Source organism: Salinivibrio sp. PR5 (genome assembly GCF_001996085.1).
GTDB classification, from domain to species: Bacteria; Pseudomonadota; Gammaproteobacteria; order Enterobacterales; family Vibrionaceae; genus Salinivibrio; species Salinivibrio proteolyticus.
Genome location: NZ_MUFK01000006.1, coordinates 1 through 57,671, shown reverse-complemented (window position 1 = coordinate 57,671; position 57,671 = coordinate 1). Strand labels below are relative to the sequence as shown.

Sequence of the window (57,671 nt, the reverse complement as noted above, 5' to 3'; positions counted from 1 at the left end):
GAGAAAATTACCTGGCTGCGAAAACTCTTGGCGTGGCAAGAAGAGATGTCAGACTCAGGCGAAATGCTGGATGAGTTGCGTAGCCAAGTCTTTGATGATCGCGTGTATGCCTTTACACCGCGTGGTGATGTGGTCGACTTGCCAAGCGGTGCGACGCCGCTCGACTTTGCCTACCACATTCACTCCGAAGTTGGCCATCGTTGCATTGGTGCCAAGGTAGAAGGACGCATTGTGCCTTTCACCTATCACTTACAGATGGGGGATCAGGTTGAAATTATCACCCAAAAAGAGCCCAACCCCTCACGTGACTGGCTGAACCCAAGCTTAGGCTTTGTGAATTCGAGCCGAGCGCGGGCAAAAATCAACGCTTGGTTCCGCAAACAAGACAGAGATAAAAACATTGCCGCGGGTAAAGAAATTCTCGATACCGAACTACAAAAAATTGGCGGTGCCAGTAAAGATGCGAGTTTGGCGCTCAAGCGCTTCAATGTGAATTCACTGGAAGAGCTGTATGCGGGGGTCGGAAGTGGCGATCTGCGCATCAATCAGGTGGTTAATCACATTAACAGCCTGATCAACAAGCCAAGCTTGGAAGAAGAAGAGCAACAGTTGCTGGAAAAACTTCAGCAAAGTGAACAAAAAACCGTAGGTGGAAAAACCCATCGTGATGCGGTGGTGGTTGAAGGGGTTGATAACCTGATGACCCACCTCGCGCGTTGCTGTCAGCCGCTACCGGGTGATGACATTATGGGCTTTGTGACCCAAGGACGTGGTATTTCAGTGCACCGTGCGGATTGTGAGCAGCTCAACGAACTTCGTCACCATGCGCCGGAGCGAATCATCGCCACCGTTTGGGGAAAAGGGCATGTCGGGCAATACCATGTGCGCATTCGTTTATCCGCCAATGAACGGACCGGATTAGTCAAAGACATTAATACCGTGCTCAGCAATGAAAAAGTCCGCGTTGCGGGCATGCAAAGCCGCGTCGATTACAAAAAGCAGATGTCTATCATGGACTTTGATTTAGAGATTTCCGATCTCGACACGCTTAGCCGAATTGTGAATCGGTTGGAGCAAGTCAAGGATGTGGTAGAGGCCAAACGACTCAGATAAACATCACGCCCTGTTATCGACAGGGCGTTTTTTTAAGGATAACGAAGTATGGCGTCGATTGACGATTTACTGACTATCATGGCGACCTTGCGCGACCCTCAAAAAGGGTGCGATTGGGACAAAGCCCAAACCTTTGCCTCTATCGTGCCTCACACGCTCGAAGAAGCCTACGAAGTGGCCGATGCCATTGAGCGTGAACACTGGTCGGACCTAAAAGATGAATTAGGCGATTTACTCTTTCAAATAGTGTTCTACAGTCAATTGGGACGCGAGCAAAATCGCTTTGATTTTGATGCCGTCGTGGGGGCGATTTGTGACAAGCTCACCCGTCGTCACCCGCATGTCTTTGGGCCTAAAGACAGCCAAGGTGAACCGCTGCACGGCCCTGACTGGGAAGGGATTAAAGCTCAGGAGCGTGCCGACAAAGCGGCGTCAGAACAACCCACTAGCGTGTTAGACGGCGTTACGTTAGGTCTTCCCGCACTGGTGCGTGCGCACAAACTGCAAAAGCGTTGTGCGCGAGTGGGGTTTGATTGGGATGCGGTAGCGCCGGTGCTCGATAAAGTGCGCGAAGAAATTGCCGAGGTTGAGCAAGAGCTGGCAATCACGCCGGTAGACCCCGCGCGGGTGGAAGAAGAAATCGGCGATTTATTGTTTTCGGTGGTGAATCTGGCACGCCATGTAGGCACGGATGCGGAATCCGCGTTGCGTAACGCGAATCAAAAATTCGAACGACGTTTCCGTCAAGTTGAAACTAAATTACGCAATGATGAAAAAAATATTCAAGAATGTCAGTTAGATGAACTGGAATCAGCGTGGCAACAGGTCAAAAAGCAGGAAAAAAGCAACACGCTGTAAGTTTCATCATTGATTTGCGACAAATAAAAACAGTATGGTGTGTGATAGTTTTCACGTTGTGGGAGTGAGTGGGGTCTGGTATCATGACTTCCCGTCCAGATTTCCATTAATTTCCTCTAAATCCAACTCTCAGGTTTAGCATGACGACGAATTACATTTTTGTTACGGGCGGTGTTGTATCCTCCCTCGGTAAGGGTATTGCTGCAGCCTCATTGGCAGCCATTCTTGAAGCGCGTGGCCTCAACGTCACCATCATGAAACTCGACCCTTATATCAACGTGGATCCAGGGACAATGAGCCCTACCCAGCACGGGGAAGTATTCGTCACGGAAGACGGCGCCGAGACCGACCTTGACCTCGGTCACTATGAGCGCTTTATCCGCACCAAAATGACCAAGCGTAATAACTTTACCTCTGGTCGCGTATACGCGGATGTTCTGCGCAAAGAGCGCCGCGGAGATTACCTGGGAGCCACCATTCAGGTGATTCCACACATCACTAACTCGATCAAAGACCGTATCATCGCCGGTGGTGAAGGTCACGACGTGGTGATCGTGGAAATTGGCGGCACTGTCGGTGATATTGAATCACTGCCATTCCTTGAAGCGATTCGCCAACTGACAGTGGAAGTCGGTCGTGAGCGTGCGATGTTTATGCATCTTACCTTGGTGCCATACTTGGCAGCGGCGGGTGAAGTGAAAACCAAGCCTACCCAGCACTCGGTAAAAGAGCTTCTATCGATTGGTATCCAGCCGGATGTCCTTGTTTGCCGTAGTGAGCGTCCAATTCCAGCCAATGAGCGTGCAAAAATTGCACTGTTCTGTAACGTACCAGAGAAAGCGGTTATCACCATGAAGGATGTGGATTCAATCTACAAAATTCCTTCATTGATTCGCTCTCAAGGGCTGGACGACTTGGTTTGTCAGCGCTTTGGTATCCAAGCGCCAGAAGCCGACCTGTCTGAATGGGAACAAGTTATTTACGAAGAAGCCAATCCAATGGGCGAAGTCACCATTGGTATGGTGGGTAAGTACATCGAACTGCCTGACGCGTATAAATCTGTCAACGAAGCGCTGAAGCATGGCGGATTGAAAAATCGTCTGACTGTCAACATCAAGTATGTTGACTCACAAGATCTCGAAACCCGCGGCACTGAGCTGCTCGATGGTTTAGATGCGATTTTGGTTCCGGGTGGTTTTGGCGATCGCGGCGTCGAAGGCAAAATCCTTGCCGCACAATATGCGCGTGAAAACAAAGTGCCTTATCTTGGCATTTGTTTAGGCATGCAAGTGGCGTTAATTGAGTACGCCCGTAATGTTGCTGGGATGGAAGGAGCTAACTCCACCGAATTCAGCAAAGACAGCAAATACCCAGTGGTGGGACTGATCACCGAGTGGGTCGATGAAGAAGGTAACGTGGAAGAGCGTAGCGAATCCTCTGATTTGGGCGGCACCATGCGTCTAGGCGCACAGCTTTGCCACCTGTCTGAAGGGTCTAAAGCGCATCAGCTATATGGCAACACTCAAATCCACGAGCGCCATCGTCATCGCTACGAAGTGAATAACTTGCTGCGTCCACAATTGGAAAAAACCGGTCTACTTGTATCGGGCTTGTCGGCAGACAAGAAGCTGGTAGAAATCATCGAAAACCCAGCACATCCATGGTTTGTGGCCTGTCAGTTCCACCCAGAGTTCACCTCGACTCCTCGCGACGGCCACCCGCTATTCGCTGGGTTCGTTGCGGCTGCAGGTAAAAAGCAGCGCGGTGAGCTATAACACAAATGTGAAGCGGTAGTCCTTACGGGCGGCCGCTTTTTATTTTTTGAATACAATGACAGACGAGAGGAATCACAATGTCTAAGATCGTTAAAGTTCTAGGTCGTGAAATTATCGATTCACGCGGTAACCCAACTGTAGAAGCAGAAGTACACTTGGAAGGTGGCTTTGTTGGTATGGCGGCAGCGCCATCAGGTGCGTCTACCGGTTCTCGCGAAGCACTAGAGCTGCGTGACGGTGACAAGTCACGTTTCATGGGTAAAGGCGTACTGAAAGCGATTGAAGCGGTTAACGGCCCAATCGCAGAAGCACTGCTAGGTAAAGACGCGAAAGCCCAAGCTGACATCGATCAGGTGATGATCGACCTTGACGGCACTGAGAACAAATCTAAGTTCGGTGCTAACGCGATCCTAGCGGTTTCTCTGGCTAACGCAAAAGCAGCTGCGGCAGCGAAAGGCATGCCTTTGTTTGAGCACATCGCTGAACTAAACGGCACTGCGGGTCAGTTCTCAATGCCTCTACCAATGATGAACATCCTCAACGGTGGTGAGCACGCGGACAACAACGTTGATATCCAAGAGTTCATGATCCAACCTGTGGGTGCGAAAACCCTGAAAGAAGCACTGCGCATTGGTGCGGAAGTATTCCACAACCTAGCCAAAGTGCTGAAAGCCAAAGGCCTAAGCACTGCTGTTGGTGACGAAGGTGGTTTCGCGCCTAACCTAGAGTCAAACGCTGCTGCGCTTGCTGCGATCAAAGAAGCGGTTGAGAAAGCAGGCTACGAGCTAGGTAAAGACATCACCCTAGCGATGGACTGTGCCGCGTCTGAGTTCTATGACAAAGAGCAAGGCATCTACAACATGAAGGGTGAAGGTAAAACCTTTACTTCAGAAGAGTTTAACCACTACCTGGCGAAACTGGCTGAAGAGTACCCAATCGTGTCTATCGAAGACGGTCTAGACGAGTCAGATTGGGATGGCTTTAAGCACCAAACTGAACTGCTGGGTGACAAACTTCAGCTAGTCGGTGATGACCTGTTCGTAACCAACACCAAGATCCTGAAAGAAGGCATCGAGAAAGGTGTGGCGAACTCTATCCTGATCAAATTCAACCAAATCGGTTCTCTGACCGAAACCTTGGCTGCGATCAAGATGGCGAAAGACGCGGGCTACACTGCCGTAATCTCTCACCGTTCAGGTGAAACTGAAGACGCAACCATCGCTGACTTGGCGGTTGGTACTGCAGCAGGCCAAATCAAAACTGGTTCTATGAGCCGTTCTGACCGTGTTGCCAAGTACAACCAGCTGATCCGTATCGAAGAAGCGCTGGGTGAAAAAGCACCGTTTAACGGTCTGAAAGAAGTTAAAGGTCAATAATAAAAGTCGCAGTCGATTGGCTGTGATGGAAAGGCACCTTGCCTTTCACTGTTGACCCCAAAAGCCGCCTTTATGGCGGCTTTTTTGTATTCAAGGGCGTGTAAATCGATAAGAGATGCGTTTGAGCGCATCTTCATGCGCCAGATAAACAGAAAACCATGACACCGGCGGCCTGATCCGCTAGCCTATGCGGTTAGCATAATTGGCGTTGCTGATCCACTGAACACCTAAGGAGTGAAACCATGAGACTGCTATCTGTTGCGCTATTTATCACTCTGGCGTGGCTGCAATATGAATTGTGGCTGGGCAAGAATGGCGTTATGGATTATTGGCACACTCAGGCAAACGTCGTGGTGCAACAACAAGCGAACCAAAAGCTGGTGAAGCGTAACCAACAAATGTATGCCGAAATCGCGGATCTCAAACGTGGACAAGAAGCGATTGAAGAGCGCGCCCGTAATGAGTTGGGCATGATTAAACCTGACGAAACCTTTTTTCGTTTAGTCGACGCAACGCGATAACCCATCATCCGCACGCTCGCGGACTAATCAAAGAGAAAACGCGTGGTAGAAAAAGCCTCTTTGCAACTAGGAATTACAGCGGTGGTGCCCGCCGCTGGGGTAGGCAGTCGCATGCAGGCTGACTGTCCAAAGCAGTATATACACCTTGCAGGTAAGCCTTTAATCACCCACACCGTTGAACGCTTGCTAAGCCATGCTGCAATTGACCGCGTGATTATCGCGATCGGTGAGAACGATGGCTATTTCGCTGAGACCGGACTGGGCGACCATCCGGATATTACCGTCGTCACAGGCGGAGCGACGCGCGCGCAATCGGTACAAGCAGGGCTTGAGGCGGTACAGACCCGTTGGGTGATGGTGCATGATGCAGCACGCCCCTGCGTCACTCACAATGATATCGATGCGTTGATTCACGCTGCCCAAAGCCATTCTGACGGCGCAATCTTAGCTGCTCCGGTTCGCGATACCATGAAGCGGGCACAGCCGGATGGCTGTATTGCACAGACTGTCGACAGACAGGCACTGTGGCATGCCTTGACGCCTCAAATGTTTCCCACCCTGCACTTAAAAGCGGCATTGGCAAGCGCAGGTGATCAGGTAACCGATGACGCGTCGGCGATTGAGGCGGCGGGCGGCCATCCGCTATTAGTTCCTGCCAGTGCCAGCAATATTAAAGTGACGCATCCTGAAGATAGGGTGCTGGCGGAGTTTTACTTATCGCAACAAGAAGGCAAATCATGATGCGAATTGGACATGGGTTTGATGTACACAAATTTGGTGGTGATGGCCCGGTGATCATTGGTGGTGTCGCTGTGCCTTATGAGCAAGGGTTGCTTGCGCACTCGGACGGTGATGTGGCACTGCACGCCCTGTGTGATGCATTGTTGGGCGCGATTGCGGCCGGTGACATTGGCCAGCACTTCCCAGATACCAGTGATGAGTGGAAAGGCGCGGACAGCCGTATGTTGCTGCGCGACGTTTACCGCAAAGTACAAGACAAAGGCTATCGGTTGGGCAATGCAGATATCACTATCATCGCCCAAGCGCCTAAGATGGGCCCGCATATTCCCGCCATGTGTGCGACGATTGCTGATGATCTAAAAGCCCCCATCGATGCCATTAATGTAAAAGCAACCACCTCAGAGCGACTCGGTTTTACCGGTCGTAAAGAGGGCATTGCTTGTGAAGCCGTTGTGCTATTAACAAAAGAGACGCTATGACAGACGTACTTGCTCCCTTGGCTTATATGCATGGCCAGCCGACTCAATCCGGCCAAATCAAACACTCGCCAGACGACTTTTACGTCTCGGAAACCCTCGGTTTTACCCCGTCGGGAGCCGGTGAACATTTCCTAGTGCGAATCAAAAAGCGTGGCGAGAATACGCGCTATGTGGCCAATGAGCTGGCTAAAGCATGCGGTGTGCCATCACGACAAGTAAGTTGGGCGGGCCTGAAAGATAGGCATGCGGTGACCGAGCAGTGGTTCAGCGTACAATTACCGGGCAAAGCCGATCCTGATTTGAACGAGTTTGTCGCTACGCATCCTGGCGTACTGAGCATTGAAGCGACCGCTCGCCACCATCAAAAACTGCGGCCCGGCGATCTTATCGGGAATGATTTTGTGCTGCAGATCCGCGCCCTAGCCAATCCGAGTACGTTGGTACCGCGCTTAGAGGCGATTGCAACCCAAGGCGTCCCTAATTACTTTGGTGAGCAGCGTTTCGGCCGTGAAGGGAACAACCTTGACGCAGCGCGAGCATGGGGGCGGGGTGAGCGCAAGGTAAAAGATAAAAGTAAGCGCAGTTTTTACCTCTCTGCGGCGCGTTCATTGCTGTTTAATCACGTGGTTTCAGCACGTCTCGAGGCAGGCTGTTTTAGCCAAACACTGGCGGGTGATCTGTGCGTTGACGATGCCGACCAACTGGTAGCCTGCAACCAAGCCGGCGTTGAAGGGATGCGTATTACCGCCCCTCTGACCGGTGACAACGCACTGCCTACCACAGACAGTGCGCAGCAGTTTGAGCAGGCGATTCTCGATAAGGAGCCGGACCTGCTGGCCGTGATCCGCAATAACCGCATGCGCCATGACCGTCGAGAGATCTGCTTGCTACCGCAAAACATGACGTGGGAGCTAGATACAGACAGCGTGTGTGTGCGTTTTTCTCTGCCTGCCGGTGCTTTCGCCACCACAGTGATGCGTGAGCTGATTAGCCAACAAGAACAAGGAGAGCAGGATGCGCATACTGATCAGTAATGATGATGGCTACCACGCGCAAGGGATCCAAACGCTCACTCATGCTCTGAGTGAGATAGCCGAGGTGGTGGTCGCTGCACCGGATCGAAATTGTTCGGGCGCGTCGAATTCATTAACGCTTGAAAATCCGCTGCGGGTTCGTGAACTAGGTCCCGGGCGTTTTGCGGTGCAAGGTACGCCCACTGACTCGGTACATTTAGCTCTGAATCAATTGGTTCCGTGGCAACCTGACTTCGTGATCACCGGAATTAACCACGGTGCAAACTTGGGCGATGATGTGCTTTACTCTGGCACCGTTGCCGCGGCCACGGAAGGGTTCTTTCTCGGCGCCCCTGCGATCGCGGTTTCATTATGTGGTCATCAGCATTTTGATACCGCCGCCCATGTGATTAAGCAGTTTTTGGCTAAAAACCAACGCCATGCCGCTCCTAGTCACCGTCTGATTAATATCAATGTGCCGGATGTAGCGATTGATGCGTTAAAAGGATGGAAAGTGACTCGTCTTGGTGCCCGTCATCATGCCGAAGATGTGATAAAACAAGGCGATCCGCGTGGGAAACCCATATACTGGATCGGTGCGCCCGGAAAAACGCAAGATGCTGGGCCGGGCACGGATTTTCACGCCATAGCGGAGCAATACGTTTCTATTACGCCGCTTCAAGTGGATCTTACCGCTCACGACACGCTCGGAGCGTTTTCTCAGTGGTTAGCGGAATAACTGCTGAAAACAGGCTGGCGAACTTAACGCGCCAGCCTATTTCGTTCGATTAATACTCAGTGATAAAGGAAGCAGACGTTGAGTCAAGCGCAATCACTTATTCAATTTTTGCAGCAACAAGGTATTGATAACCAAAGCGTTCTAGATGCAATGCAAGCAGTGCCTCGGCACCTGTTTGTTTCTGAAGCCATGACTCACCAAGCATACGGAAACAATGCGTTACCGATTGGGTGGGGACAAACTATTTCACAACCTTATATTGTGGCTAAGATGACAACATTGCTCAATTTGCGACGCGACAGTCGCATTTTGGAAATAGGAACCGGCTCTGGCTATCAAACGGCGATTCTTGCTCAGCTGGTGGATCAGGTTTATTCCGTTGAACGGATTAAGCAGCTGCAAATGCTCGCCAAGCGACGCCTCAAGCAGCTCGATATTTATAATGTGGCCACCAAGCACGGCGATGGTTGGCAAGGCTGGCCGGCGAAAGGCCCTTATGATGGGATTATTGTCACCGCGGCGGCAGAGCGTATTCCAGATGCATTATGCCAACAGCTGACAGAAGGCGGCGTGATGTTAATCCCCGTTGGAGAGCACCAGCAAACGCTTATCAAGGTGACAAGGCAGGGCGAAGAGTTTCTGACCGAAACGATTGAATCGGTGCGTTTTGTGCCTCTCGTTGCCGGTGAACTGGCCTAACTACGCTATCTATGGAGTAGAAACTAAAAACAGATGAAAATCGCGTTTTTTCTTTTATCAGTAGTCATACTTTCTGGGTGTGCTTGGCATGGCCCGGCGCCCGTATCTAGTGTGACGCCTGACTACTCCAGTGTCGATAGAGGAAGCTACCGCGGTAGCTACTACGAAGTGAAGAAAGGCGATACGCTCTACTATATCGCCTACATCACCGATCGTGATATTGACGACATCATCAAGCATAACAACCTCCAACCGCCATACACTATTTATCCGGGTCAAACCTTAGCGTTGTGGAAGCCTGCTTATCAGCGCCCGGACGTGGCAAAGTCCACCTCCGGGGCAACGAATGTGGCCTCTGCCACAAGTTCAGCTGCAAAAGCTGCGGCGGTAGCAGTATCTTCTAGTAAAAACACCGAAAATGGTAAATTCGGTCAAGAAAAGAAGGCAAAAACGGCGGTTTCGCAACAAAAAGCAGTTGAAGCCCAATCAGCCACAGGGTACAGTCAAACTAAACAAAAAAGTAAACAAGCTGTTAACAACACGCGGGCGGCGAGCGTATCCAACCAACAGATAAGCTGGCAGTGGCCAACCAACGGCCGAATGGTATCGCGATTTTCTAGCACTGAGCGAGGCAATAAAGGCATAGATATTGCTGGACAACGAGGACAAAGCATTCAGGCAGCGGCAGATGGAAAGGTCGTGTACGCCGGAAGCGCGCTTCGAGGTTACGGCAAATTAATAATAGTGAAACACAATGATGATTACCTGAGTGCGTATGCACATAATGACAGGTTTTTGGTTTCAGAAGGCCAGTCTGTCAAAAAGGGGCAGAAAATAGCTTCAATGGGCAGTACAGGTACAAACAGTGTTCGGTTGCATTTTGAGATTCGCTACAAAGGAAAATCGGTCAATCCGTTGCATTATTTGCCTAAGCGATAGCGCTACAAAGGCGTGATATCGTCAAGCCACCAGTGTGACGGGGCCGGTGAAAGCAGAGATGCGCTCTGCTTAGCTGCTACGCCATAAGGGAGGCGCTATGAGCCAAACTAACACCGCGAAAAAACTGGACGGCTTGGATCAAGACGTGGATTTCGAGACCTTGGATGCGCAAGTTGAAGAGGTTGCCGAAGAGGTTGAAGAGGCTGTACAACAGCACGCTGCGACATCCAAAGCCCTAGATGCCACACAACTCTACTTGAGTGAAATTGGTTTTTCACCCCTGCTGACCGCCGAGGAAGAAGTGTTGTATGCGCGTCGTGCCCTACGTGGTGACGAAGTGGCGCGTAAACGCATGATCGAGAGTAACCTCCGCTTGGTGGTGAAAATTTCTCGACGCTACTCTAACCGAGGTCTCGCGCTATTGGATCTGGTCGAAGAAGGCAATTTAGGCCTGATTCGCGCCGTTGAAAAGTTCGATCCAGAACGAGGCTTCCGATTCTCTACCTACGCCACATGGTGGATTCGCCAGACCATTGAGCGTGCCATCATGAACCAAACGCGCACTATTCGCTTGCCGATTCATGTGGTGAAAGAGCTGAATGTCTATCTGCGTACGGCGCGTGAACTGGCACAAAAACTGGACCATKAACCGACTGCCGAAGACATTGCCGCCCAACTCGATAAACCGGTTGAAGACGTCAATCGCATGCTGCGTTTGAACGAACGCATTGGCTCGGTGGATAACCCAATTGGTGGGGATTCAGAAAAAGCGCTTCTGGATATCATCGCCGATGAAAAACAAGATGGTCCAGAGCACACCACCCAAGACGACGATATGAAAAAGTCGATCGTGCAATGGTTACAAGAGCTAAATCCCAAACAACGTGAAGTGTTGGCGCGTCGCTTTGGCCTTCTTGGTCATGAAGCCTCCACGCTTGAAGATGTGGGGCGTGAAATCGGTCTAACCCGCGAGCGCGTGCGTCAAATTCAAGTAGAAGGATTGCGTCGCCTGCGCGATATGCTGACCCAGCAAGGACTGAGTATTGAGTCTTTGTTTAATGTCGAGCAATAACAGCTCTAATCGCGATAAGCAAAAAAGGACGGCCAAGGTGCCGTCCTTTTTAATGCGTTATTGGATGATTAGCGAGACTGTTGGAGGGCTTTGAGTGCATAGAGTGCATCAAGCGCTTGACGAGGCGTCATCTCATCGGGATTGAGCGCGTCAACAGCCTGATCGAGCTCACTGGGCTCAGGGAGCAAAGGAAGCTGCGTCGGCATGACCTGATTATTAGGTGCGTCGCCAGTAACTTTTTGTTGACCACTTTGTTCTAACTGAGCCAACTTATGCTTGGCTCGGCGTATCACCGGTTTAGGGACGCCAGCTAATCCTGCCACCGCTAGCCCGTAAGATTTACTCGCCGCGCCTTCTTGTACGGCGTGCATAAAGGCAATCTCATCACCATGCTCTACCGCGTCCAGGTGGACATTCACCAAGCCGTCCATTTGCCCCGGTAGTTCGGTGAGCTCAAAATAATGAGTGGCAAACAGCGTCATAGCTTGAATCTTCTCGGCCAGCCATTCAGCACTGGCCCATGCCAGTGATAAGCCATCATAGGTACTGGTGCCACGGCCAATTTCATCCATCAAGACTAAACTGTGTGCGGTTGCATTGTGCAAAATATTGGCCGTTTCTGTCATTTCTACCATAAAGGTGGAGCGTCCTGAGGCAAGATCGTCAGACGCACCAATACGGGTGAAAATGCGATCGACCGGTCCAATGACGGCACTGTCGGCAGGCACATACGCACCAATATGGGCCAACAAAGCAATCAACGCGGTTTGGCGCATGTAGGTCGACTTACCCCCCATGTTAGGGCCGGTAATGATCAGCATACGCCGTTCAGGGCTCAGTGAGATCGGGTTAGGAATGAAGGGGTCTGTCATCACTTGCTCGACGACCGGATGGCGACCTGCTTCAATCTCCACACCAGCTTGGTCACTGAGTTGAGGGCGGTGGTAATTAAGCGTGTCAGCGCGCTCGGCGAGATTACACAGCACATCGAGGGCGGATAACGCTTCAGCCGCACCCTGCAATTGAGCAAGGTGAGGAAGCAATAAATCAAACAGCTCTTCCCACAACCGTTTTTCCAGCGCCAAAGCCGTAGACTTGGAGCTTAGCACCTTGTCTTCATGCTCTTTGAGCTCAGCAATGATATAGCGCTCCGCGTTTTTAAGCGTCTGACGGCGAATGTAATGCGCAGGGACGCGATCGCTTTGTGCGCGGCTAATCTGGATATAAAAGCCATGCACTTGGTTGTAGCCGACCTTTAAAGTATCAATGCCGTACTTTTCACGCTCGCGCTGTTCTAGCTCTTCAAGGTAGCGCGATGCGCCGTCAGATAGCTCACGCCATTCATCGAGTTCAGCGTGATAGCCGGGGGCGATGACCCCACCATCACGAATTACCACCGGCGGGTTATCGACAATGGCACGCGTCAGTAAATCTGTAAGCTCAGGCATAGGCTGAGTTGCTTTGGCATAGTGTGCAAACGCAGGGTGATTCAATTCACTGAGCTGCGACTGAATCGCCGGCAGTTGTGCAAGCGCAGTGCGTAGACGGGCCATATCGCGCGGACGAGCAGAGCGCATCGCCAAGCGTGCCAATACGCGTTCGATATCGCCAACGGGTTTGAGCTCGGCGGCGAGGTCGCCATAAAGCCCAGTATCAAGCAATGTCTCTATCGCATCCAATCGTTGATTAAGTACCCTTCGGTCGCGGAGCGGTTGGTGTAGCCAACGCTTAAGCAAGCGGCTTCCCATCGGGGTGGTGGTACGATCCAGCACGTCGGCCAAGGTATTATCATGGCCGCCAGCAAGGTTTTGGGTGATCTCAAGGTTGCGGCGTGTCGCAGCATCTAGCACCACCGCACTGTCTTGTTGTTCTTTGATAATCGCCCGAATATGAGGCAGGGCAGTGCGCTGGGTATCTTTGGCGTATTGCAACAAACAGCCTGCGGCACTGAGCCCGCGCGCACAGTCTTCCACCCCAAAACCAATCAGGTCTCGGGTGCCAAATTGGGCGGTCAACTGACTACGTGCCGTATCGAGGTCAAACTCCCAAATCGGGCGACGGCGGGCGCCTTTGCTTACCGAAAGCAGGTCGGAGTGGGCAAAATCCTCAGGATAGAGCAGTTCGGCCGGTTGGGTACGCTGCAACTCTGCCTGCATTTGTTCTAGCGTTTGTGGTTCACTCAACACAAAACGGCCAGACGTAATATCTAAGGTGGCAAAGCCAAAGCCAGTATCATCGCCGATGATGGCGGCCACCAAATTATCCACTCGCTCGCTCAGTAATGCCTCATCAGAGACGGTGCCGGGTGTGACAATACGCACAACTTGGCGCTCGACAGGGCCTTTGCTGGTTGCCGGATCGCCAATTTGCTCGCAAATGGCAACGGGCTCACCCAATTGGACAAGCTTGGCAAGGTATCCTTCTACCGCATGGTAAGGCACGCCTGCCATTGGGATGGGCTCGCCATTTGAGCTACCGCGCTTGGTCAGTGAGATATCAAGCAGTTGTGAGGCGCGTTTAGCGTCGTCGTAAAAGAGTTCGTAAAAATCTCCCATACGGTAAAAGAGCAGCTCCTCAGGGTGCTGAGCTTTTAACTTGAGATACTGTTGCATCATGGGCGTGTGTTTTTCGAGCGCTTGTACTGTCACGACTAGACCTGCAAAATGGAACGTTAAGGCCGCTTAGAATACGTGATGTCGGGGCACAGGGTAAAGCCACGTCATGTGGATTTCGGTGCCATGAAAAAGGAGAAACGCGTGGACCACTTATATTCACTGGCAAAGCAGCTAGGTGATGTACTGGCTGATGCACAATTGACCATCACCACCGCTGAGTCATGCACGGGTGGGGGAATCGCCTATTGCCTGACGGATGTTGCGGGTAGTTCACAATGGTTCCATCAAGCCTTCGTGACTTACAGCAATGACGCGAAGCAGCGTTTGGTGAAGGTACCTGATATGGCGCTCGAGCAGTATGGCGCAGTGAGTGAACCTGTGGTGATGGCAATGGCTGAGGGCGCGCGTGAGCGTGCAAACGCAGATGTTTCGATTGCCGTCAGTGGCGTGGCCGGGCCATCAGGAGGCAGTGAAGAAAAGCCAGTAGGTACCGTCTGGTTTGCGTGGGCATGGCGAGAGGATGAAACCGAGACCGAAGTCTGTCACTTTGATGGCCACCGCCGTCAAGTGCGCGAGCAAACCATTGCGCACGCACTTGGTCATGTTTTAAATCGGCTACAGTGACGCGTTTGGGTTGTGGGACACATCAGATTTTTTCTGATCAGCTCTAGACACTGTATAAATGGACAGTATACTTGACCGCATTAACGACAGCTTTCTCGTCGCATAGATTGAGTTTTATTTCTTGGAGACTGAAATGGACGATAACAAAGAAAAGGCGCTTGCCGCTGCGCTTGGACAAATCGAAAAGCAATTTGGTAAAGGCTCTATTATGCGCCTTGGCGATGACCGTACCATGGACATCGAAACCGTATCGACCGGCTCATTGTCTCTGGATATTGCGCTAGGGGCGGGGGGATTGCCATTTGGCCGTATTGTTGAAATTTATGGTCCGGAATCATCGGGTAAAACAACCCTGACCCTACAAGCGATTGCCGAAGCCCAAAAAATGGGCAAAACCTGTGCGTTTATCGATGCCGAGCACGCACTAGACCCTGTTTACGCCCGTAAGTTAGGTGTCGATATTGATAACCTTTTGGTGTCACAGCCAGACACAGGTGAGCAAGCGCTAGAAATTGCTGATGCACTGACCCGCTCCGGTGCTGTCGATATGATCGTGATTGACTCGGTAGCGGCGTTGACACCAAAAGCGGAAATTGAAGGTGAGATGGGTGATTCTCACATGGGCCTTCAGGCACGCATGCTGTCACAAGCGATGCGTAAGTTGACCGCTAACATCAAAAACAGCAACACCTTGATGGTATTCATCAACCAAATCCGGATGAAGATTGGTGTGATGTTCGGTAACCCCGAAACCACCACTGGTGGTAACGCACTGAAATTCTATGCATCGGTGCGCCTAGACATTCGCCGTATTGGTGCGATCAAAGAAGGCGACGAAGTGGTCGGTAACGACACCCGTGTGAAAGTGGTGAAAAACAAAGTCGCGGCGCCCTTTAAGCAAGCTGAATTCCAAATTCTTTATGGCCAAGGCATTAACCTGCATGGCGAACTGATTGATCTTGGGGTCAAGCACAAGCTGGTCGAGAAAGCGGGTGCGTGGTACAGCTACAAAGGCGATAAAATTGGCCAAGGTAAAGCTAACGCCTGTAAGTACCTCAAAGAAAATCCACATATTGCGAAAGAGCTCGATACCACATTGCGTGAAATGCTATTGCAAACCGCATTGAATAACGAAGTGGTAGAGGCTGACGCGCAGGCAGAAACAGAAGACGATTTGTAATGTCGTCATCGTGCCAAGAGATTGCGGTGGGCTTATTAGCCCGCCGCGATCATTCTGTACAAGAGTTGCGTCAAAAGCTTGAGCAGCGTGACTTTGATAGCGAAACGATTGAAAGCACCCTGGCAACCTGCTTAGAGCGTGGTTGGTTAGATGATGCCCGTTTTGCGGCGAGCCTATTACGCCAAGGGGTCAGCAAACAACATGGCTGGTTGCGCATCTGCCAAGATGCCAAGCGTAAAGGGGTCGATAGCGAGTTACTTTCTCAAGCAGAACAAGCGGCTGAAATTGATTGGTTTGCCTTGGCGAAAGAAACTGCACAGCGCAAATATGCCGATATTGATGGTGTGATCCCACCGGCGGATCAAAAACTCAAAGCCAAGCGGATGCGCTTTTTGCAATCACGGGGCTTTAACTTCGATCAAATCCAATACGCGCTCTCCAACGACTAAATTCCTCATCAATTATCGCTGAATCCTGCACTGTCTCTTTTCCGTACGCGATCGGTTGTTTACAATGGCGCAAATAAAATTATGTTACCATCGCGTCATTACCACGACCGGTTGCTAACGCAACACTCGATTATCAGGATTAGCCAATGTATATGAGCACTGATGAGATCCGCACCGCGTTTCTCAAGTTCTTTGAAAGCAAAGGGCATCAGATTGTGCCCAGCTCATCGCTCGTGCCTGCCAATGATCCAACGCTTTTGTTCACCAACGCAGGTATGAACCAGTTTAAAGATACCTTTTTAGGGATCGAAAAACGTGACTACTCACGCGCCACCTCTGCGCAGCGTTGTGTACGAGCGGGCGGTAAGCACAACGACTTAGAAAATGTCGGCTTTACAGCACGTCATCACACCTTCTTTGAAATGCTAGGTAATTTCAGCTTCGGCGATTATTTCAAACAAGACGCGATTCAGTACGCGTGGGAATTTCTGACCGAAACGATTGGCCTGCCGACTGAAAAGCTACTAGTCACCGTTTATAAAACCGACGATGAAGCTTTCGATATCTGGCACAACACTATCGGTGTACCGGCTGATCGTATCGTGCGCATTGGTGATAAAGAGGGCGGTAAGCCTTACGAGTCAGACAACTTCTGGCAAATGGGTGACACTGGGCCTTGCGGCCCATGCTCTGAAATTTTCTACGATCATGGTGACCATATTTGGGGTGGACCTCCAGGCTCTCCAGAAGAAGACGGTGACCGTTTTATCGAGATCTGGAATATCGTTTTCATGCAGTTTAACCGTCAAGCTGACGGCACCATGGAAAACTTGCCGAAGCCATCGGTTGATACTGGTATGGGTATCGAGCGTATTGCGGCCATCAAGCAAAACGTTCATTCCAACTACGAAATTGATGTGTTCCAGCAACTGATCAAACAAGTGGCTGACAACATTGGTGTCGACGATTTGGGTAACCAATCGCTGCGAGTGGTGGCAGACCACATCCGTTCGTGCGCGTATCTGATTGTTGATGGCGTGATGCCATCCAATGAAGGCCGCGGTTACGTGTTGCGTCGCATCATTCGTCGTGCGGTGCGCCACGGTAACAAACTGGGCGCAAAAGGTGCCTTCTTCTACAAGCTCGTTGGCCCCTTGGCGGCGATTATGGGCACGGCTGGTGAAGCGCTGCGTGAGCAGCAAACCATGGTCGAAAAAGTACTTAAAATCGAAGAAGAAAACTTCGGTCGCACCCTTGAGCGTGGCATGGTCATGCTGGAAGAAGCCTTGGATAAAGTGCAAGGGGATGTGCTAGACGGCGAAACCGTCTTTAAGCTTTACGATACCTATGGCTTCCCGGCTGATTTAACCAACGATGTTGCCCGTGAGCGTGGCTATCGCATCGATGAAGACGGGTTTGAAGCGGCGATGGAAGCACAGCGCCAGCGTGCGCGCGAGGCGGGTCAGTTCGGTACTGATTACAACCAAGCCATCAAAGTGGAGCATGGTTCAGACTTCTGCGGTTACACTGGCACAGAGGGCGAAGGAAGCATTACCGAGATTTTTGTCGATGGTGCCTCTGTTGAGACGCTCGCATCGGGTGATCATGCGGTTGTGATTCTCGACCATACCCCTTTCTATGCCGAAGCGGGTGGTCAATGTGGTGACGCGGGTGTGCTGATTACCGAGCAAGGCCGCTTTGCAGTGACAGATACGCAAAAAGTTGGTCAGGCCATTGCGCACTACGGCAGTTTAGTAGAAGGGCAACTGCTTGTCGGTAGCACAGCGAAGGCGCAGGTTGATGCCGCGCGTCGTCAAGCTATTGCACTTAACCACTCTGCCACTCACTTACTTCACGCAGCCCTGCGTCAAGTCTTAGGTGAGCATGTGGCACAGAAAGGCTCGTTGGTTCGCCCAGACGGATTGCGTTTTGACTTCTCGCACCTAGAAGCGGTCAGTCACGACGAATTAAAAGCGGTTGAGCGAATCGTCAATGAGCAAATCCGCGCCAACCACAGCGTGCAAACTGATGTGATGAATATCGATGCGGCCAAACAAAAAGGGGCGATGGCTCTGTTTGGCGAAAAGTACGATGACAAAGTACGCGTGCTGACCATGGGTGACTTCTCCATCGAGCTATGTGGCGGTACGCACGCAAACCGTACCGGTGATATTGGCCTGTTTAAGATCACCTCTGAGGGTGGCATTGCTGCGGGTATACGCCGCATTGAAGCGATCACCGGACAAGATGCGATTGAGCATGTGTATCAGCAACAAGCTGACTATGAAGCCAAGCTTGACGATGCACACGGCAAAGCCAAGGCGCTTGAGAAGCAAATTCAGCAGCTTAAGCAAAAACTGGCGGCGCAAGAGAGTGCCGGGCTTATCAATCAAGTCCGAGAACTTAACGGTGTTAAAGTGCTTGTGAGCCAGCTCGATGGCGCAGATAACAAAGCGCTGCGTAGCATGGTTGACGACTTGAAAAACCAGATGGGTAGCGGGATTGTTCTGCTCGGTAACGTTGCCGATGGTAAAGTCGGTCTGATTGCCGGTGTGACCAAAGATCTGACTGGCAAAGTTAAAGCCGGTGAGTTAGTCAACCTTGTCGCGCAACAAGTCGGCGGCAAAGGTGGTGGTCGCCCAGATATGGCGCAAGCGGGCGGCAGTGATGTGGCTGCATTACCGCAAGCGATTCAATCTGTCGATGCATGGCTGGCAGAGCGCCTCTAATCGAGATCACAGCTAAGTGTTAAAGTCAAGAGGGTCGCCATAGGCGGCCCTTTTTTGTGATCTAGATTAATAATTGCACTTTTTTTTTGATTCTGTATAGTGCAACGCCTTAGGCAATGCGCTGGCGAGAAGACGTGATATGGCTTAGGTTTTACGTCCTTGCCAACCAGTGCAACACAGATTTCTCTTACACTGTTATCTCAGGTCAAGCGCTAACATCGCTAACGGCATGATGATAAAACAGTAAATTTCTCTGCCCTTTTCTGGATATGGCCTGATAATTCAGCCATAGTGTGTGTTGCGGCGTTTATTTAACCGTCGCATTAGCATCACGAGCAGGGAAATGGTCATACGATCACAGATACCGGGCCGGTACGCAGGCGGGTTATCTGGCTCAGACACTGATTGAATAAGTAAAAGATTGATACTCAAGGAGTAGAAGAATGCTGATTTTGACTCGCCGTGTTGGCGAAACTTTGATGATTGGTGATGAAGTCACCGTCACCGTCTTGGGTGTGAAAGGGAACCAAGTTCGCATCGGTGTGAACGCACCAAAAGAAGTCTCTGTACACCGTGAAGAAATTTACATGCGTATACAAGCAGAGAAAGGCACCCCAGCCGGTGGTCAGAACGACTACTAATTGAGTGCAGAAAAGGTCGACCTAGGTCGGCCTTTTTTATGCCAGAAAGTTGCAGCATAACTACGTCTAAACGACCAATAAACCAACAAAAAAGCCGACCTTTGGGTGATAATTGTCCATTTGTTTGGGGCTAAGCGATTTTTGCCCGAAAAGTGTTTGACATATTTGTGGCTCAAAGTAATATGTGCCCCCGCAGCGACGGTGAGGTGGCCGAGTGGCTGAAGGCGCTCCCCTGCTAAGGGAGTATACGGTTTGTAGCCGTATCGAGGGTTCGAATCCCTCCCTCACCGCCATGTTGCTGCAAGCAAGATAGATGTGCGTCCGTAGCTCAGCTGGATAGAGTACCTGGCTACGAACCAGGCGGTCGGAGGTTCGAATCCTCCCGGACGCGCCATTTACTTGTGGTGAGGTGGCCGAGTGGCTGAAGGCGCTCCCCTGCTAAGGGAGTATACGGTTTGTAGCCGTATCGAGGGTTCGAATCCCTCCCTCACCGCCATGACTTACAAGCCTGCCTTGTAAAACTGATGTGCGTCCGTAGCTCAGCTGGATAGAGTACCTGGCTACGAACCAGGCGGTCGGAGGTTCGAATCCTCCCGGACGCGCCATCACCCTTCACGGAAGACTTGCAAACGATGTTCAGGATGAACCGATTGTAGACACGCGCTCGTAGCTCAGCTGGATAGAGTACCTGGCTACGAACCAGGCGGTCGGAGGTTCGAATCCTCCCGAGCGCGCCATCTTCAATAATGCAAATCCGTCAGCGCGTCCGTAGCTCAGCTGGATAGAGTACCTGGCTACGAACCAGGCGGTCGGAGGTTCGAATCCTCCCGGACGCGCCATTTCTTTGCTTTAGTCCCAAATCCATCTCTCCTTATTGCTTGTCACCACTGCGGCAGTTCGCGTTATTCTCTCATCGATCGTTGTTGTAAATACCGACCGTTCAGTCTGTTTTTCTCGCTCATGTGACCTTCCTACTGGTCAATCCTTGTGATGCGTTCATTAACGCTTTCTCCTTTTATCAGACGCTAAACGCGATTGGCTGTGGAGAAGAAAAAGGTTTTTTCCAAAATTAGCACAATCATTTTGATTCCCGCATCGAAGCCCTTGCATAGACAAGCTCGCAATTCTGATAGACCCTCAGTACTCACCGTAAAATGTGCAATATATGCATTTACCTTTACGTAAACGTCATATGAAGCTTATCGCGTCTAGCGCGGTGATGACGTGCGTTGTCAGGTAACAAAAACGCAACACATCGATTGTCATTTATGCAAATAGTTAGTATTTTGACCGCAAACGATTAAATACCCCTTTAAACTCTGTGAGGAATCAAATCATTGTTAAAGGGGAATAGGTGACAAGGACGATAACCATGGAACTGGGCCCGCTTTTAGAACAGGCACTGATGCTCATGCTCACCGGCATGTCAGTGGTGTTCGTATTTCTTTCAATTCTGATTTTTCTGGTACGTCAGCTAGCTCGCTTTGGCGATCCTACCCCGCCTACGCCAGTATCGTCTGTCACGTCTACCCCCGTTAAAGCTAAGCCGGGAACATCCCCGGATGTGATTGCTGCGATTACTGTCGCTGTTCAGCAATATCGCCAACGCCAGCGTTGAGTGGTAAGGCACATATAAAAAAGGAGTTTGTTATGTCTACGCCGTTAGCTATTACCGATGTGGTGCTTCGTGATGCCCATCAGTCGTTGTTTGCCACGCGCCTGCGTTTGGACGATATGTTGCCGATTGCCGCCGAGCTTGATCAAATTGGGTTTTGGTCACTCGAAACATGGGGTGGAGCGACCTTTGACGCGTGTATTCGCTACTTGGGGGAAGATCCTTGGGTGCGCTTGCGCGAATTGAAAAAGGCGATGCCGAACACGCCAATGCAGATGTTGTTACGTGGGCAAAATTTGCTGGGATATCGCCACTATGCCGATGACGTGGTGCATAAATTTGTCGAACGTGCGCACGCCAACGGGATGGATGTATTCCGTATTTTTGATGCCATGAATGATGTGCGCAATTTCAAAGCGGCGGTCGGTGCCGCGGTAGAAGTCGGGGCACATGCACAAGGAACGATCTCGTATACCACAAGCCCTGTTCATACCTTGGATACATGGACAGATCTTGCCAAGCAATTGGAAGATTTAGGGTGTCATTCACTGTGTATTAAAGACATGTCTGGCTTGCTCAAACCCTATGAAGCCTATGAGCTGGTGAGTCGCATCAAATCGGCGTGTGATATCCCTTTATCGCTGCACTGTCACGCCACGACTGGCTTATCAACTGCAACGGCCATAAAAGCCGTTGAAGCAGGACTCGATGTGTTAGATACCGCGATTTCGTCGATGAGCCAGACCTATGGCCATACGCCAACGGAAACCGTGGTGGCTATGCTGGAGAACACAGAGCGCGATACGCAGCTCGACCTCAATAAGCTGGAATCTGTGGCTGCCTATTTTAGAACGGTACGGAAAAAGTATGCGCAGTTTGAAGGGCAGCTCAAGGGCGTCGACTCACGTATTCTGATCGCGCAAGTGCCGGGCGGCATGCTCACCAATATGGAAGGCCAGCTTAAAGAGCAAGGAGCGGCCGACCGCTTGGATGAGGTACTCGATGAGATCCCGCGTGTACGTGAAGATCTCGGTTATATTCCATTGGTCACACCTACCTCCCAAATTGTCGGCTCGCAAGCAGTGATTAATGTTCTGACTGGCGAGCGTTATAAGAGCATTACCAAAGAAACGGCGGCGCTACTTAAAGGCGAATATGGAAAAGCGCCCGCACCAGTCAATGCGAAGCTGCAAGCCCAAGTGCTGGATGGTGAAGCGCCGATTACTTGCCGCCCTGCAGATAAATTAGCGCCTGAGCTGGATGCGCTCACGCAGGCTCTGATTGAAAAAGCCGACGCCGAAAACGTATCTTTGGCAGACGACAAAATCGATGATGTCTTAACCTACGCGTTATTTCCGCAAGTGGGATGGAAGTTCTTACAAAATCGCGGTAACCCCGATGCCTTTGAACCTGCACCAACCGGTGAAGCAGAGCCTGCCTCTGTGGCCACCAAGCCGACGTCAGGCGGCGAGATTGAAACCTATAGCGTGCGTGTGAATGGGCAAGTCTTTAACGTAGATGTAGGTCCAGATGGCGCGTTAGGGGACATTCAGCCCAGCGCGTCGCCAGTGGTATCAGCTTCTCAACCTAGCGCCGTTCAACCACAAGGCGAACCCGTCACTGCTCCTTTAGCGGGTAACATCTTCAAAGTGATGGTATCGCCGGGTGAGCACGTGCAAGAAGGGGATGTATTGATTGTGCTCGAAGCGATGAAAATGGAGACCGAGGTCCGAGCGGCGCAAGCAGGCACAGTTCAGGATGTCCAAGTAAAAGAAGGCGATGCGGTGACCGTGGGTATGCCGCTATTGCACTTAGGGTAAGAGGGCAACATGGAAGGATTAATGATCTTGTGGTCAGAAACGGGCTTGGCAAACTTCCAATGGCCTCAGCTTGTGATGATCGCCGTCGGTTGCTTGTTGCTCTTTTTAGCCATTCGCCGTGGGTTTGAACCTTTGTTACTTTTGCCCATCGGGTTCGGGGCGATACTGGCGAACATTCCTAATGCCGGATTTAACGAGCCGGGCGGCTTGCTCTATTACGTCTATCATGTCGGCATCGATACGGGCGTCTTCCCGCTATTGATTTTTATGGGCGTTGGCGCGATGACCGATTTTGGCGCGCTGATTGCCAATCCGCGCACGCTGCTATTGGGCGCGGCGGCACAGTTCGGCATTTTTGCTACCTTGTTTGGTGCCATTTTGCTCAACTTGGTTCCCGGGATGGCATTTACGCTCAAGGATGCCGCCTCGATTGCCATTATTGGTGGTGCGGATGGGCCGACAGCAATCTTCCTCGCCAGCAAACTGTCGCCGGATTTGCTCGGTGCCATTGCAGTCGCCGCCTACAGTTACATGGCGCTTGTGCCGATTATTCAGCCTCCGATCATGAAGCTGTTTACCTCGGAAAAAGAGCGTCAAATCGAGATGAAGCAGCTACGCCATGTGTCGAAAACTGAGAAAGTGCTGTTTCCGCTGGCGGTATTAATGATGACCATCTTGTTCTTGCCGTCGGCAACACCGCTGGTCGGCATGTTCTGCCTCGGTAACTTGATGCGAGAATGTGGGGTTGTCGACCGTTTATCCGGCACCGCGCAAAATGAGCTGATTAACATTGTCACCATTTTCCTTGGCTTGGCGGTGGGCTCTAAATTAGAAGCGGATAAGTTTCTTCAGTTTGAGACGTTAGGCATTTTGGTACTCGGTGCTGTGGCATTCAGTATTGGGACTGGCGCCGGCGTGCTGATGGCAAAGCTGCTCAACCGCTTAAGCCGCGATCCTATCAATCCGCTGATTGGCGCAGCAGGCGTGTCGGCAGTGCCCATGGCGGCAAGGGTTGTCAACAAAGTTGGTTTAGATGCCAACCCTCACAACTTCTTGTTAATGCATGCCATGGGGCCCAATGTGGCCGGTGTGTTGGGCTCTGCGGTGGCTGCGGGTATCTTGTTGGCGTTGGTCGGATAACGCGCCCTGTCTTGTGACGAGAAAAGGCGAAAAGAAAACGGCGGTAGGCATTGTGTCTATCGCCGTTTTTGTTAAGACTAGAGGTTTACGCTTTGCGATTACGCAGTGCGTTGCTATGAAGCGATGAGTCAGGTGACTCAACCGGGCAACGGCATGCGAAAGGAGTCTTTATGTCGAACAATATATCTCTTGCGATCCCCCAATTTGGCGGACCTGAGGTGTTAACCGCCGTTAATCGTCCCATTCCGTCTCCGTCTGAAGAACAAGTGCTGATTCAGGTAAAAGCGGCAGGTGTGAATCCGATTGACGCAAAAACGCGTGCAGGCCTCGGCTGGGCCGCAGAGCATAACCAAGACAAATTGCCTTGGGTGCCTGGGTATGATGTCGCGGGTGTTGTGGTGGCTAATGGCACTAACGAAAGCAAGTTTGATGTGGGCGACCGCGTTGCCGGTATGATTGGCTTTCCCACTGATGGTGGCGGTTATAGCCAGTACGTAGTAGCTGACGCAGGATTACTCTCGACCGTTCCACCGAGTGTGCCTATGGTGGATGCCGCTGCCTTACCACTAGCAGGCCTCACTGCATGGCAAGCGCTCGAGCACGCGCAATTACGGGTAGACGAAAAAGTACTGATCTTGGCCGGTGCCGGTGGCGTGGGTCACTTGGCGGTGCAATTAGCGGTTCGAACTGGGGCGAATGTTTACGCGACCGCGTCGCCGTCCAATCATGATTTCTTGCGTCAGCTTGATGCAAAACCGGTTGATTATCACCAAACCCATTGGGCAACGGCTCATGGTGAATTTGATGTGCTGATTGATCTGGTTGGAGGAGAAACTGGGATTGATGCGCTCGCCAGTTTACGCACTGGCGGACGTGTGGTGACCGTGCCGACCAATACCCGCGATATGATTACCTCAGCAGCGGCCGAACGGGGCTTGAAAGCCACTGGGATGCTGGTGGAGCCCAATACATGGCAAACTCAGCGCCTACTCGACATGCTTGACCAAGGTGATTTACGGATTGATATTGCGGCTGTGTATCCGTTAGCGGAGGCTGCACAAGCACATATTGCCCTTGAAGACGGTCATACGCGTGGTAAACGCGTCCTCGAAATGCCGTCTGCATAAATGGATAAAAAGAGTGGTCATTCAGGGCCTAAACGCCTGAACCAATAGGGGAGTCTGCGGTCGAATGGGCGATTGGTCATCGCTGGTTATGTTGTTTGCAACCAGCTTTCTCAGTGCCACCTTGCTCCCGGGTGGCTCTGAAGCCAATATGGTGTATTTACTTCATCACCATAGCTACCCCGAAAGCGTCATTATTGCGATTGCCAGTGTGGGCAATACGCTAGGCGGTATGACCAACTATGCGATTGGTCGTTGGTTACCTGACTATCAACCCAAGCGGCGCTGGGATCGCCACGCGCAGGCGTGGTTAAAGCGATACGGTTATGCCGCATTATTGTTAAGTTGGGTGCCCGCCATTGGTGATCCCCTGTGTGTCGTCGCCGGGTGGCTACGTTTACGCCAGTCTTGGTGCTGGCTAGTTATTTTTTCTGCAAAAACAGCGCGCTACCTTATTCTTGTCTTGTCATATCATTGGGTAGCCGGGTAGGAAATTATCATATGCAACGTTTATTGCTTGTCTCGTTTTTTGTTCTTGCCTCACTGACAGGGTGTCAGTTACTTGGCCCAAAAGCCACGCCAACCCCTGAAGGTATTACTTGGATCAAAACCGTGTCGCCACCTGAGGGCAGCGCACAGGTGCCTTATCAAGAGTTTCGTCTCGATAACGGGCTGACCGTTCTGTTGCATCAAGACCACTCCGATCCTTTGGTGAAAGTCGATATGCGTTATCACGTCGGTTCATCCCGTGAAGCGCCGGGCAAATCGGGCTTTGCACACTTCTTTGAACACATGATGTTCGAAGGCTCCAAGCATGTGGATGATCACGGCAAACGGATCAAAGAAGTAGGGGGGTATAACAATGGCTCGACCGATCGCGATACCACTCAGTACTATCAAACCGTTCCCGCCAATGAGTTAGAGCGCGTGCTATGGCTTGAGTCGGACCGAATGGGCTTTTTGCTAGAAGCTGTCTCACAACGTAAATTTGAAGTGCAGCGTGATACGGTGAAAAACGAACGCGCTTATCGTATCGATAATGCGCCCTATGGCCGTGTTAATGAAACCATTAATCAAGCGCTTTATCCTGAAGGACACCCCTATTCTTGGCCTGTGATTGGCTATGTTGAGGATCTTGATCGCGTCGATGTGGGGGATTTGAAACAATTTTTCCTACGCTGGTACGGACCAAACAATGCCACTTTGACCATCGGTGGAGATATTGATGTACAACAAACGCTGGCTTGGGTGAACAAATACTTCGGTGATATTCCTGCTGGCCCAGAAGTGGCTGACCCTGAACCACAACCCGTCACGCTTGAGGCGGACCGCTATGTCACCTTGGAAGACCAAATCTCCCAACCCGTATTGGTCATTACCTTTCCAACCGGTACGCCAGACACAGATACCAGTACCCGCTTAGGCGTCCTTGCCAGCGTGCTTGGACAAGATCGTGATAGCCTGCTTTATCAGTCCTTGGTGCAGTCAGGTAAGCTGTTGAGCGCGGGCGCTTCTCACCGTTGCGGTGAGCTTGCTTGTACGTTTGAACTTTATGGTGTAGGTGGCCAGCAGCAATCATTGGCTGAGGTTGAAACCCTGTTGATGGACGCGCTTGCGACCTTTGAACAACAAGGGGTATCGAAGGCAAGTATTGCCCGCATCAAAACCATGGCTGAAGCGGATGACATTTTCGCGCTGCAAAGTGTGGACGGTAAAGTCGAGCAGTTGGCCAGCGACTTCAGTTTATTTGGTGATGCTAATCGCTTAGAAGCACGTTTAGCGCGTCTTGAGGCGGTGACCCCTGAAAACGTGATGGAAAGTTTCCACCGCTGGGTGAAAGGTAAGCCTGCCGTGTATCTGAGTGTCGTGCCTTACGAGCGTACGGATTTGGTGGCGAAGCCAGCTAACTTTGTGTATCAGCGCCCCGACTACGCGCAAAGCGTCGCGCCTTCACAAGAGAAGCTGCCCCCCCGTCGTACGCCGGAAAATATCGATCGCACCCAAGTGCCTCCAGCGTCCGGTAGTGTGACGGTGAACGTGCCGAAGATTTATCGTGCGGACCTCGATAATGGCATTCATCTCGCTGGGACGGAGAGTCGCGAAACCCCTACTGTCACTCTATATATGACCTTGCCTGCCGGTACCTTAATGGAGCCGAATGACAAGCGTGGTCTCGCCAACCTTACTGCCCAAATGGTCACCGAAGGTGGGGCGGGGATGACCGCGGCGGAGTTAACCCAAGCTTTGAAGCAATTGGGGAGTCAGGCGAGTATTGAAGCCGATGAGCATGAAACCTATATCACGATTACTGCGCTGAAAAAACATGTGGATGAAACCCTGCAACTCGTTCACAAAGCGTTAAGTGCGCCTACCTTCTCCGAGCAAGACTTCACGCGGGTAAAAGCGCAACTGCTGGAAGTGATGGCCTCGCGTGCCGATGATGCCAGCTGGCTTGCAGACCAAGCTACTCGAGAGCTCTTGTTCCAAGACGCGGTATTCCGGTCACCACGAGGTGGCGTAATGGAAGATATTGAGGCACTGACCATCGATGATGTACGTGCGTTTTATCGCCAACACTATGTATTGAAAGGCAGCCAGCTCGTGGTCGTGGGGGATGTGTCACGCGATCAAGCCGTGACGTTGGCGAACCAAATAACACCGTGGCAAGAGGCGCCTCGTTCGCAGCCTCAAATCGCCCGCGCGGTTCCTCGGGATGAAAAACAGCCACAAATTTGGCTTGTAGATAAACCGAAAGCGCCGCAAACCAGTATCCGTATGGTGCGCCACGGTATGCCTTATGATGCGACCGGCGAGATGTTTATCACACGCCTGGCCAACTTTAACCTTGGCGGCAACTTCAACTCACGTATTAATCAGAACCTGCGCCAAGATAAAGGCTATACCTATGGCGCTGGTGGCGGTGTGTACAGTGGGCGTCAACTCGGCACCATTGAGTTTGATGCTGATGTCCGTGCGGACGCGACGGTTGATGCAATCAACCAGCTTTGGCAGGAAATGGCCAATGCGGCGGAAAATGGTTTTACACCGCAAGAGCTCGCTTACCTGCGCCAATCGAGCGGGCAACAAGATGCGCTGAGCTATGAAACCCCGTGGGAAAAGGCAGGTTTAATTGCCCATGTTGAGGAATTTGGCTTGCCCGACAACTACCGCGATGAGCAGCAAGCGATCATTCAGACAATTGATCTTGAACGCTTAAATCAGGCAGCGAGACGTTGGTTTAATCCGAATGACTATCAAATCATCGTTGTCGGAGATGCCGAACAGCTTGCGCCAGAGCTCAAAGCGCTTGGTTTGCCGGTGAATCCGCTTACGCTTGAGTATCGCTAACGCCGCTTCGAGTAAACACATGTCGCTGCGTGATGGCTTTTGAGTGATAGCTTGTTTATCCTAACCCGTCACGCAGCACAAAGATAAGAGAAACGTTTTGACTGATTTCACCCAGCGGTTAGCGCGTTTGGCGCAAAACCCAGAAGCATTAAAGGGGATTGGCCGAGGACTGGAGCGTGAAGCCTTACGGATCACGCCAACCGGGCACTTGGCACAGACGCCGCATCCAGATGCACTTGGCTCAGCGCTAACGCATCGATGGATCACTACGGACTTTGCGGAGTCTTTGTTGGAATTTATTACGCCCGTCAATACATCGGTCAACGGAATGCTCGATGAGCTGCAAGACATTCACCGTTTTACTTACAAGCAAATGGGTGACGAGCAGCTATGGCCCATGTCCATGCCATGTGTGGTCGCCTCTGAAGACGATATTACCTTGGCACAATATGGCAGCTCGAATATCGGGCGGATGAAAACACTTTATCGCCAAGGGCTCAAACATCGCTATGGCAGTGTGATGCAAGTGATTTCTGGGGTGCATTTTAATATCTCCCTCCCAGAGACGTTTTGGCAGCATCTCTACCACACGGAGTCCGTGACGCAAGCCCAAGTCACGCAAGGCTATTTTGATCTTATCCGTAACTACTACCGTCACGGTTGGATGATCCCGTACTTGTTTGGTGCGTCACCTGCCTTGTGTGGCACTTTTATTAAGCATGCACAGACCCGGTTGCCGTTTGAGCATTTGCCCTCAGGCACCTGTTATTTGCCGTATGCAACCTCATTGCGTCTCAGTGATTTAGGCTATACCAACAACGCACAAGCCGAGCTAAGAATCGGCTTTAATACCCTTGAGCAATATTTGGAAGGGCTGCGCAGTGCGATTCGCACCCCTTCTCACGAGTTTGCCAAACTTGGGATCCGTGATGGTGACAGCTATCGCCAGCTCAATACCAATGTCTTGCAGATAGAGAATGAACTCTATGCGCCTATCCGTCCGAAACGCAATGCGAAAAGTGGTGAAAAGCCCACAGAAGCGCTAGATCGTGCCGGTGTCGAGTACATTGAAGTGCGCTCGCTAGATGTTAACCCTTACAGTCCGGTTGGTATTGAACAAGACCAAATCCATTTCTTAGATCTGTTTGTAAGTTGGTGCGCGCTCTCACCGTCAGACCCGATGACGGATGCGGAGCTCAACTGCTGGCGCGAGAACTGGAACAAGATCGTGATTGAGGGACGTAAGCCAGGCTTATTACTCACTACCGGATGTAACGGCCATCAGCGCTCACAAGCGGAGTGGGGTTTGCAAGTGATGGCTGAGCTCAAACAATTGGCTGTCGTGATGGACCGAGCGGTGGGCGATAATCGCTACGAAACCGTCTGCGATAAAATGATGGCTTGCTTTGACAACCCTGAACTCACCCTCTCTGGGCGCTTGCTAGCCGATATTATTGCCCAAGGTGGTATTGGTAATGTGGGCTTAGGGTTAGCCAGTGCGCACAAGACAGCGCTGAGAGGCGATGACTATCGTGTCCACAGTGATGCGGAATTTTTGCAAGAAGCAGATGCCAGTATCGCCCGTCAAAAAGATGTCGAAGCCAGTGACACTCTCAGCTTTGAGGCCTTCTTGAAAGACTATTTCAAAGATGTGCCAATGGCAGAAAGCTGGTAAATCGGAGGATGACTTGGGTGCGTTTTAGGCGAATTTTCGCGGCACTAGGGGCGGTATTATTGCTGTCTAGCTGTGCAACGCCCCCGCCGGATAATCCAAATAACCTATGTGCGATTTTTGATCAGAATCCAGATTGGTTTGAAGCGGCGGTGGAGATGGAAAAGGCGTGGGGAACACCCATCCAAGTCGCGATGGCCTTCGTGAAACAAGAGAGTGCGTTTGTCCATGATGCTTTGCCGCCTCGCGATTATGTCCTAGGCATTTTGCCTTGGGGACGTGTGAGTAGTGCCTATGGGTATGCACAAGCGCAAGACCCAGCATGGTCGGACTATCAAAAGGCAACCGGTAATGGCGGCTCGCGCACCAACTTCGATGATGCATTGCAATTTATTGGTTGGTACACCAACGAAACCTATCGTCAACTCGGTGTGTCTAAATGGGATGTGTACCGACAATATTTGGCTTACCATGAAGGACGCGGCGGTTTTCAGCGCGGCTCTTTTGAGCGCAAACCCGGACTCAAACGCGTCGCGCGAAAAGTAGAGCAGCAAGCCAAGGACTATGGCTGGCAGCTTAAAGGCTGTCGGCAACGTTTAGAGGACAATCTGAGCTGGTGGCCTTTCTAAGCCACAGTGATGAATTAAAAGGAGGGCAAAATGCCGTTATTGGATAGTTTTACGGTCGACCATACCCGTATGAATGCACCTGCAGTGCGCGTGGCTAAAACGATGAAAACGCCCGGTGGTGATACGATCACCGTGTTCGATCTGCGCTTTTGCCGACCCAATGAAGAGATCTTGACGGAAAAAGGCATCCATACGTTGGAACACTTGTTTGCAGGCTTTATGCGCAAGCACTTAAATAGCAAGGATGTTGAGATCATTGATATCTCCCCGATGGGATGTCGGACGGGCTTTTATATGAGCTTGATTGGTGAACCTAAAGAAAGCGACGTGGGACGCGCTTGGGAAGCGGCGATGGAAGATGTATTGACGGTACCGTCGCAAGATAAAATCCCAGAGCTGAATGAGTACCAATGCGGCACCTATGCAATGCATTCTCTCTCTGAGGCGAAGGATATTGCACGTGCGATCATTGATGCTGGGATCACCGTGAATAAAAACGATGATCTGTCGCTACCTGAGTCGATGCTACAAACCTTACGTGTGGATTAAGGTCGTTGCATAGATAGATACGACATTGAATACGAAGAAGTAGACATTCAGGCGCCACCGTCCGGTGGCGTTTTTTATACTATTGACCTCTTTCTTTGCTATGTCACCAGCTACCGCCATTGGGAATAAAAACCCGAATGTCTTAATTGTTGGATAAATTACGTGAAGGGGTATGCGCGATTGCAGCTTTTTTGCTTAATGAAGCACGCTTCTGAAGTTCGGTGCTGTGCAATGTGCGGGTATTCGCTAAGCTGATAGGTATCTGGCAAGTAATAAGGTAGTGAGACCCAACGTGAAATTAAGTAAGTGGCAACCCACTCATCTCAATATTGTTCGTGCAATATGTGGCGTCATTATCTGGATGATGACGCCTAGCGCGCTGGCTGCCCTTAATGATTACTGGTCTTACAGTGAATACCTCGACCTTCATCCTGAACAAAATGCGCTGACTGAGCAACTTGATCGCCAAGTGCAAGCAGAGCCGGAGCCGCTCAAGACGTCTCCTAAAACGATTAAAATCTCAGTCGTCGTGCCGGGAGAGCAGATTTCGGATTACTGGCAGCGCAATATCCTCGCTTTAGAGCGCCGGCTGCAAGCGCTGAATATCCCGTATGAATTGGAGCAAGTGACCACACGGCCCAACAACGATATTCGCGAGCAAAGTGCTTCCTTGTTCGCAGCACTTCGTGACGGTGCAGACTACCTGATTTTTACTCTCAACAGTGTTCGCCATCGTAAATTTATTAACCATGTATTGTCGCAAAACAAAACCAAGCTGATCCTGCAAAATATCACCACACCAGTTAAGTCGTGGCAGGGTAATCAGCCATTTCTTTATGTTGGTTTTGACCACCAAGAAGGAAGCTTAGCGTTAGCAGACTATTTTAGTACCCGTTACCCGCAAGGCGCCTCTTATTCGGTGCTGTATTTTTCTCAAGGCTATGTCAGTGATGCGCGTGGCGATACATTCATCGATGCGATGAATAACCACAGTCACAATCACCTGTTGTCCGCTTACTACACCAAAGGTGACCAAGCGTCAGGCTATGAAGCGGCTAAAGCAATATTAAACAATAACTCAGCCCTCGATTTTATTTACGCATGCGCTACGGACGTGGCCTTTGGTGCAATTGATGCGCTTGAAGAATTGAATCGGCATGAGGTCGTGATCAATGGCTGGGGGGGCGGTTCAGCAGAGCTTGACGCCCTACAACGTGGCGACCTAGACGTTACTGTGATGCGAATGAATGATGACACAGGTGTGGCAATGGCTGAGGCGATTAAACGCGATCTGCAGGATCAGCCTGTGCCCGTGGTATACTCAGGCCGATTTGAAATTGTCACGAAAGAGGACAGTCCTGAGCGTATTAATGTGCTCAAGAAGCAGGCTTTCAGATACTCGGATTAGCGCATCATGACCATGTCAGGCTCCAAAAAACTGTCACTTTCACAGCTACTCACGCGTCTTATCGTAGTGTTTTTCTTGTTTGTGACCGTGGGCGTTTATGTCCAGAGTTATCAGCTGACGTTGGCGGGTATTAATCAGGAAGTGACGCGCACGCTGACACAAACGTCACGCCTGTTACAGAATGTGTTTGATAGTCGCCTAGACTCGCTGCAGATCCACCAAAATACCAATGCATCCAGTATGACATTGCAAGCCTTGGTAGCACGAGGCGATCGGATTGCTCTCGATGACTATTTTATCGAGCAAGAGCAGCAAGATGCCGCCAATACCCCTGATTTCCGATTTATTGCCCGTGATGGCGAGTTGCTATGGCACGATGGCAGTAGCCTTTTTCATGGCATTGATGACAAAGGGCTTGAGCGCTTGCGCGCACAGCTGCGAGATATCAACCGCTGGACACTGACCACCATTACTACCGAGATGGAGCAGGGGTATGTGCTTATGCGTAAAACCCCGATCGTTTTCCAAGCCAGTGGTAAGTTGGGCGGTTACCTGTATGTTGCGGTGATGCTCAATGGCAATTTTTCTTTTGCCAAAAGTCTGCAGCGAGCCAGTGGTACGCAAGCCGTTTGGCTATCGGTTAAAGAGTTAACGCTCGCTTCCACACTGACCGGGGATGATAATTTCGCTAACGAACTCACCTTACCCACTAAGGGGAGTAGCCAAGCGTTTCGCAACTATCTTATCAGTCACGCTAATTTGCGTATTGAAGGGGAAAACTCAAACATCGCCGTACTGTCGGCGCAACGCAATGACAATGTACTCGCGTTACAGCGTCAAATGGGGATCAACCTTTTACTTACCACGTTAGTGATTTTAGTGGCGGCTATTTGGGTCAACCGGTTTGTAAAAACCCGTATTGCTGGCTCACTCGATAAGTTGATGCGTTATACCTTGGGCGCGACCTCACGCCAGCGAACCTTGCCTTTTGCGGGCTCTGATATTGAAGAGTTTGATCACATCGGTCAGACACTCGAATCGACATTTGATGCCCTTTACGAAAAAGAGCGGTCATTGCAGGATTTGTTTGATTATGCGCTTTCACCCATTATTGTTTGGGATACCGACTTTGCCATCACGCGGATTAACCCGGCGGCCAAATTAAAACTGAATTATGATGCCGATGCGCAGCAAACGAGCTGGATGTACATGCAGTTTATGCGCGCTATCTCGCCGTATCTCAAGCGTGCCGTCGATGGTACCATTCTTAAAGGCGTCAATATCCATATCAATAACCGCGTGTATCGTTGGAACCTTGCCCCTTTGATGGTCGATAACCAAGTCAAAGCTGTCATCGGGCAAGGGCAGGAAATTACGTCGTTGATTGAAGCAGAGCAGCAAAGTCAACGTGCCAAAGAAGCGGCAGAAGCCTCCGCCCGAGCAAAATCAGAATTCCTCGCTAAGATGAGCCATGAGATCCGGACACCGCTCAATGGCATTCTGGGCATTACCCAAATACTCAGCGATAAAGTGGAAGATAAAGCGCAGAGCGAGCTATTGGGAAGTTTGTACCAAAGTGGTGAGCACTTACTGACTGTTCTGAATGATATTTTGGACCTGTCCAAAATTGAGCAAGGTAAGATGACCATCGAGTACGGTGATTTTTATTTGCACGATATCATCAGTACGGTAGAAAACATCTATACGCCGCTATGCGAAAGTAAGCGTATTGGACTGATTATTGAGTCTAACCTAGCAGACGACACCGTGATACGCTCTGATCAATCACGCTTGACCCAAATACTGTTTAACTTGATGAGTAACGCGGTGAAGTTTACCCATCAGGGTAATGTGGCGCTTGAAGTCAAACTTACCCCAATGGAGGGGGCTCAGCACCGCTTGATTATAAAAGTGCAAGATTCAGGGGTGGGCATGAGTGCAGACGCACTCGACACCTTATTCGATCCTTTCGTTCAAGCTGACTCAAGTGTGACGCGCAAATACGGCGGCAGTGGATTGGGGCTTTCCATCGTCAAGAGCCTGCTCGACTTACTCGGCGGTACGATTGAGGTGTCCAGTGAAGCGGAGAAAGGCAGCTGCTTTACGCTGACGGTGCCAGTCGAACATGTAGATAATAAACCTAAAACCATGGTGGAAAGCACCGTGTTTGACGCCAAACAGGCGGGCATTCAGCGCGTGCTGTTAGTGGAAGATAACAAGATTAATGCGATGGTGGCACAAGCGTTCTGCAAAAAACACGACATCAGCGTGGATTGGGTAAAAGATGGTGAGCAAGCACTTACATCTTTACGCGAAAGCACCTATGATCTTGTGTTGATGGATAACCAAATGCCCAATTTGGGTGGCATTGATGCCACTAAGGCTATTCGCCAAGATCTAGGGCTTAATGTGCCGGTTTATGCGTGTACTGCCGATGCATATGGCAGTGTGCATGAAGCCTTTTATGAGGCCGGGGCAAATTATGTGATTGTCAAACCCATCAAAGAAGACAGCTTTGTTGAAGCGTTGCGTTATTACCAAACTGAGCACCAAGCAATGGTAGAGCAGAGCCCCGCTGATCAGTGAGAGGTTTGCGTATAAGGTCAATATAACGGGAAAAAGGCAGAGCCGTTAAGTAGTTCTAACGTTAGAAAACTTAACGGCGCATTCTGTTCTACTCGGTGGTGACTTTCTGCTTTTGGATTGGCAGCACTTTAACTTGTTTGATCATATTCTCGGCAACATCGACGATTTCAATGAGGTGGCCGTCAATTTCCACGCTTAGGCGGCTATTAGGAATATCCTCCAAGTGCTCCAAGATCAAACCGTTCAATGTGCGGGGGCCGTCGGTAGGGAGATCCCAGTTCAGGCTCTTATTCAAATCACGGATATTGGCGCTACCCTCAATCAGGTAACCGCCATCTGTCAGCGGAGTGATTTCTTCGGCTAAGCTTGGCGAGAGTGAGGTGGTAAATTCCCCCACGATCTCTTCGAGAATGTCTTCTAAGGTCACCAAACCGATAATATCGCCGTACTCATCCACAATCAGACCAATGCGTTGCTTGTTACGCTGGAACTTCAGCATCTGTACGTTGAGCGGGGTGCCTTCCGGTATGAAGTACACTTCATCTGCAGCGCGCAACAAGGTCTCTTTATTGAATTCGTTTTTCTCGACCATCAAGCGGTACGCTTCTCGTACCCGTAACATGCCGACTACTTCGTCGATGGTGTCACGATACAGCACCATACGGCCATGTGGCGCATGGGTAAGCTGGCGCATAATGGACTTCCAGTCATCGTTGACATTGATCCCTGTGATTTCGTTACGGGGCACCATAATGTCGTCTACCGTCACCTCTTCGAGCTCTAAGATCGAGATCAGCATATGCTGGTGACGACGAGGGATTAAACTGCCAGCCTCATTAACGATGGTACGCAACTCCTCGGTACTTAAATTGTCTTTCCCATCACTTTTCACGCCTAAGCCAAGTAAGCGTAGAAAGCCGTTAGTAATGAAGTTCACCAAGCTTACAACCGGGTAAAACACCTTCATTAAGATGGTGAGTACAAAGCTGCTGAGAAAGGAAACGCGCTCAGGGTATAAGGCTGCCAAGGTTTTCGGTGTCACTTCTGCAAACACCAAAATCACCATCGTCAGGACACCGGTCGCAATCGCAATGCCGGCATCACCATAAAGGCGTAGCCCTAAGACAGTCGCAATAGAAGAGGCAAGAATATTGACGAGGTTATTGCCGATTAGAATGAGTCCAATCAAGCGATCCGGGCGTGCTAGCAACTTTTCAACGCGCTTGGCACCGGTGTGGCCCTGTTTAGAAAGGTGGCGTAATCGATATCGATTCAGTGCCATCATGCCTGTCTCAGAGCCGGAAAAATACCCGGAAATGACGATAAGCAATACCAAGAAGGAAATTAATATTCCCGTCGATATGTCGTCCAACGAACTGTTCCTTACGTTTGTTTTAAAATGTGAGCGTCTGCTCGAGAGTATAACACTGGCATGCCGTTGGGTGGTGAGCGCACCCATCATGCATTCTAGAGTGACGATTAACCCGCAATAAGGATCTCGCGAACAAATCGGCTACCAAAGTAGGCCAATGTGAGTAGAAAGGCGCCTACAATACTAAACCAAATCACTCGACGTCCACGCCAGCCAGATTGATAGTGGCCCCATAGTAGCACACCATAGACCACCCATGCTGCCATCGATAGGAAGGCTTTATGCGCTTTTCCTTGCGCGAACATATCATCGACAAAAACAAATCCAGTAATTAAGGTGAACGTCAGTAAACTCTGACCCACTAAAATGATGTTGAAAAGTTGGCGTTCCACCATCATTAAAGGTGGGACGTTATGGTTGATGACCTGACGCTTTTTATGTTTTAACTGATAGTCGAGCCAAGCCAGCTGCAGTGCGTACAAGGTTGCAATCATCAGGGTCGAGTACGCAAACAGCGCCAAGGAGATATGCAACAACACCTCAGGGTGTGACTCTAAATGGGTAATAAAGGCACCGGGTAGCAAGGTCGCGCTGGCGAGGTTTAACCCCGCAAAGGCATAGACAACCGGCAGCAAAAACCATAAACGGAGTCGGAAAATCAGGCCGGTAGTCATCATAGCAATGATGAAACTTACCAACGACGCGACGTTGAGTATGCTTAAATTTTGCCCGCTGCCAGAAAGGATTAAATCCTTGAGCAGATATGCGTGCAATGCCAGCGCAGCCAGTGCAGTAAAGAAGACCGGCTTCGCACTAATCTGATTGTTGCTGGACAAGCCGGGGATGATCTGCAAAATGGCGGCCAGATAAAGCAGTGATGCCAATAAGGCTGTCAGAATATCCATCGTCACCGATCAGTCAGTTAATCAATAAGAATGAAGGTGTGAGTATACCTTGCCTCAATCTCTGTCGCTATCGATACATGCAAGCGATGGGGGGATTGCGGTATAATCTCAATTAATTTCGCGACAGCGATTGCACCCTGACGGTCAATGTCATGGGCCAATAGGACGAGTGGGCGAGTAACGCATGTTTGAAAATTTATCAGAACGTTTATCCCGGACGCTAAAAAATATCAGCGGTCGAGGTCGATTAACGGAAGACAATATCAAGGAAACCCTGCGCGAAGTGCGTATGGCGCTACTGGAAGCCGATGTCGCGCTCCCTGTGGTTCGTGATTTTGTTAAACGCGTTAAAGAGCGCGCCGTGGGGATTGAGGTATCGAAAACCCTGACCCCGGGGCAAGAATTCATCAAGATCGTTCAAGCCGAGCTGGAAGCGGTGATGGGCGATGCTAATGAGCAGCTTGATCTTGCCACCCAGCCTCCTGCGGTGATCCTGATGGCGGGCCTGCAAGGTGCTGGTAAAACCACCAGTGTGGGTAAACTGGGTAAGATGCTCAAAGAGCGTCATAAGAAAAAAGTGCTGGTGGTATCGGCTGACGTGTATCGCCCCGCGGCGATTAAACAGTTGGAAACACTGGCCAGTGAAGTTGGCGTTGATTTCTTTCCGTCGAGCGCAGACCAGAACCCAGTAGATATCGCCAAAGCAGCGCTCGATGAAGGGAAGCTCAAATTCTACGACGTGGTGATCGTCGATACCGCCGGTCGTCTGCACGTTGACGATGCAATGATGGACGAGATCAAAGACGTTCACCATGCGATAAACCCAGTCGAGACTTTGTTTGTGGTGGACGCCATGACCGGTCAAGACGCCGCGAACACCGCCAAGGCTTTTAACGATGCGTTAGCACTGACTGGTGTGGTATTGACCAAAGTCGATGGTGATGCGCGTGGTGGTGCTGCATTGTCGGTTCGCCATATTACCGGTAAGCCGATTAAATTCTTGGGTGTGGGTGAGAAGACTGACGCACTAGAGCCCTTCCATCCTGACCGGGTGGCATCCCGTATCTTGGGTATGGGTGACGTGCTGTCACTTATCGAAGATCTCGAGCGTAATGTCGATAAAGACAAAGCCGAGAAAATGGCCAAGAAGTTCAAAGAAAAGAAAGGCTTTGATCTGGGCGACTTCCGTGACCAACTGCAGCAAATGAAAAGCATGGGCGGCATGATGGGGATGATGGATAAGCTCCCGGGTATGTCGAACTTACCGGCCAACGTGAAAGATAACGTTGATGATAAGATGTTCGTGCAAATGGAAGCTATCATCAATTCGATGACCCCACGTGAGCGTCAACGCCCTGAGATCATCAAAGGCTCGCGCAAAAAACGTATCGCAGCCGGCTCTGGGACCCAAGTGCAAGACGTCAATCGTTTGCTCAAGCAGTTTACCCAGATGCAAAAAATGATGAAGAAAATGCAAAAAGGCGGCATGCGTAACATGATGCGTCAGATGAAAGGCATGATGCCGCCGGGTGGACCTGGTGGTGGCTTTATGGGCTAACCCATTTTGCAGGCGGATGAAGCGTCAGCCTGCATGACAACTCGCTGTGAGGCTTGGGACAGCTGGTGAAAATTTGGCTAAACCAGTTGCAATCACAGCAATAAAGAGTAAAATTCCCGAGCTTTATTTTGGCACGAGGCCCCGCATTGCTTACGCGAAACGGGGCCAATTTTATTAAGTAATGCAAATGAGGACGATATGGTAACCATTCGTTTGGCACGTCATGGCGCGAAAAAACGCCCATTCTATCAAATCGTTGTAGCTGACAGCCGCCAGGCGCGCGACGGTCGCTTCATCGAGAAAATCGGTTTCTTCAACCCTGTAGCTCAAGGCCAGGAAGAGAAACTACGCCTTGACCTGGATCGCGTAAACCACTGGGTTGGCGAAGGCGCTGCGGTTTCTGACCGTGTTGCTAAGCTGATCAAAGACGCAGCGAAAGCAGCGTAAGCAATCAGTGTCAGGGTTAAAAGAAGAAATGAGTGAGCAAGAAACTATCGTCGTCGGCAAGCTTGGCTCGTCATACGGCATTCGAGGCTGGCTCAAGATTTTTTCTTACACTGAAGAAGCTGAGAGCATTTTTGCCTACTCACCGTGGTTTATCCAGGTGCGTGGCGAGTGGCAACGTTTCGAGTTAGAAGACTGGAAGCGCCACAACAAAGGGTATGTTGCCAAGCTCAAAGGGCTGGATCAGCGCGAAGACGCGCAGATGCTGACCAATGCCGAAATCGCCGTTAGTGCTGAAGCACTGCCAGCGTTATCGGATGAAGAGTTTTATTGGCGTGAGCTGTTTGGCATGGACGTGGTGAATACGAAAGGCTATCACCTCGGTACTGTGACAGACATGCTTGAAACGGGCTCGAACGACGTACTTGTCGTTAAAGCCAACCTGAAAGATGCTTTTGGCAAAAAGGAACGTTTAATTCCGTTCCTTGAAGAGCAGGTCATCAAGTCGATTGATCGCACTGCTCAACGGATCGAAGTTGACTGGGATCCTGGTTTTTAAACTCCAACAGTAAGCGAGCGGAAATATGTGGGTTGGCATTATCAGCCTTTTTCCAGAAATGTTCCGAGCCGTCACTGATTTTGGAGTCACGGGCCAAGCGGTTAAAAAAGGGCTGTTAAACGTCGAAACGTGGAATCCGCGTGATTTCACCCAAGACAAACATCGTACGGTTGATGATCGACCTTACGGCGGTGGCCCCGGTATGTTAATGATGGTTCAGCCGTTGCGCGATGCCATTCACGCTGCCAAACAAGCCGCAGGCGATAACGCGAAAGTGGTTTACCTCTCTCCGCAAGGGCGTAAGCTCGACCAAGCGGGGGTCGAATCACTGGCCAGCAATGAAAAACTTATTTTGATTTGTGGCCGGTACGAAGGGGTAGACGAGCGCATTATACAAACTCACGTCGATGAAGAATGGTCGGTAGGAGATTTTGTGCTCAGTGGGGGCGAGCTGCCCGCGATGACGTTAGTAGACGCTGTTGCTCGGTTTGTACCGGGCGTTTTAGGCGACATGGCGTCAGCAGAGGAAGACTCCTTTGCCAACGGGTTGTTAGACTGTCCACACTACACGCGTCCTGAGTTGTTAGATGGGTTGGCGGTACCAGAGGTGCTAAAATCCGGAAACCATAAGGACATTCGTCGCTGGCGATTAAAGCAATCGCTAGGTCGCACTTGGCTACGACGACCAGAGCTCCTGGAAAACCTAGCTCTGACTGACGAACAGGAATCACTACTTGCCGAGTTCATTAAAGAGCATCGAGCAAGTGCCGAATCAAATTGAGTTTCAGTTTATTCTAGGGTTATAGACAATGAGTAACATCATCAAGCAGCTCGAAGACGAGCAAATGAAAAAAGACCTGCCTGAGTTTCAAGCAGGTGACACTGTCCTGGTACAGGTTAAAGTAAAAGAAGGTAACCGTGAGCGTCTGCAGCCATACGAAGGTGTGGTAATTGCTAAGCGCAACCGTGGCCTGCACTCTGCATTCACCGTACGTAAAATGTCTAGCGGTGAAGGTGTAGAGCGTACTTTCCAAACTCACTCGCCAGTTATCGACAGCATTACTGTTAAACGTCGCGGTGCAGTACGTCGTGCCAAACTGTACTACCTGCGTGAGCGTTCTGGTAAGTCAGCTCGAATCAAAGAGCGTCTTAACAAGAAGTAATCGCTCCGGCGTTTATTGCTCAGAAAGCCCGTCCCGATGGACGGGCTTTTTTATTGTTCTCTTACAGTCAAGTCACGAAACCACTTAATGCCCGTCACGACCATTTAACTTGCTATGTTGCCACTCACTGAAAGAGCGCAAGACATAGACAAACAATAGGGCAAAATGGCATCCGTACCTTACTCACTGATTAGCAGCATCGCTGCGTATCGAGACGGAGAACGAGAATGTCCTGGTTTCTACTCTGCGTAGTGGCTTTGATCGCCGGCTACTTCACTTATGGCACCTTTATTACCAAGGTGTTCGGTCCTAAACCCGAACAAGCCACACCTGCCATGAGCATGAACGATGGTGTGGATTACGTCCCGCTATCTGATAAAAAAGTTTATCTTATTCAACTTCTTAATATTGCAGGCCTTGGGCCGATTTTTGGTCCAATCCTCGGTGCCTTGTATGGGCCGGTAGCCATGTTATGGATTGTGTTTGGCTGTATATTTGCCGGTGCGGTCCATGACTATTTCTCAGGTATGCTGAGTGTCCGAGCAAAAGGCGCGTCGGTTCCTGCGGTGGTCGGCGAGCACTTAGGTAACTTCGCTAAACATTTTATGAACTTCTTTGCGGTGTTACTCTTGATGCTAGTGGGCGTAGTCTTTGTCTTGGGCCCTGCCAAGCTGCTAGGTAGCTTATCGGCGATGAGTGTACCGGTATGGGTGGCGATCATTTTTGCTTACTATATCCTCGCGACTGTGGTACCGATCGATAAAATTATTGGTCGCTTTTATCCGTTCTTTGGCGCCTTATTGGTCTTTATGTCGGTCGGCTTGATGATTGGCTTGGCCGCGAGCGATCACAGCTTCTACAGCCAAGGGCTCGATTTTGCCACTAACTTCCATCCCACCGATCTGCCATTGTGGCCACTGCTCTTTATCACTATTGCCTGTGGGGCGGTGTCAGGTTTCCATGCCACCCAGTCGCCATTGATGGCGCGCTGCATGCAAAATGAAAAGTCGGGTCGCTTTATCTTCTATGGTGCCATGATTGGTGAAGGTGTGATCGCGCTTATCTGGTGTAGCTTAGGATTAAGCTTTTACGAATCCACGGATGCGTTGAACCAAACGCTCGCCAATGGCGGTCCTGCCGCTGTGGTGCATGAGGTCTCTACCTCGCTCTTGGGCACCGTTGGGGGCATTATGGCGGTATTAGGTGTGATTGTATTGCCTATTACCTCAGGGGATACTGCGTTCCGCTCTGCGCGTTTGATCATTGCTGACTTTTTGAATATTCAGCAAAAGCCATTGATGAAACGTCTCCTGATTGCGATTCCTATGTTTGTGGTGGGTTACTTGATCACCAAGGCCGAGTTTGGCGTGATTTGGCGCTACTTTGGTTGGGCCAACCAAACCACGGCGATGATCATGTTGTGGGCCGCGGCAGCCTACCTAATTAAGCGTGATAAGCTGCACTGGGTCTGCACTATTCCAGCGATGTTTATGACCGCAGTGACGGTGACCTACTTAGCCAACGCCGACATTGGCTTTGGCTTACCGATGAACACAGCGACCATCATTGGCCTGGTAACAACGGTGGTGGCGAGTATTGCGTTCCTCGTGGTCTATAAGCCGAATCCTCAGCTGATTGCTGACGAGCAATGATGCCATCCTAACCAATTGGTATTACAGCAATAACGTATAAAATGCGCTATGATCAAAGCCTCAGCATTCGCTGGGGCTTTTTTGATCAAAAGGATGGTGGCATGAAACACGCGCTTTTTTCGTTACTGACTATTGTGCTAATGGCGGGGTGTGCAGCGTCGACCACACAAGCGTTAGTGGATGAGCAAAACTGGTATGGACTGGGTGAGCAAGATGGCCAGCGCGGGCTACCACAGCGAACCTTAAACGATTTACGCACACTGGCGAACAAAGCGGGCGACCGTATGACCGCCAATTACCTCGACTACGAGCGAGGCTATATTCATGGCATTGACGCATACTGCAATCCTGCACATGCGTATCAACTCGGGTTGGATGGCAACCCCTATATGGGCGTGTGCGAAAGCCGACCCGGCTCACAGCGTTTTCGTATGGAGTGGCAACGTGGCTATAACGATTACCAAAGCCAAGCGAATAGCCAGTTTTACTAGTGCTAAAACCGGTGCCGGCATCAATTATGGGTAAGACCAAGTTTATCTTTCAGTGCCTTAAGATAACGTCGGCTTACCGGTACCGAATGAGAGGAGGCGGTCACCACCTCTGCGAGCCCATTGTCTAACAACCGGATCTCCCGAATGGCGGCAGGATGCACCAAAAATTGTCGGTGGCAGCGCATTAAGGGCGTTTTGTCTTCCAAGACTTTCAAGCTTAAATGGGTGACGGATTCACCATTGGCGGTGAGTAGTGTCACGCCAGTTACTGAGGTGCGTGCCACTTCAACATCCTGGTGAGGCACTAAGGTAATCCGGTTATGGCCCGCACAAGGGAGCAGCTCCAGTGCGGGTGTGATCGCCTGATAGTCCTCTTGTCGGTTTAACTCACGCGACAGTTTGTCGAGTGACTTTTTTAAGCGCGCGGTTTCGATGGGCTTGAGCAAATAATCAAATGCGTTGTCCTCAAAGGCTTGTACGGCAAACTCATCATAGGCGGTGACAAACACCACTTTGGGCATGGTCTCGGGGTCAAGCATTGCAAGCAGCTCAAGGCCGGTGACGCGAGGCATTTGAATATCTAAAAACACCACATCGGGGCGGGTGTGATTAATGGTTTTTAGTGCGTCGATAGCATTGTTGCACTGTCCAACCACCTCAACGCCGCCAAGCGCGAGTAGCTCATCTTCCAAGGCTTCACGTGCATAGAGTTCGTCATCCACGATTAACGCTCGAATCATGTCATGGTCTCCTTGTTTGGGGCAGTATCGGTTAATGGCAAGGTCACGGTGGCACGTGTCCAGTGATCATGCTGGCATGTCATTTTAAGCCCGTATTGTCCGCCGAATAATCCGCGTATCCGTTTATCCACAATACGAAGCCCCAGCCCAGCATGCTGTGCCGCTGGTTGATAGAAACCTGCATTGTCCTCGACTTGTAAATACAGGCACTCGCCTTCTTGCCAACCACGAATGATGATTTGACCGTCGGCCATTAATTGACTGATCCCATGTTTCACCGCGTTCTCAACCAAAGGCTGTAAGGTAAAACTGGGGATCACCGCGTGCAAGATAGCCGGATCAATCTGCTTTTCAACACTCATTCGATCGGCAAAGCGGGCATGTTCGAGTTCCAGATAGGCATCAAGATGATTCAGCTCTTGCTCAAGCGAGACGGTTTCACGGTTTTGTTTTAAGTTACTACGAAAGAAGGTGGATAAGTGCTGGATTAACTGACGGGCGCGCTCTGGCTCGCGCTTGACCACCGCGCTGATGGTGTTCAACGCGTTAAATAAAAAGTGAGGGTTCACTTGGGCGCGTAGCAAGTTTAACTCCGCTTGGGTCAGCAAAGTTTGCTGGCGCTGATAACGGCCGGTTAAAATTTGGTTGGAGAGCAAACGCGCGATCCCTTCTCCCATGGTGACATTGATTGCCGAGAACAGTTTACGTTTTGGCTCATAAAGCTTCACCGTCCCTAGCACATAGCCATCCCCGCCACGCAGCGGGATCACCAACACAGAGCCCAGTTTGCAATGGGGAGACAGTGAGCAGCAATAAGGGGTATCCGCGCCGTCGATATAGATGAGTTGGTCATCCGCAATGGCACGTCGGGTATAATCGGACGCAATTGGGGTACCGGGTAAGTGGTGGTCATCACTAATGCCGGTAAAGGCGAGGATTTTCTCGCGATCTGTGATTGCCACAGCCCCCACGCCGGTTTCTTGCTGGATAATGGCGGCGACCTGTTCACTACTTTGTTGATTAAACCCGCTGCTTAAAATACCGACCGAGCGTTCAGCAATTTTAAGTGCTTTACTGGAAAACGCTGCTGAATAGCGCTCGAACAACGTCTTGCGATCAACAATAATGCTCATAAACATCGCGGCACCGACTGAGTTAGCGATCACCATGGGCGCGGCGATCGCACTGACGAGCTCATAAGCACGACTAAAGGGTTCGGCGACGGCGAGAATGATGGCCATTTGTACCAGCTCTGCTACAAACGTCACGCTCAGGACCACGGTAGGGGAAAACAAGCGGCTGGTTTGGTTGCGAGAGACCAAGTAGCGGTGCATTAAGCCGCCAATCACGCCCTCTGCTGTGGTCGAGATCGCACAAGCTAAATCTGTAAACCCTCCTAAACTATAGCGATGTAGTCCGCCGGTTAAGCCGACCAAAAAACCCACCACAGGGCCGCCAAGCAGACCGCCAAGAACGGCACCGATAGCGCGGGTATTCGCGATTGCGTCTTGGATGTGCAACCCAAAATAGGTGCCGAGAATACAGAAGCCGGAAAAGAGCACATAGCAGACACACTTGTGCGATAGCCGCCCAGAAATACTGAGCAGCGGCATAAACACAGGGGTTTTGCTCAGCAAATACGCGATCACAAGATACACGCTCATCTGCTGCAGCAACGAAAGCACTAACGCCATAACAATAAAAAGGGGTAACTAGAGTTCTCCGTTATAGTAACTGTTGGTGATAAAAGACTCTAATTAAAAATGTATGTGTAAATTAAAAATTACACCGTAATTCAAATGATACAGTCACTATTGCTTTTAAAATATGGGCTGGTATTGTCTATGTAAAACATAGTGAACATCTTTTAGGGCAAGGTCATGCAGCAAGATTCGGTAACCAATATCAACATTCGCGATGAACAAGTGCTTCTCACACCAGAGCAACTTCGCGATCAATTTCCTATCACCAAAAGTACCCGAGCGGCGATTAGTCAGGCCCGTCAGACCGTGGCAGATATTATCAACAAGCGTGATCATCGCCTGCTTGTGGTATGTGGTCCTTGCTCCATTCATGATGTCGATGCGGCGAAAGACTATGCCCGTCGTCTGAAAGCCCTGTCCGATGAGCTGAGCGACCACTTGTTTATTGTGATGCGGGTTTACTTTGAAAAACCACGCACCACAGTGGGCTGGAAAGGGCTTATCAATGATCCTCACTTGGATGGTAGCTTTGATGTTGAGTTTGGTTTAAAGCAAGCACGCAGTCTGCTCACTGAACTTGCTGAAATGGGACTGCCGTTGGCCACCGAAGCGCTCGACCCCATCAGCCCACAATACATTGGCGATTTGTTTAGCTGGGCGGCGATTGGTGCGCGTACTACCGAGTCACAAACCCATCGTGAAATGGCGAGTGGTCTGTCGATGCCGATTGGCTTTAAAAATGGCACGGATGGCAATCTGGCCACCGCCACCAATGCGATGAAAGCGGCTGCTTCAGGGCACCGTTTTATGGGGATCAACCAAGCCGGCCAAGTGGCATTATTGACCACACAAGGCAACCCTAATGGCCATGTGATTTTACGTGGCGGCAAGCAAACCAACTATGATTCAGTCTCTGTGGCCGAGTGTGAGCAGCAACTGCGCGATGCTAACCTGACGCCATCGCTGATGGTCGACTGTAGCCATGCGAACTCTCGCAAAGATTACCGTCGCCAAACCTTGGTCGCTGAAGATGTGATCCACCAGATCAATCAGGGCAACCGGTCTATTATCGGTCTGATGCTAGAAAGCCATATCCATGCGGGGAATCAATCGGCGGATCTGCCCAAAGAAGAGATGGCGTACGGCGTCTCGATCACTGATGCTTGCATTGATTGGGCGTCTACCGAACAATTGCTGCGTCATACGCACCAAGCGTTGGCAACCTCTCTACAACAACGGATTCAACAGGACTAAATCATGGTGGCGGAACTAAGCCGACTGCGCGATCAAATCGATGATGTCGACAAACAAATGGTAACTCTACTCGCCAAGCGACTGGCACTGGTTGCGGAAGTGGGTGAGGTAAAAAGTCAGCATGGCTTGCCCATTTATGCACCTGACCGAGAAGCGGCCATGTTAGCGTCTCGACGAGCAGAAGCCGAAGCGCAAGGGGTGCCGCCCGATTTGATTGAAGATGTGCTGCGGCGCACGATGCGCGAGTCGTACAGTAGCGAAAACGACTCTGGTTTTAAATGCCTAAACCCGGATTTGCGCCGCATCGTGGTGATTGGCGGAGAAGGGCAGTTAGGTCGCTTATTTGCACGCTTATTCCGCTTATCGGGCTATCAAGTGTCTGTGTTGGAGAAAAACGATTGGGACAACGCAGAGGCATTGCTCGCAGATGCCGGCATGGTGGTGGTCTCTGTGCCTATTGATGTCACCGAAACCGTGATCAGCAAGCTTCAACAGCTTCCGAAAGACTGTATTTTGGCAGACCTTACCTCCGTTAAATCTGGCCCGCTACAAGCTATGTTAACGGCGCATCAAGGCCCCGTTGTGGGGCTGCACCCCATGTTTGGTCCTGATGTGGCTAGCCTGGCTAAGCAGGTCATTGTTTACTGCGATGGTCGCGAGCCAGAAGCCTACCAATGGCTGCTCGAGCAATTTCGTATTTGGGGGGCGGGACTACACAGGATCAGTGCTGTTGAGCATGATGAGGGCATGACACTGATCCAAGCGCTGCGTCACTTTACGTCGTTTGTTTACGGGGTCCATCTGGCAGAAGAAAACCCCAACTTGGACCAGCTGACAGCGTTGAGCTCACCGATTTATCGCTTGGAGCTTGCCATGGTGGGGCGTCTGTTTGCCCAAGATGCAAGCTTGTATGCGGATATTATTATGTCCTCACCGCAAAACTTGGCGATGATTAAGCGCTTTTACCAGCGTTTTGGGGAAGCGATTGATTTGCTTGAACAGCACGACAAAGCCACCTTTGTCGATGCGTTTGCTCAAGTCGAAAACTGGTTTGGCGATTACGCGCCGCGCTTTTTACAAGAAAGCCAAGGCCTGTTGCGACAAGCCAACGACGCCACCCATCGCACCGCGACCTAGCTTATGTAAACCACTCCGACAATAGATGATAAATCTATACCCAAACCAGCCGCTTGGCTGGTTTTTTTACAGTGTGCATTTGTCTGTATTTTATACAAAAAAGAGAACTTTGATCCGTTGATTTGATATGGTTTTTAAGGCGCTCTTATTTGGTATGCAATCAAACAATGAAAAAAAGCACTCTGATATATCTTTCACTTAGCCTTTTTACCGTGTTCTTTGCTTCTTTTATCGCATTGATGCTCTATCGTAATGCATTGCTGGCTGTGAACCTCGAACATGGACGTTACTCCGCGTGCTTTGATGATGAAGCGGCTACTGAACATATGATGCCCACATGGTCAGACAAAGAGGCCTTTACGGTTCGATTTGTTCCAGTTGGCGGTCACGATTGCTTGGCGCCAAACTTTCCCGCTATTGAAGTCTCATCCCACAAGGTGACGCACTGGTTGCATATAGTCACGACGTCTGGAGAGCAGCAGTTTTCAGGAAAGCATGCATCGTTTGGTAATGGTCAGTCTGGATGGACTTTTGTCGATGTAGGTAGTCAAGAAAGGCGCAACAACAGTTACCCGTTTTATAGTGAGGGAGAGGTGTTTCGCGATAATCCAAGTTGGACGGCTCCGCCTCATCGAACGTTGCGTTGGGAAGGTATGCTCTTTGGGCTAAGCGAAGTAGATGGGGTCTTTTACCCTGTCGGAGGTATATCTTGGGGGTTCAACTTATTTAGATGGTCTTTGATTCCACAGCCTATTCTTCCAAAGTCATTAGCTCGTCGTCACTGGTTGGCGGTTTTTGGGGCTTTGAACGAAGAGTATCCCTATAAATTCAGTGCGGATACAGCCACTAATAAAACGTTTAAAGAGTGATTATTAATCAGCTAAAGCCCACATTGTGGGCTTTTGGCGTTAATGGCTACTCGCGATTATTCGTCGCTGTCCGGCAGCGATACCTCGGTGGGAGAAATGGTCTCTGACGGGTAGCAGCCGAGCACTTTTAGATAACGGGTCAAAGTAGTGAGCTCGTCCAGCGCACTTTGCATCACCTCACTGGCCATATTGGCTTCAACATCGACATAAAACATCTCTTCCCATGGGTTGCCAAGCACTGGCCGAGATTCAAGCTTGGTCATATTGATGCCGCGCTCTCGCAATACCATCAAACACTCCACCAAAGAACCCGCTTGCTGCGACGTCGACATAATGAACGTGGTTTTTGCAGGTGTAAGTTTGGACACTTTCACCGGCTTACGGGCCACTACGATAAAGCGGGTGTAGTTTTGCTGCTGATTCGCTATATCTGATTTGATTGCCGTGAGGCCATACAACTCACCACTGGCGGCATGGCCGATGGCAGCTACATTAGGTTGGTTTAAATCTGCCACTTGTTGCATCGCGTCAGCGGTGCTTGAACAGTACACTTTATTGATTTTGCCTAAGGTATCGACATACTCGCTGCATTGCTGATGAGGTTGGGGGTGCGCGTACAGGGTATCAATATGGCTGGGATCTTGGTCACCAACGGTCAGTAAGCAATGAGCAATGGGAAGGGTTAACTCGCCAACGATAGATAGCCGGGTGTGCTGCAGCTGATCGTAGACTTCATTGATCGACCCTGAGCTAGTATTTTCAACAGGCAATAAGCCATAGTCGGCATGGCCGGTTTCTACCGTTTCGACCACTTGTTTAAAGCTGTCACAGGCCATTTCAACCAATTCAGTCTGCTTGCGGCTAAAGTACTGGCGCGCGGCGAGATAGGAGTACGAACCTTGGCTGCCCAAAAAGGAAACCCGTGCCACTGGGCGTTGATTGTCGGGGTTGGCCAGAGCTTGCAGATAACGCTGCTGAATCAGCACCGAGTCTTCAATAATGGTGTGGAAAATACTCAGCACATAGTGGGCGTCCAGTTGGTGGGCACTGCCATCACTGACCAATTTTTCCAATAAGGCTTGTTCTCGCGCTTGATCGCGAATCGGTTTTTGAAGCGCGATTTTGTTTTTCGCGACATCCACGCTGAGGCGGCGGCGCTCGGCCAGTAAAGTCAGCAATTCATGGTCTAACTGGCTGATCCGCGTGCGGATCTCGTCCAGTGAAAGTGGCGTGTCTGGCATACATTATCCTTGTTCTAATACAAAAAAACCTCCCGGTTGGGAGGTTAGAGCGCCATGCTGTTAAGGCTTAGCACGCTTCCTCCCGCACAGGCGAGATAAAAAAGAAGCGAAAGAAACGAGCAATAATCAGCATAGGGCCTTGGTTGTTATGTTTGCGTGTCAATTAACCATATTGACAGCGGGGGATGCTGTCAAGCACCAAAAAGCCCCGCGGGGGCGGGGCTGACATGTTTAGCGGGTGAGGTAATGCAATGCGGGTTAGATTTCCTCGTCGGCTGCGTTTTCTTCCATTGCAACCGTTGCCGTTGATTTGTCGTTGCGGCGTGCTTCGCCTTTGTGTTGGGCCTTATTTAATTGCTTTTCGAGCTTTTGGCCCACCTCGTTGATCGCTTTATACATGTCATCGCTTTCCGCAGAGGCCACGATGGTTGATCCTGGCAACCCTGCTTTGGCTTCTACTTTGAACTGATGGTTTGGCTCCTTACTGATCACAGCATGAGGATTGATGAGTGCCACCTGCCACTTGGCCAACTTATCAAAGCGGCTTTCGATGCGCTCACGGATGGCGGGAGTGATCTCGATGTTTTTGCCTGCAATTTCCACTCTCATACTCGTTCCTCTTTGTTCCCCTGTATTAGGTTCATATTCAGATTACCGCTTTCCTCCTTTGATAACGTGACTTGGCTCAAGTTTAAAGGGGGGAGAAAAAACGAAAAGCTGAACTGTGAGCCTTCACGGATCCTGACATTTGTTAAGCATGAAATCCCTTGAACTTAAAGACAAAAATGCTACCTTGGGAGAGGTCACGAATGCTGATTTACCCGCCAGTCAGGGCCGCGTCGCGCCTGTGTATTTTCCTACTTTTCCCTGTGGTTAAAAATGTGCCACAAATCAGCTGGTGCGTTTTGGTGCACTGCGGTGAAAAGAGAGTGGCTCAAGCAAACTGGGCATAAAAAAGGCGACCATGATGGCCGCCTGATAATGCGCTGATAAATAATCAAGGCATTAGTTATTCGCGTGTAGCTCGTGGTTGAGCTCAACCGCACTCTTGTTGGTCAAACACTCAACGGCCCCTGTTTTTGAATTACGACGGAACAGGAGATCGGCTTTGCCCGCCAAGTCACGTGCTTTAACGCTTTCGACCGCATTCCCGTCGGCGTCGAGCATGGTGACTTTGGTACCTGCGGTGACATACAGGCCTGACTCGATGGTGCAACGATCGCCCAATGGGAAGCCAAGGCCGGCGTTGGCACCGAGTAGTGAGTTTTCGCCAATTGAAACGACAATCTGGCCGCCGCCGCTCAAGGTTCCCATGATTGATGCGCCGCCACCAATATCACTGCCGTTGCCGACCATGACTCCCGCGGAGATGCGGCCCTCAACCATGCTGACACCTTCAGTACCGGCATTAAAGTTGATAAAGCCTTCGTGCATCACTGTCGTACCTTCGCCCACATGGGCACCCAAGCGCACTCGGGCGGTATCCGCAATACGCACGCCAGCAGGCACCACGTAATCGGTCATTTTCGGGAATTTATCCACGCACTCAACGGTCAATGTTTCGCCCTTCAGGCGAGCTTCCATTTGACGCTCAGGCAGTTCTGGCAAGTCAATCGGGCCTTGGTTGGTCCAAGCAATGTTGTGTAGCAGACCAAAGAGTCCGTCAAGTACCACACCGTGTGGTTTGACTAAGCGGTGTGAGATCAGTTGAAGCTTGAGGAAGCCTTCCGCCACTGACGCTGGCTTGATGTCATTTTCGAGGATCACCAGTACCAAGGGTTGTGTGGTTTGCTGCGCTTTATTGGCAAAGGTTGCCGCTTGAGAGGCGTCAGCCGCTGAGAAGGCTTCGCTGATCGCACCGCATGTTTCAGGCGCTACCTCGATCACTTGGTTACCCGACGTATAGTCGGTGAGGGCGCTAAGCGCGTTAACCAGCTCATCGCTCGGGTTGAGTAGCGGTGCCGGGAAGTAGGCCTCAATGATTTTACCGTCCTGGTTTTTGGTCGCTGTACCTAGCGCCAGAGCAAAGCTTGCCATCGGGGAAGATCTCCTTGTGTATATTTGGGCTTAAAACATCGAATGCTTCATCTTAAAGACAAGCGGCAGTGGTTGGAAGCGATCAAACGGCGGCTGACGAAAAAACCGCACAGGTCGGGGCAGCGATGCGCCTTAATGCATAGGTGGTGAAGGGGGCGGGCATAAAAAAAGCAAGCCACTGGGCTTGCTCTTTCGCGGATCCTAACAGGGTCAGCAATCACAACATTAAGCTGCGTCGGCGTCTTTGTCGTCGCTATTTGTGTCCGCTTTGGTCTCGCTTTTAGCCGGCTTTTTCTTTGCCGCCTTGCGCTTGGCGCCCAGCGCTTCGAGGACAGAGTCTTTATGTTCAGCGAGGTATAGCGACAAGGCTTCACGCTTTTCTTCGTCGTCTACCAGTTTGCTTTCTTCAATCAGATCGAACAAGGCGTCTGCCATGTCCAACATTTTGTCGTAGGCATCGGCTTCGGCTTTGGAGGTAAATGTCATCTTCTCTTCTCCTTCGCGTTCGACCACGTACTTGACGATAACGGCCATAATCACCCTCTCTTCGTTGATTTACTGTCTTTTTATACAGTACGATAAGGGCCATTGTCTACTGACCCTGCCATGATTGTGACATGAGAGAAAAATTTAGCACTATTTATCAACGTGCCGCCGAACGTAAAGGTGGTCAACGTGCATTAGAGCATATGCTGGTGGCACCGCTTGAACATGATGCCTTGTGTGAGATACCAGATGATCGCTGGCTCGCAGCGTTTAGCCAGAAGGTATTTCAATCGGGGATTAGTTGGCAGGTAGTGCGTAAAAAATGGCCCGGATTTGAAGAGGTGTTCTGGGGCTTTGATATTGAGAAAATGCTGCTGATGCCACCGGAAATGTGGGAAGAAAAAGCCACCAACCCAGCGATTATTCGTCATCTTACCAAGGTGATGACCATTCCGCACAACGCGGAAATGATTCACCGCGTGCAGCAATCGCACGGCAGTTTTAGCCAGTTTGTCGCCGATTGGCCCAGCGAAGATATTGTCGGGTTATGGCAGTATTTAAAAAAGCACGGTAAGCGTTTAGGCGGTAATACCGGTGCTTATACCTTGCGCCGAATGGGCAAGGACACCTTCTTGTTCACCCGTGATATCGAGCACTACCTGCGCGCGACTAAAATCGTTGATAGCGGTCGAGAGACCAAGCGGGCGATGCAAGCAGCGCAACAGGCATTTAATGAGTGGCAGCAAGAGTCGGGGCGTTCACTGAACCATATCAGCCAGCTGATCGCATTCAGTGTGGGTGACAATCGCGTTTAATCGCGCAGCGATTTGCTGTGCCATCACACGGTTAGCAAGCCGTGTGCGAGGTCGCGGCGTATCGATGGCGGTTTGCGCTTAGTACGGCAATCGGCCACAATCGATGCCAGTTATCTTTCCCATGTGAGCGCCTTGTGTTTACTGTTTATCACTCTAATCAGCTCGATCTGTTGAAGTCCTTGTTGGTCTCCCTAATCCAACAGCGACCACTGTCTGACCCTTTTCAAAAAGAACTTATTCTGGTGCAAAGCCCCGGCATGGCGCAGTGGTTAAAAATGGCACTCGCCAATGAGCAGCAGATTGTCGCCAACGTCGAATTCCCGCTTCCCGCTACCTTTATCTGGCAGCTGTTTGTGCGGGTGTTGGATGGCGTGCCTGAGCGCAGTGATTTCAATAAAGAGGCGATGACATGGAAGCTAATGGACATCTTACCCAGCTGTCTGGATGCGCCAGAGTTCGCTGATTTAGCCGCGTATTTGGAAGACAGCCAGGATCAGCAGCGTGCTTACCAGCTGGCCGAAAAAGTGGCCGATATTTTCGACCAGTATTTGGTCTATCGCCCCGAGTGGGTGCTGGCATGGGAGCAAGAACAACCGGTGCCTGAGCTTGACGATGTGCAGCCTTGGCAGCAAAAACTGTGGCGCCGCTTATACGATCACACATTGGCGCTGGGCCAATCGCCTTACCATCGCGCTAACTTGTATCAAGAGTTTATCGATACCTTAACCAGCCATCAGCACAAGCCTGCGGGGCTGGCTGATATTGAGCGGGTCTTTGTGTTTGGCATCTCCGCGCTCCCACCACGCTATCTGGATGCGTTGCAAGCACTGGGCGAGCATGTGGAGGTGCATTTTATGTTCACCAACCCATGCCGTTACTATTGGGGCGATATTCGCGATAAGCGCTATCTGGCTAAACGTGCCGCGTTGGCGCGGGATAAAATCAGCCGAATTGAAGACATCCCCGCCGAGAGCCAATTGGCACTCGGACTTGATGAGCCCGAGCACGGTGAAGTAGGGAACAGCTTGCTGGCGTCGATGGGAAAACTGGGGCGCGACAACTTACTGCTGCTCTCGGAAATGGCCTGCAATGAGATTGATAGCGGCTTCGTTGAGGTCAACCGCGATAATCTGCTGCATCACATCCAAGCCGATATTTTGGATTTGAATGAGCCGGGCGATCCCAAGCAGACTGAAACCAGTACGGCGAAAACAGAAATCGAGCCAGATGATGCTTCGATCGCAATCCATGCCTGTCACAGCCCGATGCGCGAAGTCGAAGTGCTGCACGATCAGCTACTGGCGATGTTTGAGGCCAATCCATCACTGAGCCCCCGCGATGTGATTGTGATGGTGGCGGATATCAATGCCTACAGCCCCGCCATTCAAGCGGTGTTTGGTAATGCACCGAGTGAGCGTTTTATTCCGTTTTCCATCTCAGATCGCAGCGCCGATCAAGAAAGCCCGGTGTTAGCCGCCTTTTTGCGTCTGCTCACCCTACCTGATAGTCGATGCAGTGCGGCGGAGCTGTTGGAAATTCTTGAGGTGCCGGCGGTGTCGCGCCGTTTTGCCATCGACAGCCAACAGTTTGATCAGATTAAGCAGTGGGTGGAAGAAACCGGTATTCGCTGGGGTCTTGATACCCATACCGCAAGCCAATTTGCCTTGCCCGAGCAGTATCAGAATACTTGGCTATTTGGCCTGAAACGTATGCTACTCGGCTACGCGATGCCGAGTGAGGCCGGCTTGTTTGCAGACACCGTCCCTTATGATGAAGTCCAAGGACTTAATGCGGAGCTGGCGGGGCGTTTAGGGCTGTTTATCGACACCTTAATTAACTACCAGCAACAACTGGCGATTGAATGCGATGGCAAGGCGTGGGTGGCGCGGTTGACTCAAATGCTAGATGATTGCTTCGCCATTGAAGGGGATGAAGAGTTAGCAGTCAAATTAATCCGTACCCAGTTAGACAGTTGGCTGACACAGCTTAGCGATGCCGCCTTTACCCACACGCTAACCTTGCCCGTGGTGCGCGATTACTTTAATGGTCGCCTCAATAACGAACGAGTCAGCCAGCGCTTTTTGGCCGGTCAGGTCAACTTTTGCACCTTGATGCCGATGCGCTCTATTCCCTTTAACGTGGTGTGTCTGCTTGGGATGAATGATGGCGTGTACCCGCGCACTGTGCCTAGCGTCGGATTTGATTTGATGGTGGGCCGCACGCGGGCAGGGGATCGCTCACGCCGTGACGATGATCGTTACCTGTTTTTAGAAGCGCTGCAGTCAGCACAGCAGCGTTTATATATCAGTTATGTCGGGCGCTCAGTGCAAGATAACAGCTTAAAAGTCCCGTCGGTTCTGGTTACCGAGCTGCTTGAATATTGTACCCAAGGCTACTGTTTGGCCGGTGACCGCGATTTACCTGAAGTCCAGTCACGCCAGCGGTTGGAAGAAAAACTTATCCAGTTACATCCGCTAACGCCCTTTAGCCCTGATGCCTTTTCCGGTGATGGAAGTTATGCACAAGAGTGGCTACCGGCTGCCAAAGGGCAAGGGACGCAACTGCCGGCATTTATTGGTGATGCGTTAAGCCCCGATCCGGATAGTCATATCGATCCTGTGATTGAATTGGCAGAGTTGCAGCGCTTTTGGCGGTTGCCCGTGCGCTACTTTTTCCAACGCCGCTTGAAAGTCTTCTTTGAGCAGTTAGAAGCGCCGTTAGAAGAATTTGAACCCTTTAGCTTAGATACCTTGCACCGTTTTCAACTGCGCGATCAGCTGTTAGCGCACTTTATTGAGACTGATGACAGTCCCCAAAGCGTGCAGGACTTTATGGCCCGACAGCGTGGGCAGGGCAAGTTGCCTTTGGCGTACTTTGGCGAATTGACCTTGGATACGCAAGTTACGGTGATCCGTGATATGTACCAACGTTTAACGCCTTTACTCGCCGCGCCGCGTCCCGATCTTGAGCTTAATCTGACCCTTCCCACTGCGTTGGGTGAGGTACAACTGCAAGGTTGGCTCAACCGGCGTTATCAAGACTGCTTGGTCCGCTTTCATTGCGGCGATCTGACCGTGCGTCATCAGCTTTCAGTATGGATCGATCATTTATGCCAATGCGCAATGGGCGAAGCCGTGCCGAGTACGCTGGTGGGAGTGAAAGAAACCATCGAGTTTTCCCCACTCAGCAAAGATGACGCGCTTGCACACTTACAAGCTTTGGTTGAAGACTATCAACAGGGCCTCAACCAGCCGCTTACCTATCTGCCAAGCTCAGTCGGGGCGGGGATAAAAGCCCGAGATAGTAAAAAAGGCTTTGATAACAGTGAAACCGGCCAAGACAAAGCCCTAAAAGCGATACGCGATACGTTTGTGGGGGGCTTTAACCCTGGCGAAGGGCAAGACCCTTACGTTTACCGTGTTTGGCCGCAATGGCGAGAGAGCCTCGGCCAAGCGCTGCTAGCGACAGGCGATCGTCACTTAATGCCGATGCTAGCGCAGCGACAAAAGCGTTAGCGTCTTATCTTCTTGCCGTACCTTATTAGCCAGACGTCTTGTCTGGCTTTTTTATGCGTAAAAAAAGAATATCTAACCGGCACACCCTTTGCTCGGACGATGAATGAGGCGGCTAAATGCGGTGCATCACGCGACACTAACAAAGCGGGTTGTTATCACATTGTTGTTTATTTATTAACCAAATGCGTGCGTTTAACGGGTTAATTTATTTGTGGTCTAAACATTAGTCTTACGATTGTTTTGTCGCTGTGATTTATATATTTGTTTATTTATATC

General features: G+C 50.7%; 49 protein-coding genes and 6 tRNA genes (1 of these 55 running past the window's edge). 46 read left to right on the top strand and 9 right to left on the bottom strand.

All coding sequences use genetic code 11. The annotated features are described in order from the left end of the window. From relA to rpoS, 12 genes are all read left to right on the top strand, one after another. Positions 1-1,113 carry the 3' portion of a GTP diphosphokinase gene (gene relA / locus BZG82_RS04340; RefSeq protein ID WP_077765241.1) on the top strand. It extends 1,101 nt beyond the left edge of the window, so 1,113 of the gene's 2,214 nt are visible here — the last part of the coding sequence; its start codon lies off the left edge, out of view; its stop codon occupies positions 1,111-1,113. A 48-nt stretch (positions 1,114-1,161) separates the two neighbouring features. Next, a complete protein-coding gene (gene mazG / locus BZG82_RS04335; protein ID WP_077662280.1) occupies positions 1,162-1,971 on the top strand; it encodes a nucleoside triphosphate pyrophosphohydrolase in 810 nt (269 codons plus the stop codon). A gap of 140 nt (positions 1,972-2,111) precedes the next feature. Beyond that, positions 2,112-3,746, top strand: coding sequence for a CTP synthase (locus BZG82_RS04330; RefSeq protein WP_069591319.1), 1,635 nt, complete (start codon positions 2,112-2,114; stop codon positions 3,744-3,746). Between the two features lie 77 nt (positions 3,747-3,823). Beyond that, positions 3,824-5,122, top strand: coding sequence for a phosphopyruvate hydratase (gene eno, locus BZG82_RS04325; protein WP_077455265.1), 1,299 nt, complete (start codon positions 3,824-3,826; stop codon positions 5,120-5,122). 242 nt (positions 5,123-5,364) lie between these two features. Beyond that, on the top strand, positions 5,365-5,643 hold the full coding sequence (ftsB, locus tag BZG82_RS04320; protein ID WP_069591125.1) for a cell division protein FtsB: 279 nt from the start codon (positions 5,365-5,367) through the stop codon (positions 5,641-5,643). A gap of 42 nt (positions 5,644-5,685) precedes the next feature. Further along, the gene (gene ispD / locus BZG82_RS04315; RefSeq protein ID WP_077765240.1) at positions 5,686-6,384 is read left to right on the top strand and encodes a 2-C-methyl-D-erythritol 4-phosphate cytidylyltransferase; all 699 of its coding nucleotides are present in this window, start codon (positions 5,686-5,688) and stop codon (positions 6,382-6,384) included. Beyond that, positions 6,384-6,863, top strand: coding sequence for a 2-C-methyl-D-erythritol 2,4-cyclodiphosphate synthase (ispF, locus tag BZG82_RS04310; RefSeq protein ID WP_077662278.1), 480 nt, complete (start codon positions 6,384-6,386; stop codon positions 6,861-6,863). The genes ispD and ispF overlap by 1 nt, the downstream gene beginning before the upstream one ends. Continuing rightward, positions 6,860-7,897 (top strand): tRNA pseudouridine(13) synthase TruD, encoded by a 1,038-nt coding sequence (gene truD / locus BZG82_RS04305; RefSeq protein WP_077765239.1) that lies wholly within the window; start codon positions 6,860-6,862, stop codon positions 7,895-7,897. Before ispF ends, truD begins: the two co-directional genes overlap by 4 nt. Beyond that, entirely contained in the window at positions 7,878-8,615 is a 738-nt protein-coding gene (gene surE / locus BZG82_RS04300; protein ID WP_077479935.1) for a 5'/3'-nucleotidase SurE, read from the top strand. Before truD ends, surE begins: the two co-directional genes overlap by 20 nt. A gap of 78 nt (positions 8,616-8,693) precedes the next feature. After that, positions 8,694-9,314 carry a protein-L-isoaspartate(D-aspartate) O-methyltransferase gene (locus tag BZG82_RS04295; protein ID WP_069591116.1) on the top strand — a complete coding sequence of 207 codons (621 nt, stop codon included), beginning with the start codon at positions 8,694-8,696 and terminating at the stop codon, positions 9,312-9,314. A 33-nt stretch (positions 9,315-9,347) separates the two neighbouring features. Beyond that, the gene (gene nlpD, locus BZG82_RS04290; RefSeq protein ID WP_077479937.1) at positions 9,348-10,253 is read left to right on the top strand and encodes a murein hydrolase activator NlpD; all 906 of its coding nucleotides are present in this window, start codon (positions 9,348-9,350) and stop codon (positions 10,251-10,253) included. A 97-nt stretch (positions 10,254-10,350) separates the two neighbouring features. After that, positions 10,351-11,325, top strand: a complete 975-nt coding sequence (gene rpoS / locus BZG82_RS04285; RefSeq protein WP_077765238.1) for an RNA polymerase sigma factor RpoS — start codon at positions 10,351-10,353, stop codon at positions 11,323-11,325. Positions 11,326-11,393: 68 nt separating this feature from the next. Here the strand turns inward: rpoS and mutS are convergent, their stop codons facing one another. After that, the gene (gene mutS / locus BZG82_RS04280) at positions 11,394-13,940 is read right to left on the bottom strand and encodes a DNA mismatch repair protein MutS (protein WP_198928534.1); all 2,547 of its coding nucleotides are present in this window, start codon (positions 13,938-13,940) and stop codon (positions 11,394-11,396) included. Positions 13,941-14,081: 141 nt separating this feature from the next. Between mutS and BZG82_RS04275 the strand changes: the two genes are divergently transcribed. The 22 genes from BZG82_RS04275 to BZG82_RS04170 all read left to right on the top strand — a co-directional run bounded on the left by BZG82_RS04275 (position 14,082) and on the right by BZG82_RS04170 (position 35,454). Continuing rightward, positions 14,082-14,564, top strand: a complete 483-nt coding sequence (locus BZG82_RS04275; RefSeq protein WP_077765236.1) for a CinA family protein — start codon at positions 14,082-14,084, stop codon at positions 14,562-14,564. 133 nt (positions 14,565-14,697) lie between these two features. Further along, positions 14,698-15,744 (top strand): recombinase RecA, encoded by a 1,047-nt coding sequence (gene recA / locus BZG82_RS04270; protein WP_069591106.1) that lies wholly within the window; start codon positions 14,698-14,700, stop codon positions 15,742-15,744. Then, entirely contained in the window at positions 15,744-16,193 is a 450-nt protein-coding gene (locus BZG82_RS04265; RefSeq protein WP_232112028.1) for a regulatory protein RecX, read from the top strand. Before recA ends, BZG82_RS04265 begins: the two co-directional genes overlap by 1 nt. A gap of 146 nt (positions 16,194-16,339) precedes the next feature. Then, positions 16,340-18,922, top strand: coding sequence for an alanine--tRNA ligase (gene alaS / locus BZG82_RS04260; RefSeq protein WP_077765235.1), 2,583 nt, complete (start codon positions 16,340-16,342; stop codon positions 18,920-18,922). 443 nt (positions 18,923-19,365) lie between these two features. Beyond that, a complete protein-coding gene (gene csrA, locus BZG82_RS04255) occupies positions 19,366-19,563 on the top strand; it encodes a carbon storage regulator CsrA (protein ID WP_069591103.1) in 198 nt (65 codons plus the stop codon). A gap of 200 nt (positions 19,564-19,763) precedes the next feature. Further along, positions 19,764-19,856, top strand: a tRNA-Ser gene (locus BZG82_RS04250). 24 nt (positions 19,857-19,880) lie between these two features. Then, positions 19,881-19,957: transfer RNA gene (locus BZG82_RS04245), tRNA-Arg, on the top strand. A gap of 9 nt (positions 19,958-19,966) precedes the next feature. Next, positions 19,967-20,059 (top strand) — tRNA-Ser (locus BZG82_RS04240). A gap of 32 nt (positions 20,060-20,091) precedes the next feature. After that, a tRNA-Arg gene (locus BZG82_RS04235) sits at positions 20,092-20,168 on the top strand. Positions 20,169-20,223: 55 nt separating this feature from the next. Continuing rightward, a tRNA-Arg gene (locus BZG82_RS04230) sits at positions 20,224-20,300 on the top strand. A gap of 25 nt (positions 20,301-20,325) precedes the next feature. Further along, a tRNA-Arg gene (locus BZG82_RS04225) sits at positions 20,326-20,402 on the top strand. 533 nt (positions 20,403-20,935) lie between these two features. After that, positions 20,936-21,181, top strand: coding sequence for an OadG family protein (locus BZG82_RS04220; RefSeq protein ID WP_077765234.1), 246 nt, complete (start codon positions 20,936-20,938; stop codon positions 21,179-21,181). Between the two features lie 32 nt (positions 21,182-21,213). After that, the gene (gene oadA / locus BZG82_RS04215; protein WP_077663000.1) at positions 21,214-22,998 is read left to right on the top strand and encodes a sodium-extruding oxaloacetate decarboxylase subunit alpha; all 1,785 of its coding nucleotides are present in this window, start codon (positions 21,214-21,216) and stop codon (positions 22,996-22,998) included. A 9-nt stretch (positions 22,999-23,007) separates the two neighbouring features. Next, positions 23,008-24,138: a sodium ion-translocating decarboxylase subunit beta gene (locus tag BZG82_RS04210; protein WP_077765233.1), complete on the top strand. Its 1,131-nt coding sequence runs from the start codon at positions 23,008-23,010 to the stop codon at positions 24,136-24,138. A gap of 170 nt (positions 24,139-24,308) precedes the next feature. Beyond that, positions 24,309-25,265 (top strand): NADP-dependent oxidoreductase, encoded by a 957-nt coding sequence (locus BZG82_RS04205; RefSeq protein ID WP_077765232.1) that lies wholly within the window; start codon positions 24,309-24,311, stop codon positions 25,263-25,265. Between the two features lie 64 nt (positions 25,266-25,329). Continuing rightward, positions 25,330-25,752 carry a YqaA family protein gene (locus BZG82_RS04200; RefSeq protein WP_077479396.1) on the top strand — a complete coding sequence of 141 codons (423 nt, stop codon included), beginning with the start codon at positions 25,330-25,332 and terminating at the stop codon, positions 25,750-25,752. 11 nt (positions 25,753-25,763) lie between these two features. Next, positions 25,764-28,610, top strand: a complete 2,847-nt coding sequence (locus tag BZG82_RS04195) for a M16 family metallopeptidase (protein ID WP_077765231.1) — start codon at positions 25,764-25,766, stop codon at positions 28,608-28,610. Positions 28,611-28,707: 97 nt separating this feature from the next. Continuing rightward, positions 28,708-30,285 (top strand): glutamate--cysteine ligase, encoded by a 1,578-nt coding sequence (gene gshA / locus BZG82_RS04190; RefSeq protein ID WP_077479394.1) that lies wholly within the window; start codon positions 28,708-28,710, stop codon positions 30,283-30,285. 17 nt (positions 30,286-30,302) lie between these two features. Continuing rightward, positions 30,303-30,911, top strand: coding sequence for a transglycosylase SLT domain-containing protein (locus BZG82_RS04185; RefSeq protein ID WP_415752737.1), 609 nt, complete (start codon positions 30,303-30,305; stop codon positions 30,909-30,911). Between the two features lie 30 nt (positions 30,912-30,941). Beyond that, a complete protein-coding gene (gene luxS, locus BZG82_RS04180; RefSeq protein ID WP_077479392.1) occupies positions 30,942-31,460 on the top strand; it encodes an S-ribosylhomocysteine lyase in 519 nt (172 codons plus the stop codon). A 361-nt stretch (positions 31,461-31,821) separates the two neighbouring features. After that, positions 31,822-32,868, top strand: coding sequence for a substrate-binding domain-containing protein (locus BZG82_RS04175; protein ID WP_077765256.1), 1,047 nt, complete (start codon positions 31,822-31,824; stop codon positions 32,866-32,868). Positions 32,869-32,874: 6 nt separating this feature from the next. After that, the gene (locus BZG82_RS04170) at positions 32,875-35,454 is read left to right on the top strand and encodes a LuxQ periplasmic sensor domain-containing protein (protein ID WP_077765230.1); all 2,580 of its coding nucleotides are present in this window, start codon (positions 32,875-32,877) and stop codon (positions 35,452-35,454) included. 88 nt (positions 35,455-35,542) lie between these two features. Here the strand turns inward: BZG82_RS04170 and BZG82_RS04165 are convergent, their stop codons facing one another. Both BZG82_RS04165 and BZG82_RS04160 read right to left on the bottom strand, forming a co-directional pair. Further along, positions 35,543-36,826 carry an HlyC/CorC family transporter gene (locus BZG82_RS04165; RefSeq protein ID WP_077479390.1) on the bottom strand — a complete coding sequence of 428 codons (1,284 nt, stop codon included), beginning with the start codon at positions 36,824-36,826 and terminating at the stop codon, positions 35,543-35,545. 107 nt (positions 36,827-36,933) lie between these two features. Next, on the bottom strand, positions 36,934-37,731 hold the full coding sequence (locus tag BZG82_RS04160; protein WP_077663008.1) for a cytochrome C assembly family protein: 798 nt from the start codon (positions 37,729-37,731) through the stop codon (positions 36,934-36,936). Positions 37,732-37,915: 184 nt separating this feature from the next. On the opposite strand from BZG82_RS04160, the gene ffh reads away from it, so the two are divergent. From ffh to BZG82_RS04125, 7 genes are all read left to right on the top strand, one after another. Next, positions 37,916-39,289, top strand: coding sequence for a signal recognition particle protein (ffh, locus tag BZG82_RS04155; protein WP_069586881.1), 1,374 nt, complete (start codon positions 37,916-37,918; stop codon positions 39,287-39,289). Between the two features lie 198 nt (positions 39,290-39,487). Continuing rightward, entirely contained in the window at positions 39,488-39,736 is a 249-nt protein-coding gene (gene rpsP, locus BZG82_RS04150; protein ID WP_069586882.1) for a 30S ribosomal protein S16, read from the top strand. A 28-nt stretch (positions 39,737-39,764) separates the two neighbouring features. Continuing rightward, positions 39,765-40,292 carry a ribosome maturation factor RimM gene (gene rimM, locus BZG82_RS04145; RefSeq protein WP_077479387.1) on the top strand — a complete coding sequence of 176 codons (528 nt, stop codon included), beginning with the start codon at positions 39,765-39,767 and terminating at the stop codon, positions 40,290-40,292. Positions 40,293-40,317: 25 nt separating this feature from the next. Continuing rightward, entirely contained in the window at positions 40,318-41,073 is a 756-nt protein-coding gene (gene trmD, locus BZG82_RS04140) for a tRNA (guanosine(37)-N1)-methyltransferase TrmD (RefSeq protein ID WP_069586884.1), read from the top strand. A 28-nt stretch (positions 41,074-41,101) separates the two neighbouring features. Further along, entirely contained in the window at positions 41,102-41,455 is a 354-nt protein-coding gene (rplS, locus tag BZG82_RS04135) for a 50S ribosomal protein L19 (protein WP_069586885.1), read from the top strand. Between the two features lie 227 nt (positions 41,456-41,682). Beyond that, positions 41,683-43,107, top strand: coding sequence for a carbon starvation CstA family protein (locus tag BZG82_RS04130; protein WP_077677936.1), 1,425 nt, complete (start codon positions 41,683-41,685; stop codon positions 43,105-43,107). Between the two features lie 101 nt (positions 43,108-43,208). Then, complete coding sequence (locus BZG82_RS04125; protein WP_077765255.1) at positions 43,209-43,598, top strand: DUF2799 domain-containing protein; 390 nt, start codon at positions 43,209-43,211, stop codon at positions 43,596-43,598. Positions 43,599-43,618: 20 nt separating this feature from the next. Here BZG82_RS04125 and btsR read toward each other — a convergent pair whose 3' ends face one another. Together btsR and BZG82_RS04115 are read right to left on the bottom strand one after the other, a co-directional pair. Further along, positions 43,619-44,338 carry a two-component system response regulator BtsR gene (btsR, locus tag BZG82_RS04120; RefSeq protein WP_077765229.1) on the bottom strand — a complete coding sequence of 240 codons (720 nt, stop codon included), beginning with the start codon at positions 44,336-44,338 and terminating at the stop codon, positions 43,619-43,621. Continuing rightward, positions 44,335-46,032 (bottom strand): sensor histidine kinase, encoded by a 1,698-nt coding sequence (locus BZG82_RS04115; protein ID WP_077765228.1) that lies wholly within the window; start codon positions 46,030-46,032, stop codon positions 44,335-44,337. The genes btsR and BZG82_RS04115 overlap by 4 nt, the downstream gene beginning before the upstream one ends. Positions 46,033-46,218: 186 nt before the next feature. On the opposite strand from BZG82_RS04115, the gene BZG82_RS04110 reads away from it, so the two are divergent. From BZG82_RS04110 to BZG82_RS04100, 3 genes are all read left to right on the top strand, one after another. Then, positions 46,219-47,295, top strand: a complete 1,077-nt coding sequence (locus BZG82_RS04110; protein WP_077765227.1) for a 3-deoxy-7-phosphoheptulonate synthase — start codon at positions 46,219-46,221, stop codon at positions 47,293-47,295. A 3-nt stretch (positions 47,296-47,298) separates the two neighbouring features. Continuing rightward, positions 47,299-48,432 carry a bifunctional chorismate mutase/prephenate dehydrogenase gene (tyrA, locus tag BZG82_RS04105; RefSeq protein WP_077765226.1) on the top strand — a complete coding sequence of 378 codons (1,134 nt, stop codon included), beginning with the start codon at positions 47,299-47,301 and terminating at the stop codon, positions 48,430-48,432. Positions 48,433-48,599: 167 nt separating this feature from the next. Beyond that, positions 48,600-49,301: a hypothetical protein gene (locus tag BZG82_RS04100; RefSeq protein WP_077765225.1), complete on the top strand. Its 702-nt coding sequence runs from the start codon at positions 48,600-48,602 to the stop codon at positions 49,299-49,301. Positions 49,302-49,357: 56 nt separating this feature from the next. Here BZG82_RS04100 and pheA read toward each other — a convergent pair whose 3' ends face one another. The 4 genes from pheA to BZG82_RS04080 form a co-directional block, all read right to left on the bottom strand. Continuing rightward, positions 49,358-50,542, bottom strand: coding sequence for a prephenate dehydratase (gene pheA / locus BZG82_RS04095; RefSeq protein WP_077765224.1), 1,185 nt, complete (start codon positions 50,540-50,542; stop codon positions 49,358-49,360). Positions 50,543-50,800: 258 nt separating this feature from the next. Continuing rightward, positions 50,801-51,151: a ribosome hibernation-promoting factor, HPF/YfiA family gene (gene hpf, locus BZG82_RS04090; RefSeq protein WP_077479378.1), complete on the bottom strand. Its 351-nt coding sequence runs from the start codon at positions 51,149-51,151 to the stop codon at positions 50,801-50,803. Positions 51,152-51,547: 396 nt separating this feature from the next. Further along, a complete protein-coding gene (gene dapD / locus BZG82_RS04085; protein WP_069586682.1) occupies positions 51,548-52,579 on the bottom strand; it encodes a 2,3,4,5-tetrahydropyridine-2,6-dicarboxylate N-succinyltransferase in 1,032 nt (343 codons plus the stop codon). Positions 52,580-52,804: 225 nt separating this feature from the next. Beyond that, positions 52,805-53,113: a YebG family protein gene (locus tag BZG82_RS04080; RefSeq protein ID WP_069586683.1), complete on the bottom strand. Its 309-nt coding sequence runs from the start codon at positions 53,111-53,113 to the stop codon at positions 52,805-52,807. Positions 53,114-53,196: 83 nt separating this feature from the next. Here BZG82_RS04080 and BZG82_RS04075 point away from each other — a divergent pair, with 83 nt between their 5' ends. Both BZG82_RS04075 and recC read left to right on the top strand, forming a co-directional pair. Continuing rightward, positions 53,197-53,880 carry a DNA-3-methyladenine glycosylase I gene (locus tag BZG82_RS04075; RefSeq protein ID WP_077479377.1) on the top strand — a complete coding sequence of 228 codons (684 nt, stop codon included), beginning with the start codon at positions 53,197-53,199 and terminating at the stop codon, positions 53,878-53,880. Between the two features lie 134 nt (positions 53,881-54,014). Next, on the top strand, positions 54,015-57,395 hold the full coding sequence (recC, locus tag BZG82_RS04070; RefSeq protein WP_077765223.1) for an exodeoxyribonuclease V subunit gamma: 3,381 nt from the start codon (positions 54,015-54,017) through the stop codon (positions 57,393-57,395). Positions 57,396-57,671 lie beyond the last annotated feature (276 nt).

Excerpts from the sequence above, each read along its gene's own strand:
- oadA (WP_077663000.1), top strand. The coding sequence starts at position 21,214 with ATGTCTACGCCGTTAGCTATTACCGATGTGGTGCTTCGTGATGCCCAT.
- hpf (WP_077479378.1), bottom strand. The coding sequence starts at position 51,151 with ATGAGAGTGGAAATTGCAGGCAAAAACATCGAGATCACTCCCGCCATC.
- luxS (WP_077479392.1), top strand. The coding sequence starts at position 30,942 with ATGCCGTTATTGGATAGTTTTACGGTCGACCATACCCGTATGAATGCA.
- rpsP (WP_069586882.1), top strand. The coding sequence starts at position 39,488 with ATGGTAACCATTCGTTTGGCACGTCATGGCGCGAAAAAACGCCCATTC.
- BZG82_RS04115 (WP_077765228.1), bottom strand. The coding sequence starts at position 46,032 with ATGGCGTTAGTGCTTTCGTTGCTGCAGCAGATGAGCGTGTATCTTGTG.
- dapD (WP_069586682.1), bottom strand. The coding sequence starts at position 52,579 with ATGGCAAGCTTTGCTCTGGCGCTAGGTACAGCGACCAAAAACCAGGAC.
- BZG82_RS04130 (WP_077677936.1), top strand. The coding sequence starts at position 41,683 with ATGTCCTGGTTTCTACTCTGCGTAGTGGCTTTGATCGCCGGCTACTTC.
- BZG82_RS04210 (WP_077765233.1), top strand. The coding sequence starts at position 23,008 with ATGGAAGGATTAATGATCTTGTGGTCAGAAACGGGCTTGGCAAACTTC.
- BZG82_RS04100 (WP_077765225.1), top strand. The coding sequence starts at position 48,600 with ATGAAAAAAAGCACTCTGATATATCTTTCACTTAGCCTTTTTACCGTG.
- BZG82_RS04195 (WP_077765231.1), top strand. The coding sequence starts at position 25,764 with ATGCAACGTTTATTGCTTGTCTCGTTTTTTGTTCTTGCCTCACTGACA.
- mutS (WP_198928534.1), bottom strand. The coding sequence starts at position 13,940 with ATGATGCAACAGTATCTCAAGTTAAAAGCTCAGCACCCTGAGGAGCTG.
- pheA (WP_077765224.1), bottom strand. The coding sequence starts at position 50,542 with ATGCCAGACACGCCACTTTCACTGGACGAGATCCGCACGCGGATCAGC.
- ftsB (WP_069591125.1), top strand. The coding sequence starts at position 5,365 with ATGAGACTGCTATCTGTTGCGCTATTTATCACTCTGGCGTGGCTGCAA.
- BZG82_RS04125 (WP_077765255.1), top strand. The coding sequence starts at position 43,209 with ATGAAACACGCGCTTTTTTCGTTACTGACTATTGTGCTAATGGCGGGG.
- BZG82_RS04170 (WP_077765230.1), top strand. The coding sequence starts at position 32,875 with ATGACCATGTCAGGCTCCAAAAAACTGTCACTTTCACAGCTACTCACG.
- alaS (WP_077765235.1), top strand. The coding sequence starts at position 16,340 with ATGTATATGAGCACTGATGAGATCCGCACCGCGTTTCTCAAGTTCTTT.
- BZG82_RS04160 (WP_077663008.1), bottom strand. The coding sequence starts at position 37,731 with ATGGATATTCTGACAGCCTTATTGGCATCACTGCTTTATCTGGCCGCC.
- surE (WP_077479935.1), top strand. The coding sequence starts at position 7,878 with ATGCGCATACTGATCAGTAATGATGATGGCTACCACGCGCAAGGGATC.
- btsR (WP_077765229.1), bottom strand. The coding sequence starts at position 44,338 with ATGATTCGAGCGTTAATCGTGGATGACGAACTCTATGCACGTGAAGCC.
- ispF (WP_077662278.1), top strand. The coding sequence starts at position 6,384 with ATGCGAATTGGACATGGGTTTGATGTACACAAATTTGGTGGTGATGGC.
- trmD (WP_069586884.1), top strand. The coding sequence starts at position 40,318 with ATGTGGGTTGGCATTATCAGCCTTTTTCCAGAAATGTTCCGAGCCGTC.
- BZG82_RS04075 (WP_077479377.1), top strand. The coding sequence starts at position 53,197 with ATGAGAGAAAAATTTAGCACTATTTATCAACGTGCCGCCGAACGTAAA.
- BZG82_RS04265 (WP_232112028.1), top strand. The coding sequence starts at position 15,744 with ATGTCGTCATCGTGCCAAGAGATTGCGGTGGGCTTATTAGCCCGCCGC.
- BZG82_RS04205 (WP_077765232.1), top strand. The coding sequence starts at position 24,309 with ATGTCGAACAATATATCTCTTGCGATCCCCCAATTTGGCGGACCTGAG.
- nlpD (WP_077479937.1), top strand. The coding sequence starts at position 9,348 with ATGAAAATCGCGTTTTTTCTTTTATCAGTAGTCATACTTTCTGGGTGT.
- BZG82_RS04200 (WP_077479396.1), top strand. The coding sequence starts at position 25,330 with ATGGGCGATTGGTCATCGCTGGTTATGTTGTTTGCAACCAGCTTTCTC.
- BZG82_RS04080 (WP_069586683.1), bottom strand. The coding sequence starts at position 53,113 with ATGGCCGTTATCGTCAAGTACGTGGTCGAACGCGAAGGAGAAGAGAAG.
- BZG82_RS04220 (WP_077765234.1), top strand. The coding sequence starts at position 20,936 with ATGGAACTGGGCCCGCTTTTAGAACAGGCACTGATGCTCATGCTCACC.
- mazG (WP_077662280.1), top strand. The coding sequence starts at position 1,162 with ATGGCGTCGATTGACGATTTACTGACTATCATGGCGACCTTGCGCGAC.
- truD (WP_077765239.1), top strand. The coding sequence starts at position 6,860 with ATGACAGACGTACTTGCTCCCTTGGCTTATATGCATGGCCAGCCGACT.
- recA (WP_069591106.1), top strand. The coding sequence starts at position 14,698 with ATGGACGATAACAAAGAAAAGGCGCTTGCCGCTGCGCTTGGACAAATC.
- BZG82_RS04330 (WP_069591319.1), top strand. The coding sequence starts at position 2,112 with ATGACGACGAATTACATTTTTGTTACGGGCGGTGTTGTATCCTCCCTC.
- BZG82_RS04175 (WP_077765256.1), top strand. The coding sequence starts at position 31,822 with ATGATGACGCCTAGCGCGCTGGCTGCCCTTAATGATTACTGGTCTTAC.
- BZG82_RS04110 (WP_077765227.1), top strand. The coding sequence starts at position 46,219 with ATGCAGCAAGATTCGGTAACCAATATCAACATTCGCGATGAACAAGTG.
- rplS (WP_069586885.1), top strand. The coding sequence starts at position 41,102 with ATGAGTAACATCATCAAGCAGCTCGAAGACGAGCAAATGAAAAAAGAC.
- eno (WP_077455265.1), top strand. The coding sequence starts at position 3,824 with ATGTCTAAGATCGTTAAAGTTCTAGGTCGTGAAATTATCGATTCACGC.
- rimM (WP_077479387.1), top strand. The coding sequence starts at position 39,765 with ATGAGTGAGCAAGAAACTATCGTCGTCGGCAAGCTTGGCTCGTCATAC.
- csrA (WP_069591103.1), top strand. The coding sequence starts at position 19,366 with ATGCTGATTTTGACTCGCCGTGTTGGCGAAACTTTGATGATTGGTGAT.
- tyrA (WP_077765226.1), top strand. The coding sequence starts at position 47,299 with ATGGTGGCGGAACTAAGCCGACTGCGCGATCAAATCGATGATGTCGAC.
- ffh (WP_069586881.1), top strand. The coding sequence starts at position 37,916 with ATGTTTGAAAATTTATCAGAACGTTTATCCCGGACGCTAAAAAATATC.